The sequence below is a fragment of the Devosia naphthalenivorans genome (assembly GCF_003056355.1).
GTDB classification, from domain to species: Bacteria; Pseudomonadota; Alphaproteobacteria; order Rhizobiales; family Devosiaceae; genus Devosia; species Devosia naphthalenivorans.
Genome location: NZ_PYVW01000014.1, coordinates 1 through 56261, shown reverse-complemented (window position 1 = coordinate 56261; position 56261 = coordinate 1). Strand labels below are relative to the sequence as shown.

General features: G+C 63.1%; 56 protein-coding genes and 1 riboswitch (1 of these 57 running past the window's edge). Of the genes, 21 read left to right on the top strand and 35 right to left on the bottom strand.

Going from position 1 to position 56261, the window contains the following annotated elements; all coding sequences use genetic code 11:
• From C8264_RS16170 to coxB, 8 genes are all read right to left on the bottom strand, one after another.
• A protein-coding gene (locus C8264_RS16170; protein WP_108462011.1) for an SURF1 family protein crosses the window boundary here: on the bottom strand, positions 1-6 show its 5' portion. It extends 750 nt beyond the left edge of the window; the window shows 6 of its 756 coding nt (coding positions 1-6); its start codon is at positions 4-6; its stop codon lies beyond the left edge, outside the window.
• A complete protein-coding gene (locus C8264_RS16165) occupies positions 3-356 on the bottom strand; it encodes a DUF983 domain-containing protein (RefSeq protein ID WP_108462010.1) in 354 nt (117 codons plus the stop codon). Before C8264_RS16165 ends, C8264_RS16170 begins: the two co-directional genes overlap by 4 nt.
• A gap of 61 nt (positions 357-417) precedes the next feature.
• Complete coding sequence (locus C8264_RS16160) at positions 418-1251, bottom strand: cytochrome c oxidase subunit 3 (protein WP_108462009.1); 834 nt, start codon at positions 1249-1251, stop codon at positions 418-420.
• Positions 1252-1254: 3 nt separating this feature from the next.
• Positions 1255-1821: a cytochrome c oxidase assembly protein gene (locus tag C8264_RS16155; protein ID WP_108462008.1), complete on the bottom strand. Its 567-nt coding sequence runs from the start codon at positions 1819-1821 to the stop codon at positions 1255-1257.
• Positions 1821-2000 (bottom strand): hypothetical protein, encoded by a 180-nt coding sequence (locus C8264_RS16150; protein ID WP_108462007.1) that lies wholly within the window; start codon positions 1998-2000, stop codon positions 1821-1823. The genes C8264_RS16155 and C8264_RS16150 overlap by 1 nt, the downstream gene beginning before the upstream one ends.
• Positions 2000-2932 carry a heme o synthase gene (locus C8264_RS16145; protein WP_425430687.1) on the bottom strand — a complete coding sequence of 311 codons (933 nt, stop codon included), beginning with the start codon at positions 2930-2932 and terminating at the stop codon, positions 2000-2002. The genes C8264_RS16150 and C8264_RS16145 overlap by 1 nt, the downstream gene beginning before the upstream one ends.
• 60 nt (positions 2933-2992) lie before the next feature.
• The gene (gene ctaD / locus C8264_RS16140; RefSeq protein ID WP_108462005.1) at positions 2993-4693 is read right to left on the bottom strand and encodes a cytochrome c oxidase subunit I; all 1701 of its coding nucleotides are present in this window, start codon (positions 4691-4693) and stop codon (positions 2993-2995) included.
• 22 nt (positions 4694-4715) lie between these two features.
• Entirely contained in the window at positions 4716-5606 is an 891-nt protein-coding gene (gene coxB / locus C8264_RS16135; protein ID WP_245893304.1) for a cytochrome c oxidase subunit II, read from the bottom strand.
• Between the two features lie 352 nt (positions 5607-5958).
• On the opposite strand from coxB, the gene C8264_RS16130 reads away from it, so the two are divergent.
• Both C8264_RS16130 and C8264_RS16125 read left to right on the top strand, forming a co-directional pair.
• Positions 5959-6471, top strand: a complete 513-nt coding sequence (locus tag C8264_RS16130; protein ID WP_245893284.1) for an invasion associated locus B family protein — start codon at positions 5959-5961, stop codon at positions 6469-6471.
• Between the two features lie 14 nt (positions 6472-6485).
• Entirely contained in the window at positions 6486-6740 is a 255-nt protein-coding gene (locus tag C8264_RS16125) for a pilus assembly protein PilZ (protein WP_108462003.1), read from the top strand.
• A 156-nt stretch (positions 6741-6896) separates the two neighbouring features.
• Here the strand turns inward: C8264_RS16125 and C8264_RS16120 are convergent, their stop codons facing one another.
• On the bottom strand, positions 6897-7154 hold the full coding sequence (locus C8264_RS16120) for a hypothetical protein (RefSeq protein ID WP_108462002.1): 258 nt from the start codon (positions 7152-7154) through the stop codon (positions 6897-6899).
• A gap of 72 nt (positions 7155-7226) precedes the next feature.
• On the opposite strand from C8264_RS16120, the gene C8264_RS16115 reads away from it, so the two are divergent.
• The 4 genes from C8264_RS16115 (at position 7227) to C8264_RS16100 (ending at position 11293) form a co-directional block, all read left to right on the top strand.
• The gene (locus tag C8264_RS16115; RefSeq protein WP_108462001.1) at positions 7227-8195 is read left to right on the top strand and encodes a LysR family transcriptional regulator; all 969 of its coding nucleotides are present in this window, start codon (positions 7227-7229) and stop codon (positions 8193-8195) included.
• 64 nt (positions 8196-8259) lie between these two features.
• Positions 8260-9873, top strand: a complete 1614-nt coding sequence (gene xseA / locus C8264_RS16110) for an exodeoxyribonuclease VII large subunit (protein ID WP_108462000.1) — start codon at positions 8260-8262, stop codon at positions 9871-9873.
• A gap of 49 nt (positions 9874-9922) precedes the next feature.
• Complete coding sequence (locus C8264_RS16105) at positions 9923-10144, top strand: DUF2093 domain-containing protein (RefSeq protein WP_108461999.1); 222 nt, start codon at positions 9923-9925, stop codon at positions 10142-10144.
• A 3-nt stretch (positions 10145-10147) separates the two neighbouring features.
• On the top strand, positions 10148-11293 hold the full coding sequence (locus C8264_RS16100) for a glycosyltransferase family protein (protein ID WP_108461998.1): 1146 nt from the start codon (positions 10148-10150) through the stop codon (positions 11291-11293).
• Positions 11294-11729: 436 nt separating this feature from the next.
• Here C8264_RS16100 and C8264_RS16095 read toward each other — a convergent pair whose 3' ends face one another.
• Both C8264_RS16095 and C8264_RS16090 read right to left on the bottom strand, forming a co-directional pair.
• Positions 11730-11975: a DUF4170 domain-containing protein gene (locus tag C8264_RS16095; RefSeq protein ID WP_108461997.1), complete on the bottom strand. Its 246-nt coding sequence runs from the start codon at positions 11973-11975 to the stop codon at positions 11730-11732.
• Positions 11976-11979: 4 nt separating this feature from the next.
• On the bottom strand, positions 11980-12870 hold the full coding sequence (locus tag C8264_RS16090; RefSeq protein WP_108461996.1) for a 3'(2'),5'-bisphosphate nucleotidase CysQ: 891 nt from the start codon (positions 12868-12870) through the stop codon (positions 11980-11982).
• Positions 12871-13127: 257 nt separating this feature from the next.
• Between C8264_RS16090 and C8264_RS16085 the strand changes: the two genes are divergently transcribed.
• On the top strand, positions 13128-13640 hold the full coding sequence (locus C8264_RS16085; RefSeq protein ID WP_108461995.1) for a DUF6101 family protein: 513 nt from the start codon (positions 13128-13130) through the stop codon (positions 13638-13640).
• 73 nt (positions 13641-13713) lie between these two features.
• On the opposite strand, the gene ubiA is transcribed toward C8264_RS16085, so the two are convergent.
• Positions 13714-14649 carry a 4-hydroxybenzoate octaprenyltransferase gene (gene ubiA, locus C8264_RS16080; protein ID WP_108462089.1) on the bottom strand — a complete coding sequence of 312 codons (936 nt, stop codon included), beginning with the start codon at positions 14647-14649 and terminating at the stop codon, positions 13714-13716.
• A gap of 177 nt (positions 14650-14826) precedes the next feature.
• Between ubiA and C8264_RS16075 the strand changes: the two genes are divergently transcribed.
• The 4 genes from C8264_RS16075 (at position 14827) to C8264_RS16060 (ending at position 19555) form a co-directional block, all read left to right on the top strand.
• On the top strand, positions 14827-15567 hold the full coding sequence (locus C8264_RS16075; protein WP_108461994.1) for a 16S rRNA (uracil(1498)-N(3))-methyltransferase: 741 nt from the start codon (positions 14827-14829) through the stop codon (positions 15565-15567).
• Positions 15568-15640: 73 nt separating this feature from the next.
• Positions 15641-17011 carry a glutamate--cysteine ligase gene (locus C8264_RS16070; RefSeq protein WP_108461993.1) on the top strand — a complete coding sequence of 457 codons (1371 nt, stop codon included), beginning with the start codon at positions 15641-15643 and terminating at the stop codon, positions 17009-17011.
• Between the two features lie 260 nt (positions 17012-17271).
• Positions 17272-18546, top strand: coding sequence for a phosphoribosylamine--glycine ligase (purD, locus tag C8264_RS16065; RefSeq protein ID WP_108462088.1), 1275 nt, complete (start codon positions 17272-17274; stop codon positions 18544-18546).
• 136 nt (positions 18547-18682) lie between these two features.
• On the top strand, positions 18683-19555 hold the full coding sequence (locus C8264_RS16060; RefSeq protein WP_108461992.1) for a patatin-like phospholipase family protein: 873 nt from the start codon (positions 18683-18685) through the stop codon (positions 19553-19555).
• A gap of 119 nt (positions 19556-19674) precedes the next feature.
• Here C8264_RS16060 and C8264_RS16055 read toward each other — a convergent pair whose 3' ends face one another.
• Positions 19675-20124 (bottom strand): nucleoside deaminase, encoded by a 450-nt coding sequence (locus tag C8264_RS16055; protein ID WP_108462086.1) that lies wholly within the window; start codon positions 20122-20124, stop codon positions 19675-19677.
• A 130-nt stretch (positions 20125-20254) separates the two neighbouring features.
• On the opposite strand from C8264_RS16055, the gene mutL reads away from it, so the two are divergent.
• Positions 20255-22063 carry a DNA mismatch repair endonuclease MutL gene (gene mutL / locus C8264_RS16050; protein ID WP_108461991.1) on the top strand — a complete coding sequence of 603 codons (1809 nt, stop codon included), beginning with the start codon at positions 20255-20257 and terminating at the stop codon, positions 22061-22063.
• Positions 22064-22075: 12 nt separating this feature from the next.
• On the opposite strand, the gene edd is transcribed toward mutL, so the two are convergent.
• The 4 genes from edd to C8264_RS16030 form a co-directional block, all read right to left on the bottom strand.
• Positions 22076-23890 (bottom strand): phosphogluconate dehydratase, encoded by a 1815-nt coding sequence (gene edd / locus C8264_RS16045; RefSeq protein ID WP_108461990.1) that lies wholly within the window; start codon positions 23888-23890, stop codon positions 22076-22078.
• Positions 23891-23958: 68 nt separating this feature from the next.
• Positions 23959-24651, bottom strand: coding sequence for a 6-phosphogluconolactonase (gene pgl / locus C8264_RS16040; RefSeq protein ID WP_108461989.1), 693 nt, complete (start codon positions 24649-24651; stop codon positions 23959-23961).
• 179 nt (positions 24652-24830) lie between these two features.
• Positions 24831-26312, bottom strand: coding sequence for a glucose-6-phosphate dehydrogenase (gene zwf / locus C8264_RS16035; RefSeq protein ID WP_108461988.1), 1482 nt, complete (start codon positions 26310-26312; stop codon positions 24831-24833).
• Between the two features lie 28 nt (positions 26313-26340).
• The gene (locus C8264_RS16030) at positions 26341-27276 is read right to left on the bottom strand and encodes a glucosamine kinase nucleotide-binding domain-containing protein (protein ID WP_162783694.1); all 936 of its coding nucleotides are present in this window, start codon (positions 27274-27276) and stop codon (positions 26341-26343) included.
• A gap of 203 nt (positions 27277-27479) precedes the next feature.
• Here C8264_RS16030 and cobU point away from each other — a divergent pair, with 203 nt between their 5' ends.
• Positions 27480-28034 (top strand): bifunctional adenosylcobinamide kinase/adenosylcobinamide-phosphate guanylyltransferase, encoded by a 555-nt coding sequence (gene cobU, locus C8264_RS16025; protein WP_108461986.1) that lies wholly within the window; start codon positions 27480-27482, stop codon positions 28032-28034.
• Here the strand turns inward: cobU and cbiB are convergent.
• From cbiB to cobA, 4 genes are all read right to left on the bottom strand, one after another.
• Positions 28031-28990, bottom strand: a complete 960-nt coding sequence (gene cbiB, locus C8264_RS16020) for an adenosylcobinamide-phosphate synthase CbiB (protein ID WP_108461985.1) — start codon at positions 28988-28990, stop codon at positions 28031-28033. The two genes, cobU and cbiB, sit on opposite strands and share 4 nt — an antisense overlap.
• Entirely contained in the window at positions 28987-30450 is a 1464-nt protein-coding gene (locus tag C8264_RS16015) for a cobyric acid synthase (RefSeq protein WP_108461984.1), read from the bottom strand. Before C8264_RS16015 ends, cbiB begins: the two co-directional genes overlap by 4 nt.
• Positions 30451-30458: 8 nt before the next feature.
• Complete coding sequence (locus tag C8264_RS16010; RefSeq protein ID WP_108461983.1) at positions 30459-31754, bottom strand: cobyrinic acid a,c-diamide synthase CobB; 1296 nt, start codon at positions 31752-31754, stop codon at positions 30459-30461.
• 99 nt (positions 31755-31853) lie between these two features.
• A complete protein-coding gene (cobA, locus tag C8264_RS16005) occupies positions 31854-32690 on the bottom strand; it encodes a uroporphyrinogen-III C-methyltransferase (RefSeq protein WP_108461982.1) in 837 nt (278 codons plus the stop codon).
• Positions 32691-32758: 68 nt separating this feature from the next.
• On the opposite strand from cobA, the gene C8264_RS16000 reads away from it, so the two are divergent.
• Positions 32759-33487 (top strand): cobalt-precorrin-6A reductase, encoded by a 729-nt coding sequence (locus C8264_RS16000; RefSeq protein ID WP_108461981.1) that lies wholly within the window; start codon positions 32759-32761, stop codon positions 33485-33487.
• On the opposite strand, the gene C8264_RS22950 is transcribed toward C8264_RS16000, so the two are convergent.
• On the bottom strand, positions 33421-33846 hold the full coding sequence (locus C8264_RS22950; RefSeq protein WP_108461980.1) for a cobalamin biosynthesis protein: 426 nt from the start codon (positions 33844-33846) through the stop codon (positions 33421-33423). The genes C8264_RS16000 and C8264_RS22950 overlap by 67 nt on opposite strands.
• Positions 33847-34124: 278 nt before the next feature.
• Here C8264_RS22950 and C8264_RS15985 point away from each other — a divergent pair, with 278 nt between their 5' ends.
• Together C8264_RS15985 and C8264_RS15980 are read left to right on the top strand one after the other, a co-directional pair.
• Positions 34125-35024 carry a cation diffusion facilitator family transporter gene (locus C8264_RS15985; RefSeq protein ID WP_205245705.1) on the top strand — a complete coding sequence of 300 codons (900 nt, stop codon included), beginning with the start codon at positions 34125-34127 and terminating at the stop codon, positions 35022-35024.
• Between the two features lie 46 nt (positions 35025-35070).
• The gene (locus C8264_RS15980; protein WP_108461978.1) at positions 35071-35538 is read left to right on the top strand and encodes a hypothetical protein; all 468 of its coding nucleotides are present in this window, start codon (positions 35071-35073) and stop codon (positions 35536-35538) included.
• Between the two features lie 12 nt (positions 35539-35550).
• Here the strand turns inward: C8264_RS15980 and cobO are convergent, their stop codons facing one another.
• The 5 genes from cobO to C8264_RS15955 all read right to left on the bottom strand — a co-directional run bounded on the left by cobO (position 35551) and on the right by C8264_RS15955 (position 42279).
• Entirely contained in the window at positions 35551-36159 is a 609-nt protein-coding gene (cobO, locus tag C8264_RS15975; protein ID WP_425430691.1) for a cob(I)yrinic acid a,c-diamide adenosyltransferase, read from the bottom strand.
• A 29-nt stretch (positions 36160-36188) separates the two neighbouring features.
• Positions 36189-40178, bottom strand: a complete 3990-nt coding sequence (cobN, locus tag C8264_RS15970) for a cobaltochelatase subunit CobN (protein ID WP_108461976.1) — start codon at positions 40176-40178, stop codon at positions 36189-36191.
• A 109-nt stretch (positions 40179-40287) separates the two neighbouring features.
• Entirely contained in the window at positions 40288-41346 is a 1059-nt protein-coding gene (gene cobW, locus C8264_RS15965; protein ID WP_108461975.1) for a cobalamin biosynthesis protein CobW, read from the bottom strand.
• The gene (locus C8264_RS15960) at positions 41343-42074 is read right to left on the bottom strand and encodes a CbtA family protein (protein WP_108461974.1); all 732 of its coding nucleotides are present in this window, start codon (positions 42072-42074) and stop codon (positions 41343-41345) included. The genes cobW and C8264_RS15960 overlap by 4 nt, the downstream gene beginning before the upstream one ends.
• A gap of 22 nt (positions 42075-42096) precedes the next feature.
• Positions 42097-42279, bottom strand: a complete 183-nt coding sequence (locus C8264_RS15955; protein ID WP_108461973.1) for a CbtB domain-containing protein — start codon at positions 42277-42279, stop codon at positions 42097-42099.
• 36 nt (positions 42280-42315) lie between these two features.
• Positions 42316-42527, bottom strand: a riboswitch (cobalamin riboswitch).
• A 79-nt stretch (positions 42528-42606) separates the two neighbouring features.
• On the opposite strand from C8264_RS15955, the gene C8264_RS15950 reads away from it, so the two are divergent.
• Both C8264_RS15950 and C8264_RS15945 read left to right on the top strand, forming a co-directional pair.
• A complete protein-coding gene (locus C8264_RS15950) occupies positions 42607-42861 on the top strand; it encodes a DUF2164 domain-containing protein (RefSeq protein WP_108461972.1) in 255 nt (84 codons plus the stop codon).
• Between the two features lie 12 nt (positions 42862-42873).
• Complete coding sequence (locus C8264_RS15945; protein WP_425430686.1) at positions 42874-43230, top strand: DMT family protein; 357 nt, start codon at positions 42874-42876, stop codon at positions 43228-43230.
• Positions 43231-43277: 47 nt separating this feature from the next.
• Here the strand turns inward: C8264_RS15945 and znuA are convergent, their stop codons facing one another.
• Positions 43278-44243, bottom strand: coding sequence for a zinc ABC transporter substrate-binding protein ZnuA (gene znuA / locus C8264_RS15940; protein WP_108461971.1), 966 nt, complete (start codon positions 44241-44243; stop codon positions 43278-43280).
• A gap of 110 nt (positions 44244-44353) precedes the next feature.
• Here znuA and C8264_RS15935 point away from each other — a divergent pair, with 110 nt between their 5' ends.
• The 3 genes from C8264_RS15935 (at position 44354) to C8264_RS15925 (ending at position 46531) form a co-directional block, all read left to right on the top strand.
• Positions 44354-45154, top strand: coding sequence for an ATP-binding cassette domain-containing protein (locus C8264_RS15935; RefSeq protein WP_108461970.1), 801 nt, complete (start codon positions 44354-44356; stop codon positions 45152-45154).
• A 158-nt stretch (positions 45155-45312) separates the two neighbouring features.
• Complete coding sequence (locus C8264_RS15930; protein ID WP_108461969.1) at positions 45313-46131, top strand: metal ABC transporter permease; 819 nt, start codon at positions 45313-45315, stop codon at positions 46129-46131.
• Positions 46121-46531, top strand: a complete 411-nt coding sequence (locus C8264_RS15925) for a Fur family transcriptional regulator (RefSeq protein ID WP_108461968.1) — start codon at positions 46121-46123, stop codon at positions 46529-46531. The genes C8264_RS15930 and C8264_RS15925 overlap by 11 nt, the downstream gene beginning before the upstream one ends.
• 107 nt (positions 46532-46638) lie before the next feature.
• On the opposite strand, the gene rsmD is transcribed toward C8264_RS15925, so the two are convergent.
• The 7 genes from rsmD to C8264_RS15890 all read right to left on the bottom strand — a co-directional run bounded on the left by rsmD (position 46639) and on the right by C8264_RS15890 (position 55961).
• Entirely contained in the window at positions 46639-47202 is a 564-nt protein-coding gene (gene rsmD / locus C8264_RS15920) for a 16S rRNA (guanine(966)-N(2))-methyltransferase RsmD (protein ID WP_108461967.1), read from the bottom strand.
• Between the two features lie 114 nt (positions 47203-47316).
• On the bottom strand, positions 47317-49245 hold the full coding sequence (locus tag C8264_RS15915) for a pseudouridine synthase (protein WP_162783693.1): 1929 nt from the start codon (positions 49243-49245) through the stop codon (positions 47317-47319).
• 103 nt (positions 49246-49348) lie between these two features.
• Positions 49349-50071 carry a hypothetical protein gene (locus C8264_RS15910; RefSeq protein ID WP_108461965.1) on the bottom strand — a complete coding sequence of 241 codons (723 nt, stop codon included), beginning with the start codon at positions 50069-50071 and terminating at the stop codon, positions 49349-49351.
• 84 nt (positions 50072-50155) lie between these two features.
• Positions 50156-50719 carry a signal peptidase II gene (gene lspA / locus C8264_RS15905; RefSeq protein WP_245893282.1) on the bottom strand — a complete coding sequence of 188 codons (564 nt, stop codon included), beginning with the start codon at positions 50717-50719 and terminating at the stop codon, positions 50156-50158.
• 163 nt (positions 50720-50882) lie between these two features.
• A complete protein-coding gene (gene ileS / locus C8264_RS15900) occupies positions 50883-53855 on the bottom strand; it encodes an isoleucine--tRNA ligase (RefSeq protein WP_108461964.1) in 2973 nt (990 codons plus the stop codon).
• A gap of 253 nt (positions 53856-54108) precedes the next feature.
• Positions 54109-55089 carry a bifunctional riboflavin kinase/FAD synthetase gene (locus C8264_RS15895; RefSeq protein ID WP_205245704.1) on the bottom strand — a complete coding sequence of 327 codons (981 nt, stop codon included), beginning with the start codon at positions 55087-55089 and terminating at the stop codon, positions 54109-54111.
• Positions 55090-55094: 5 nt separating this feature from the next.
• A complete protein-coding gene (locus C8264_RS15890; RefSeq protein ID WP_108461963.1) occupies positions 55095-55961 on the bottom strand; it encodes a TIGR01459 family HAD-type hydrolase in 867 nt (288 codons plus the stop codon).
• Positions 55962-56261 lie beyond the last annotated feature (300 nt).

Below are 56261 nucleotides of genomic sequence, written 5' to 3'. Positions count from 1 at the left end.
GCTCATTGGTGCCCCTCATGTGCGTCGTGACGATATTGCAGGGCCACCAGCACGCCCTTGAACGGCGGCAGGAGCAGCAGCGAAAGCGCAAGTGTCGTCGGAATCCAGAGCATGAGGTGCACATAGGGAGGAGGATTGAATACAGCACCCACGACGAGGGCCATGAGGATCACCAAAGGCGCCACAAGAAAAATGACGAAAATGGCCGGACCGTCGCCGCTATCGGCGAATTTCAGATCGAGCCCGCATTCCGGGCAGACCGGCACGATCTTGAGATAGCCCGCAAACAGCTTGCCCTTGCCACAGCGTGGGCAGCGGCAAAGCAGGCCGGTGGCGATAGGGGACGGCTGTTGCACAGGGGCTCCAAAGAAATAGGGCGCAGCTTGTGGCTGCGCCCTTTCATTAAATCGCGTCGGGCTAGTGGTGCAGCGCAACGCCCCAGCTGCCCCAGATGTAGATCGAGGCGAACAGGAACAGCCAAACCACGTCCACGAAGTGCCAGTACCAGGCGGCGAATTCGAAACCGAGATGGCGTTCGGGAGTGAAATCACCGCGATAGGCACGATAGAGGCAGACCGCCAGGAAGATCGTGCCGACCAGAACGTGGAAGCCGTGCAGGCCGGTCGCCATGAAGAAGGTTGCACCATACATGTTGCCGGCAAAGCCGAAGCCCGCTTCGGAATATTCCAGAGCCTGCACGCAGGTGAACACGGCGCCGAGCAGCACGGTCAGCCACAGGCCCCACTTCAGGCCCTGACGGTCGCCTTCGAGCAGCGCATGGTGAGCCCAGGTGACGGTGGTGCCGGAGGTCAGCAGCAGCAGCGTATTGAACAAAGGCAGGTGGAACGGGTCAAACAATTCCACGCCCATTGGCGGCCAAACCCCGCCGGTCGCCGCGACACGGGCATATTGCTCCACGTCATCGAGGCGGAAGAAACCATCGAAATAGGCCCAGAAGAAGCCGAAGAAGACCATGATTTCGGAGGTGATGAACAGCAGCATGCCATAGCGATGGTGCATCTGCACCACCGGGGTGTGATCGCCGCCGTTGGCTTCCTTGATGACGTCGCTCCACCAGGCGTACATGGTGTAGAGCACGCCAACCAGGCCGATGAAGAACACCCATGGTGTCCACTGGTGCATCCAGAAGATGCCGCCTACGGCCAGGATGAACACGGCAACCGACATGACAAAGGGCCATGGGCTGGGCTCGACCATATGGTAGTCGTGGTTTTTCACTAAGTCGGCCATGGGTCAGCTTCCCCCGTTGTCTGAAGCATAGAAGGTGTAAGAGAGGGTGATCTCTTTGATGGTGTCGAGCTCGCGATTATCGTCAAGCTCGGGATCGACGAAGAACACGATCGGCATGTCCACGGTTTCACCGGGCTGCAGCGTCTGCTCGGTAAAGCAGAAGCATTCGATCTTGTTGAAATAGGCGCCGGCACGCACGGGCGATACGTTGAAGATTGCCATGCCGGTAATGGGCCGGTCGGAATGGTTGGTCGCAACGTAGTTGACCGTGTCCACCTTGCCGATCTGACCGGTGATAGAGGCGGCGGGCCCTACGGTCCAGTTCAGATCGTGTGCGACGTTGGAGTCAAAGCGCACCGTCATCTCGCGGGCAATGGCGCCCTTGGGGCTGTCGGTCGCCACTTGCGTGGTGCCGCCATAGCCGGTCACCTGACAAAACAGCTGGTACAGCGGCACGGACGCATAAGCCAGGCCTACCATGCCGAGAACAATCCCGAGGCCGGTAAGCGCCAGGCGCTTGTTGCGCCGGGCGAGGCCCGGATCAAGATCGGGTTGAGTAAAATCGACCATCAAATCGCTCGATCAAACAGGGCTGGTCCCATCTTGACGATGGTCAGCACATAAAAAGTGATGGCAAACAATGCCAAGGCCAATGCCAGGGCAATCGAGCGGCGGCGGCGCACCCTGGCACGCGCAGCGGCCTGCTCCGGCGTCTCGGCAGTGGGGCGCAGCTCGTCCGGCGCGCTCATCAGACGAAGCCTCCGAACCGGGTTAGCAGATTGTCGGCCAGATAGGCGAAAAACACGATGAACAGATAGCTCAGCGAATAGTTGAACAGCGAACGCGCAGACTTGCGCATCGCCACATCTTCGTTGGTGCGTAGCAGACGCCAGGCCAGCATGATGAACGACACGCCGGTGATCACGGCAACAGTGGTATAGACCCATCCGGAAAAGCCCAGCACGGAGGGCAGCATGGCGGAGGCACCCAGCACGACCGTGTAGGCAAAGATCTGCCGCTTGGTGGAGGCATTGCCAACGACGTTGGGCATCATCGGCACGCCGGCGGCGCCATAGTCGCTCTGCTTGTAGAGTGCCAGCGCCCAGAAGTGCGGCGGCGTCCACAGGAAGATGATGAGAAACAGCACCACGCTCTCGATCGACACGGTGCCTGTGACGGCAGCCCAGCCGACCATGGGCGGGAAGGCACCGGCCGCGCCACCAATGACGATGTTCTGCGGCGTGCGGCGCTTGAGCCACATCGTATAGATGACGGCGTAAAAGAAGATGGTGAAGGCCAGGAGCCCCGCGGCGACCCAGTTGGTCGCAAGCCCAAGCAGGGCCACCGAGAACAGCGACAGCACCATGCCAAAGACCAGAGCTTCCTCGCCGGTGACCCGGCCGGCAGGAATCGGCCGGTTGACCGTCCGGCTCATGATGGCGTCGATGTCGCGGTCGTACCACATGTTGAGGGCGCCAGAGCCGCCTGCCCCGATGGCAATGCACAGCACGGCAATAATGCCGATCACTGGATTGATCGTGCCAGGCGCCACCACCAGACCGACGATGGCGGTGAACACGACCAGTTGCATGACGCTTGGCTTGAGCAGCGCGAGGTAATCCTCGACGCGTGCCTCGCCCGTCATCGCTGCCGCGCTTCTGCTGTCGTCAATCAAAGCCACTGGTTTGCCTTCGTATGGTGAGGGCCGCGCGCACGCGGCCCGTTGGTTTGTAAGCGGCGCTTAGTGCGCGTTGGTCGAGTGGATCTGGGGCAGTGTCGTGAACTGGTGGAACGGCGGCGGAGAGCTCAGCGTCCATTCCAGCGTCGTTGCACCGACACCCCAGGGGTTGTCGCCGGCCGGACGCTTCTTCCTGGCGGCATCCCACATTGCGTAGAAGAAGATGATCATCGCAACGAAGGTGATGTAGTAGCCGATCGAGGAAACGCGGTTCCACAGGCCGAACGCATCCGGGTAGTCGATGTAGCGGCGCGGCATGCCGGCCAGACCCAGGAAGTGCTGCGGGAAGAAGATCAGGTTCACACCGATGAACATGACCCAGAAGTGCAGCTTGCCCAGGAACTCGGAATACATCCAGCCGAACATCTTGGGGTACCAGTAGTACCAGCCGGCAAAGATCGAGAACACGGCGCCCAGCGACAGAACATAGTGGAAGTGAGCAACCACGTAGTAGGTGTCGTGCAGCACACGGTCAGCTGCGGCATTGGCCAGCACCACGCCCGTCACACCGCCAACGGTGAACAGGAAGATGAAGCCGATGGCCCAGAGCATTGGCGTCTTGAAGCTGATGGAACCGCCCCACATGGTGGCGATCCAGGAGAAGATCTTGACGCCCGTGGGCACCGCGATGACCATGGTGGCCGCAACGAAGTAGCGCTGGACGTCGAGGCTCAGGCCGGTGGTGTACATGTGGTGCGCCCACACGACGAACCCGACGAAACCGATGGCAACCATGGCATAGGCCATGGCCATGTAACCAAAGATCGGCTTGCGGCTGAAGGTCGACACGATGTGGCTGATGATGCCGAAGCCCGGCAGGATCATGATGTACACTTCGGGGTGGCCGAAGAACCAGAACAGGTGCTGGAACAGGATCGGATCACCGCCCTCATCGGGCTGGAAGAAGGACGTGCCGAAATTACGGTCCGTCAGCAGCATGGTGATGGCGCCGGCCAGCACTGGCAGGGCCAGCAGCAGCAGGAAAGCCGTCACGAGCACCGACCAGGCAAACAGCGGCATCTTGTGCAGCGTCATGCCCGGAGCACGCATGTTGAAGATAGTGGTGATGAGGTTGATCGCGCCAAGGATAGAGGAGATGCCAGCCACGTGCAGCGACAGGATCACGAAATCCATGGCCGGGCCAGGATGACCATTGGTCGACAGCGGCGGATAGATCGTCCAGCCGGTACCCGCACCAAGTTCATTGGCACCGCCACCACCGGGGAAGAACAGCGACATCATCAGCAGCAGGAATGCTGGCGGCAGCAGCCAGAAGGCGATGTTGTTGATGCGTGGGAACGCCGTATCGGGCGCGCCGATCATGAGCGGTGCGAAATAGTTGGCAAAGCCACCCATCGTCGCCGGCATGACCACGAAAAACACCATGACCAGGGCGTGGGCGGTGGTGAACACATTATACATGTGCTTGCCCGCGTCGAGCCCTGCCTCGGGAGAACCAAGACCATAGACCATGCTGGCCAGGCCGTGGAAAATCTGGATGCCGGGCTCCTGCAGTTCCAGGCGCATCACGCCGGATAGCAGACCACCGATGATCCCAGTGAAAATGGCGAAGATGAGATACATCACGCCAATGTCTTTGTGGTTGGTCGAATAGACCCAACGGCGCCAGCCGGTGGGCTCATGATGATGGGACGCCGCGTCGTGGCCGGTCGCGTGAGCTTCGAGGTGAACTGTATCGGTCATATTGTACTATCCCCTGCGACGCTTACTGCACTGCCGCGAGCGTGGCGTTGGCGGCAGTGTAGTCGCCAGATTCAAACGCTGCCATGAAGGCCGCAAACTCTTGCTTGGTGACGACCCGGACGGCGATCGGCATGAACGCGTGGTCCTTGCCGCACAACTCACGGCACTGGCCGTAGTAGATGCCGGTTTCACGGGCATTGAACCAGGTCTCGTTGAGACGGCCCGGCACGGCATCGATCAGCACGCCAAACGAGGGCACCGCAAAGGCGTGGATCACGCCGGTCGGATCAGACGTGATCTGCAGCCGCACTGTGGTATCCACCGGCACGACGAGTTCATTGTCCACCGCCAGCAGACGCGGCTGGTTCGGCTTGACCGCCTCGCGATCGGCTTCCTGCAGCATCACCGAGGTGAACAGCTTGCCCTGATCGACATATTCATAGTCCCAATACCATTGCTGGCCCGTCACCTTGACGGTCAGTTCGGCAGCAGGAACCTCGACTTCACCGAACGAGAAGATGTTGGTGCCGAGATATTTACGTTCGCCATCGGGCGTGGTGAGCTGGTCGCTCAGAACGCCGAAAGAGGGAATGGCAATGATGATGAGGACGACGATGGGCAGCACCGTCCAGATGATCTCAACCAGCGTATTGTGCGTAAAGGCCGCCGGGGCGGGGTTGCGCTTTGCATTGTAGCGCCAGGCGATCCACAGCAGCAGCACCAGAACCAGCGCTACGATGAACGAGACGGACCACATCAGCAGGCCATCGTGGAAGGTCACGATGGAGTCCATGATCGGGGTCACGGAATGCTGCAGATGATACTGACCAGGCTCGGCAAAATGAATGGGTTGCTCTTGCGCCGCGGCCAGAGCCGGGGCCGCAGCCAATGCGGCCGCAGACACAGCCCCCATCTTTCTCAAGAAATGCCCGGTCACCATAAACCCCTGTAAAAACTTCAATTGGTGCATCCTGCACCGGGATTGAGGGGGCAATACAGCGGCATAGCATACGCCGCCCCGACTCAACCTCGGAGCGAAAAACTCTTCTCTGACCTAAACCACATCGCAAAGGCCAAGTCTATTGCCACAAGTGGGTCCAGCCTGTGTCGCAATGTCCCGCCCCTGGGAGGCCATCGCCTCACCCTCGCCGCAGTTTTGCCAGCATATTTCCAGCCTCTCAGGGCATTGGTTGACTCGATACCGAGCCTGTCAGAAACAATCAAAACCAGGCGCTGGGGCGCGATTCGGCAGGAGAAGTGAAACAGTGAAGCGGATTATCAAGCGCCATCTGGCCGTTGCGGCCCTTGCAATCGCTGCTTTGGCCGGTGCCGGCGGCGCGAGCTTTGCCCAGGGCACGGTCCGCGCACAGCATGGCGACTGGCAGATGAGCTGCGATACGCCGCCCGGCGCAAGCACAGAGCAATGCGCCATCATCCAGAACGTCATGGCCGAGGATCAGCCCAATGTCGGCCTATCGGTGATCGTGCTGCGCACCGCCGACCGCGAGGCGCGCCTGCTCCGCGTGCTGGCGCCCCTGGGCGTGCTGCTGCCCAACGGCCTTGGCCTCAATGTCGATGGCAAGGACATGGGCCGCGTCGCCTTTGTGCGCTGCCTGCCCAATGGGTGCGTCGCCGAAGTGGTTCTGGATGACAGCCTGATCGAAACGCTGTCCAACGGCACGAGTGCGATCTTCGTGGTGTTCAAGACGCCCGAAGAAGGCATCGGCATTCCGGTTTCACTGGATGGCTTCAAGGAAGGCTTCGACCAGCTTCCATAGGGGTAGAGGACATCATGCAGGAAGAACGCCGCGCCACGATCCGGCACCGGACGCTCAAGGGTGGCAAGATCGCCATCAACGATGGCTTTTCGGTCATTGATTGCACCGTGCGCAATATGTCCACGACCGGCGCCATGTTGCGGGTAACGAGCATCCTCGGCATTCCGGACGCTTTCCAGCTTATAATGAGCGACGGCCAGAAATTCGATTGCGTCGTCCAACGCAAGACGGCCACAGATATTGGCGTGACCTTCCAGCCCGCTGCCTGAGCAAAAAAGCCGGACAAGCGCCACGGCGCCGGTCCGGCAAGTCATCAGGAAACGGAACCGGCGGCAAAACCGGCCCGGGAGATGGCACGAGCACTTGCAAAAAGCGTCCGTACCAACGGATTGGCGCCGGCGGAGGTCTGGCCGGCGCAATGGGAATTAAAGCCGAGCGTTGCGGGCGCGCGCGGTGTTGAGCGTCATGGCGCCGTTGCCTCGGCGGGACATTGCATCGGCGATGTCCTGGCGTGAAATACCCAGATCATCGAGCCGATCGCAATCGAGATCAAGCATGGCTCGCAATGCCGCGCGACGGGTCTGCGCAGCCTTGACCTGAACGATCCAGCGCGCGAACGCGGCCAGGGGACGAGCGGATGGGGCGGGCGCGAGTGACCGCTCGCCGGGAAGCGAGAAAGCCATGATGATCTCCAGACATGTTGTTGTGCCGTAAGGGAGGCCGGCGGGGTTCGACGCACTGTCAGCGGCGCCAATATGAGCAAATTGCGCGCTGGACATTCATTCGTCCAACAAATAGATTTCATCTACTTCATCAATTTCAGTGATGGCATTGAGATGACCGCTCCCCTCGATCTGGACCAGCTGCAAAGCTTTTGCGCCATCGCCGATTGCGGCAGCTTCACCGAGGCCGCAAGGCGCGTGAACAAGACGCAGTCCGCCGTTTCCATGCAGATCAAGCGGCTCGAGGAGCGGCTGGGCCATTCGCTGCTGACGCGCGACGGCCGCAGCGTAACGCTGACGCGCCATGGCGAGACGCTTTATGCCCGCGCCCGCAAGATGTTGCGCACCAACGCGGAGATTCTCGATCTTTTTTCGGATGGCGATCTCTCCGGCTCGATCCGCTTTGGCGTTCCCGATGATTATGCCGTGCGCCTGTTGCCGGTGATTCTCTCCAGCTTCCAGCGTACGCACCCAAAGATCGCGGTGGATGTCGCCTGCATGGCCTCCGAACACCTGCTCGACGGCATGAAGGCCGGGCGGCATGACCTGATCGTCTTCACGCAGGGCACCGAGCAGAACTTTGGCGAATTGTTCCGCACCGAGCGCATGTTCTGGGTGGCCAGCCACGGCGGCAGGGCGCTGGCGAGCGAGCCGCTGGCCATCGCCTGCGGCCCTAATTACTGCATCTGGCGCAAGGACGCGATGGAAGCGCTGGACCGCAGCAGTATCGATTATCGCATCGCCTATACGTCGTCCAACGCCACCGCCATCTCAAGCGCCGTGCTGTCGGACCTCGCCATCGGCTTCCTGCCCGAAAGCGCCTTGCAGCCGGGGATGCGCGTGGTGGATGACAATCATGGCCTGCCCCGATTGGGCGACGCCCAGATCGCCCTGATGCGCGCCAGCCACGCCTATGGCGGAATTTATGACGCCCTGGCCAACCACATCGTGCACTCCATGGGCAATCTGGACGCAACGCATATGTCGGATGCCGCGGAGTAGAAGCCCTAGCACGCCCTCGTGGCGAGATGCTTGACCTCCGCCGCCCAATATCGCACCACAGGGCATGGCTGAACTGCTTACCAACGCCGCCGAATTTACCGTCAGCGAGATCGCCCAGGCGGTCAAACGCACTGTCGAGGACGAGTTCGGCCATGTGCGCGTGCGCGGCGAAATCTCGGGATTTCGCGGGCAGCATTCGTCGGGCCATTGCTATTTCACGCTCAAGGACGAAAGTGCGTCGATCGATGCCGTGGTGTGGAAGGGCAGCTACGCCAAGCTGACCTTCAAGCCAGAGGAAGGGCTCGAGGTCATCGCCACGGGGCGGCTGACGACCTTCCCGCGCTCGTCCAAATACCAGATCGTCATCGACAATATCGAGCCGGCCGGCGCCGGCGCGCTGATGGCGCTGCTCGAAGAGCGGCGCAAGAAGCTGCTCGCGGAAGGCCTGTTCGCGCGAGAGCGCAAGCGTCCCCTGCCCTATCTGCCTCGGGTGATCGGCGTCATCACCTCGCCGACCGGTGCGGTGATCCGCGATATCCTGCACCGGTTGGAAGATCGTTTTCCCAGCCATGTGCTGGTGTGGCCGGTGCGCGTGCAGGGCGATACCTGTGCGGCCGAAGTGGTCAACGCCATCGAGGGCTTCAATGCCTTTTTGCCGGATGGCTCCATGCCTCGGCCGGACCTCCTGATCGTGGCGCGCGGTGGCGGCTCCATCGAGGATCTTTGGGGCTTCAACGAGGAAGCCGTGGTGCGAGCCGTCGCGGGCAGCACCATTCCCATTATTTCCGCCGTGGGGCACGAAACCGACACCACCCTGGTCGACTACGCCTCGGACATGCGCGCGCCGACGCCGACTGCGGCTGCCGAGGCCGCCGTGCCGGTGCGGGCCGAACTGATTGGCTATGTGGATGACCACGGTGCGCGCCAGCGGCAGGCGGCGCGTCGGCTCACCATTTCGGCGCGAGACCGACTGCGGGCAGCGGCGGCTGGCCTGCCCCGGCCAGCGGATCTGGTCGCAACGCAACGCCAGCGGCTCGATCATGCGGCGAGTAACCTCTTTTCCTGCCTGCGCCATTCGGTGCAGGAGCGGCACGTGCATTTCTCCCGCGTGGCCCCGCGCCTGGGGCCGCAATTGCTGCAGCGGCGGCAGGTCGAATTTGCCGAACGGCTCAAGAATTTTTCCCTACGCGGCGATGCCGGCCTGCGCAAAACCGTTGATCGCGCGCGGCTGACTTATGACCCGCGCGCCGAGCGGCTGGCTGCGGGGGCGCAGCGGCTGGTCGAGCGCAAGCGGGCACAGTTCGAGACCGTGGGCCCCAAGCTTGCGCCCAATGCGTTGCGTGCCGAGCTTCGCCATTCCCGCAGCCTGCTGGCACCGCTCGCCGGACGCCTGTTGGCAGGGGTGACGCAGCAATTGGGCGAGCGTCGCAACGGACTCAACCAAGCCGGCAAGCTACTGGTTTCGCTCAGCTACAAAAGTGTTCTGGCGCGCGGCTACGCGGTGATCAAGGATGCGGACGGGCAATTGGTGCAGCAACGTACCGGACTTGCACCCGGCGAGGGCGTGGTAATCGAATTTGCGGACGGTGCCGTCGATGCCGTGATCGCCGGCAGCCCACCCCCGCGCAAGAAGCCGCGCCCTGCACCGGACAGCGAAACGCAGGAAAGCCTCTTTTGATGGGCCGGGTTGCCCGCTATATCGGGGGCAGCCAAGAAGGATTTCTCTCATGAACATCTTCGACAAGAGCTTTGCGCCGTCCGAGGCAACCATCCGGTATCTGGATGGTGACTATGTGGTGCTCAAGCCCGGCACCTTCGTGCGCTGCGCCATCACCGGCAAGCCGATCCCGCTCGATGAATTGTTCTACTGGAGCGTTGATCGCCAAGAGGCCTATGCCGACGCGGTGACGGCCAATACAGCCTTCGAACGTTACGGCATCGGAGGCTGAGCCGTGGCGGAAGCGTCAGTCCGCCCCCGGTTCCTGTTCATCTCCAATGGCCACGGCGAAGACTGGATCGCCGCCGCTATCGTCGCCCGGCTGCCCAAAACCATAGAAGTCGAAGCCTATCCGATGATTGGCGCGGGAAATGCCTATAGCGGCGTCTGCCCGATAGTGGGGCCACGCGCCACCCTCGCCTCGGAAGGCTGGCGTAACGTCAAGGGATCGCTGCGGCGCGATATCGCGACGGGGGGGCTCGGCACGGTGCCACCCGCGCTGCGGTTCCTGCGCGGCATTGTGGGAAAGTATGATCGTGTCGTCGTCGTCGGGGACATGGTGGGTGTGATGGCCGCCTACGGCACGGGCCACCGCGACCTGTTTTACCTCGATGTCTACAAGACCGGCGCGGCGCGGCTTTATTCGGCCCCCGAGCGCTGGCTGATCAGCAAGGCGTGCCAGACGGTGTTCTGCCGGGCCGATAATCTGGCGCAGACGCTCACCCATATCGGGATCGATGCGCGCTGCGCCGGCAATGTGATGATGGATACCATTCCCGTGGGGGAATACGACGCCGAAGCACGGCGCTCGCGGCCGCTGGCAGTAACGCTGCTCCCGGGTAGCCGGGCACTGACCGCGGAGAGTTTTGCGCTGCAGGTTGCAGCCCTGCGCAGCCTGCCCGCCGAATCGCGGCCCGATGTGTTTCTTGCGGTTGCCGGCGGCATCAATGTCGATGATCTCGCCAAGCAGACAGGCCTTCGCCGCACCGCCATGCTAAGCGCCGAGCCATCCGATCTGGGCGAGCTTTCCGATGGCGACCTGACCATCCACATGGCGCGCGGCGGCGCGATGGGTAATCTGCTGACGGTTTCGGATTTGGTGCTGTCGCAGGCGGGCACGGCAACGGTGCAGGCGCTCGGGCTGGGCAAGCCTGCGATCACTTTCGTCAACGCGCGCGACCGGCGTTCGCGCTTCAACGACGAGCAGATGCTGTTTGGTGACGCCAGGGTCGTGGTTCCCGCGGAAGCACCGGCCATTGGCGCGGCTTTGCGGCGGCTGCTGGAGGACGGAACCGAACGCAGGCGCCTGGGCAGTATCGGCCGGCAACGGATCGGCGGCCCGGGCGCGATGGACGCCATTTTGGAAGAGTTGGTGGGGTAGCGCTGGCGGGCGTGCGAAGCGCGGTCTTCACCTCGCCCCTCAGGGGCGAGGGGTCGATGGAGCCGTGAGGTCGGTTCCCCTTCAAACGGAGAAATGTTTACCTCAGGCTCCTCGTTTCTGTCAGTTCCACCCACCGTGTCATTCCCGCGAAAGCGAGAACCCCTGTTTCCAAACGGAGATTCCCGCTTTCGCGGGAATGACGCGGTGGTAACTGGGGCCGGCAAGTGCCGGAGATGAACATCTCCTCAAACGGGGACAGGGAGCCATCAAGTCACGCCCTCGTGGTTCGACAGGCTCACCATGAGGGCTTGATGAGGCGGCAGCGCTCTATCAGCAAAAGCCGAGCACACTCCGCCACTGGACCTGCATCCTGAACCACCAGTAGACCTCACCCTGAGCCTGTCGGAGGGCGAGGTTGTGGCACCACCGAGTGCCGCTACTTCTTGTCCATGTCCGGCTCAAGCAACCGATGCAGATGCACAATGAAATACCGCGTCTGCGCGCTGTCCACGGTCAGTTGCGCCTTCTGGCGCCACGCGGCGTGGGCCGTGGCGTAATTGGGATAGACCCCGACGATGTCGACTTTGTCCAGATCGGCAAAGGTCACGCCTTCGAGGCTGGAAAGTTCGCCGCCGATAACCAGGTGCAGCAGTTGCTTGGAGGGGTCTTCTTTTTCGGCCATCGGTTCAAATCCGTTCGTCAGGGGTGGTGAGTTCGCCAGGTGCCTCGGCATCCATGGTCTCGGCCGGGCAGCCATAGACCTTGATCAGCGCCGAATGGACAATGGGTTTTAGGCTCATGTCGCCGAGCGCGGCAAGCGCTCCGTGCCGCACATCTCGTTTGTTGAAAACGGGGAACCCGCTGCACACATCCTCAAAACCCACCCCGCATTCATCCAGGATCAGGGCTGCCGCGGCGATGTCCCAATCCTGGCTGCCGCGCCGGTTCGCCACGGCGTCGAGCTTGCCGGTCGCCACCTGTACCAAACGATAGGCCAGCGACGGATAATAGGGACCACGGGTATAATGGAGCCCCGCCGTCTGCATTTCCTGGTGCACCGCGCCGGCCGCAGGAATGATCGGAGCGGCGCCGGCCCGGCGATGCCGTTGCAGCGGCTTGCCATTAAGACGCGCACCTTCGCCCTTGGCCGCGTCATACAATTCGTCGCGCACCGGCGCGAAAATGACGCCGGCGACCGGCACGCCGTTTTCAACCACGGCCAGCGAAATGGACCAGCTATCCTCGCCGCGCAGGAAGCCGCTGGTGCCATCGATGGGGTCGACCACAAAGACGCGCTCGCAATCGAGCCGGGAGGGATTGTCCGCTGTTTCTTCGCTGAGCCAGCCATAGGTGGGGCGCGCAGTCAGAAGGGACGCCGCCAGGTACCGGTCCACCAGGATATCGGCTTCGGTAACGGGGGAGAGATTGTCCTTGGTCCAGCTCTTGACGTCGCGGCGGAAAAAACTGCTCGCGATAATGCCTGCCGCCACCGCTGACGAGCGGAGCAGTTCGAGATCATCGCTGTAGGTGGTTGGCGGCACTAGCATTTGCCGCGCGTTGTAGGCGTGGGCCGGCATTTCAGCAAGACTCGATAACGAGACCCGGCCTTGCCATTGAAAGATGGGTGCAGGACCTCCCCGCTTAGGTTAACGCCCCGGCAGCCAGCGCAGTTAATCGGTTCTGACCGTGTGCAACACCCTGCTAACCCTCCCGGAAAACAAGATAAACTTAACCGAACCGATTAAGGGGCTGGGTAATCGGGGCGCGTATGTTGGCCTCACAAAAGAGAGCACCAAAAATCAGCTCTCGAAGTTGACAGGAAGGCGAGTTTCAAATGTTTCATGGCGTTGCAATGGAAGGCACATCGGTAGTCCTGGCTTTCGGCAAGCCCGTAGTGGCCGACCGCCGGTTCGTTGCTGCCAACGACAATGGACCCAAGGACCCCGTCAAGACCGTAACCGTCCGCCGCATGCTCGATCAGAGCGGCGTCGCCATCAAGGTCAAGGTGCCGGTTACCGAATTCATCGGTGTTGCAGTGGCAACCTCCATCTCGGATGAAGGCCTGCTGACCAGCTCGATCGAACTGGTCCATGCCGATGCCGAGCTCAACTATCGCGTGTTCGAGGAACAGGGCAATCACAGCGTTGTTGCCGAATGGCAGAACTGGGGCAAGAAGCTCCGTCTGCCGCTGTTCATCAAGGCCGGCGATGGCCAGTACATGCCCTATAGCCAGCACGTCGATGGCGTCATGGTCGGCAATTCCGCCTCGCGCCGCAAGCTCGCTGCCGAAGCCGGCCGCCGCCCACGCTTCCTCAACCGCCGCCAGCCGGGCCAGCCCGACGCATAAGAAGTTTACTGCTCCTCCAAAGCACGCTTGAAGGGTTGGCCGGTGGTGCGGTCAGCCCTTTTGGCGTTTGGCCTTACCAGACCCAGTCTGCAAGCAGCGCCAGCACCACGACCACGCCGACATATTTGTTGGTGTCGAAGCGGAACCTTGGATTGTCGGGAATTTTCGGGTCGACGGTCCAGACCTGCCAGCCGAGCAATCCCGCGGCCACCAGCGAAAGCGCGGCATAGACGATGCCCGCGCCAGCCAACATCGCCGCCGCCAGCCACAAAATGTAAGCGGCCGCATAAAAGCCCCCGACGATCAGTTGCGTCCGCTCCCCAAACAGCCTTGCCGTCGATTTGACACCGATCAGCGCATCGTCCTCGACATCCTGCAACGCATAAATGGTGTCATAGCCGATGACCCACAGGATGGTGCCGGCGTATAGAAGCAGTGCGGGAAGGGCGAGCCCGCCGGTCTGCGAACTCCAGCCAACCAGGGCGCCGTAGGAAAAGGCGAGACCCAGGAACGCCTGGGGCCACCAGGTTACGCGCTTCATGAATGGATAGATTGCCACCAGCACCAGCGACGCCACGCCGGCCCAGACGGTGAACCGGTTGAACTGGAACAGGATGATCGCGCCCAGCAACGCCTGGGCAACGAGAAACAGCAGCGCCGCGCGCGCGGTGACCTGCCCCGATGGAATGGGCCGCAGCCGGGTGCGCGCGACTTTCATGTCGATGTCGCGGTCGACGATATCGTTGAAGGTGCACCCGGCGCCACGCATCAGGATCGCCCCAACCAGCATCAGCACGGCATGCCACCAGTTGAACCCGGCCACGGGATCGGCATTGGCCGCCAGCGCCATGCCCCAGGTACAGGGCCAGAACAGCAGCCAGAACCCGATCGGCCGATCCCAGCGGGCCAACCGCGCATAGGGTTTCAGCCAATCGGGGGCGTAACGATCGGTCCAGTTGCCGGCCTGGGCGTCGGGGACGGTATTGGTGGGTGGAGTAGTGTCAGGCATGGCACTCATCAAAAACCACAAGGTCATTCCCGCGAAAGCGGGAACCTCTGTTGCTAGTCGCCCCTCCCGAACAGAGGTTCCCGCTTCCGCGGGAATGACGCGGCGGATGGAACCGGCCTTGATCAAGCGACAGCTTCAGTCCTAACTGCGCCCAGCCAGCCAATCAACAGACTTGCCATGCCCCGCACCCACGCCACCCTGCCCCGCCTCCATGTCGAGCCCGACCTTGCCGAAGGGGCCGAACTCACCCTTGGCAAGGAGCAATCGCTTTACCTTGCAGCCGTGCTGCGCAAGGTGGTGGGCGACGAGGTGGTGCTGTTCAACGGCCGCGACGGGGCGTGGCTGACCCGCCTCACCAGTGATTCCAAGAAGTCGGTAACCCTGCAACTGGTCGAGCGAATCGCTGCCCAAACACCGCCTTCCGACCTCTGGTATGGCTTTGCCCCCCTCAAGACCGAGCGGCTGGATTATGTGATCCAGAAAGCGACCGAAATGGGCGCCGGCACCATCCAGCCGGTCATCACCAAATTCACCCAAGTCAACCGGCTCAAGCATGAGCGGCTCGTGGCCAACGCCATCGAAGCGGCCGAGCAATGCGAAGTGCTCAGCGTGCCGGAGGTCCTGCCGGAAACCACACTGGACAGGCTGATCGACGGTTGGGACACCGAAAGACGGTTGATCCTGGCCGATGAGGGCGAAGCCTCTTCCTCGCCGGTAGAAATTCTGAGCGCCCTCAAGGGTCAGAAAATCGGCCTCCTGATCGGTCCCGAAGGCGGTTTTTCCCCGGAAGAACGCGAGCGGCTGCGCGCCCTGCCCTATGCGGTGCCGATCAGCCTGGGTCCCCGTATCCTGCGCGCCGATACCGCTGCGGTCGCCGCGCTGGCAGTTATTCAGGCTATCATCGGCGATTGGCGATAAAACGCGATTGCTTTCGGCTTGCGCAACGCTATGTTCCCGGCCAACATTTACCCCTCGCAGCCAAGAGGACTTCATGGCCGGTGCCGACACCTATTCGCCCCCAATCGAATCGCGAACCGACCTGATCGAGGCAATGTCGCGCGGGTGCAAACCCGAAAGCGAATGGCGCATCGGCACTGAGCACGAAAAGCACGTGTTCCACACTAATCCGCTGCGGCCGGTGGCCTATGAGGGCCCGAACGGCATCAATGCCCTGCTCAATGGCATCGAGGCGGAAACCGGCTGGCATCCATTCTATGACGGTGAGAACCCGATCGGGCTGCGCAATGACGAGATAGCCGGGGGCATATCGCTTGAACCCGGCGGGCAGTTCGAGCTCTCCGGCTCGCCGCAAAAGGATCTCCATGCCTCGGCGGCCGAACTCGCCGAGCACATGCGGGTGACCAAGAAGGTCGCCGCCACGCTCGATATTCACTTCCTGGGGCTGGGCGTCACGCCGATCTGGTCGGTTGACCAGATCCCCTCCATGCCCAAGTCCCGCTATGGCATCATGAAGCCCTACATGGAAAAGGTCGGCACGCTCGGCACCTCCATGATGTTCCGTTCCGCTACCGTGCAGACCAATCTCGATTTTTCGAGCGAAGCGGACATGGTCAAGAAGTTGCGCGTGGCGCTGGCGCTGCAGCCGGTCGCGACTGCACTGTTTGCCAATTCGCCGTTCGTGGATGGTCGGGAAAGCGGCTATCTCAGCTTCCGCAGCCATATCTGGCTCAACACCGACAATGCCCGCACCGGCATGCTGCCCTTTGTGTTCGAGCAAGGTTTTGGCTTCGAGCAATATGCCGATTATGCGCTCGACGTACCGATGTACTTCGTCATCCGCGACGGGAAATACGTGAACGTTGCCGGCGAGAGCTTCCGCCGCTTCCTCGAGGGCCGCCTGCCGCAACTGCCCGGCGAAAAACCCACCATCAAGGACTGGGAAGATCATCTCTCGACGATTTTCCCCGAAGTGCGGCTCAAGCAGTTCCTCGAAATGCGCGGCGCCGACATGGGCGACGAGCAATCGGTGACGGCATTGTCGGCATTCTGGACCGGGCTGCTCTACGACGATATTTCGCTGGAAGCCGCCTACGAGATGATCAAGCCGTGGACCCGCGAAGAGCGCGAGCGGATGCGGCACGATGTGCCCAAGCTGGGGCTCGACGCGCCACATGATCGCTCCAACGTCTTCGACGTCGCCGCGCAGGCCGTGGGCATTGCCGAAGCGGGCCTCGTTCGCCGCAACCGGCTAAATGCCGAAGGCAAGGACGAAACCATCCACCTGGCACCGCTGGAAGAAACCATTCGCCTCGCCAAAACACCCGCCGAGCGATGGATCGACCGGTTCCGCAATCAGTGGAATGGCGATGTGACGCGAGTATTTGCCGAAGCGGAGATGTAGGCGGCTTTTCAGCCACGAAATTACGGCGTTCGACTAGCCATTCATCTCGTCTCCCCACCGTTGCTTCCCTCAGACTTGATCCGAGGGTCACTCTCAGCGCGGCACAAGCGGGCAGAGGCCCTCGGATCAAGTCCGAGGGAAGCAACGGTGGCTGGGTGGCAATTGGGTTTCACATCTTGGAACCGCACAAAGCCCACCGGCCCCTTGCCTCCCCCGCCCATCTCGTGCATCACGCCCCCGAGACCACGGAGGGCATGAGCATGCGGGTTTTGGTGATCGGTTCGGGCGGGCGCGAGCATGCCCTGGCGTGGAAAATCGCGCAGTCGCCGCTGCTGACCAAGCTCTTCATCGCCCCCGGCAATGGCGGCACTGGCTCGGTCGCCGAAAACATCGCCATGGACATCACCGACCACAAGGCGGTGATCGATTTCTGCAGGCTGATGGCGATTGATTTCGTCGTGGTCGGCCCCGACGCACAGGTCGTCGCAGGCCTCGGCGATGATGTGCGCGCCGCCGGCATTACCTGCTTCTGCCCCTCCAAGGCTGCCGGTCAATTGGAAGGCTCCAAGAGCTTCACCAAGGCGCTGTGCGACGAGATGGACATTCCCACCGCCGCCTATGGGCGCTTCGACACCGAAGCCGCCGCACTTGCGTACGTCTACACCCAGGGCGCACCCATCGTGATCAAAGCCGATGGCCTTGCCGCCGGCAAGGGCGTTACGGTCGCAATGAGTGTCGAGGAGGCCGAAGAAGCCATCATCGATTGCTTCGCCGGCGCGTTCGGGGCGTCAGGCGCCTCGGTGGTGATCGAGGAATTCATGGAGGGCGAGGAGGTCAGCCTGTTCGTGCTCTGCGATGGCACCGATATTCTCCCCCTCACCACCGCGCAGGACCATAAGCGCGCCTTTGACGGCGACGAAGGCCCCAACACTGGCGGCATGGGTGCCTATTCCCCGGCGCCGGTGATGAGCCAGGAAATTTACGAGGCAACGCTCGAGCGGATTATCTGGCCAACGGTTCGCGGCCTCGCCGCGCGCGGCACGCCTTACCAGGGTGTGCTCTACGCCGGCCTGATGCTGACGTCGGACGGCCCAAAGCTCGTGGAATACAACGCCCGCTTCGGCGATCCCGAAACGCAGGTGATGATGCTGCGCATGGACAGCGACCTGCTGCCCCTGCTGCACGCCACGGCCACGGGCACGCTCAAGGGCCATGTTGTGTCCTGGAAGGACCAGTTTGCCCTCACCGTCATCATGGCGACCCAGGGCTATCCGGGCCAGGTGACCCATGGCAGCGAAATACGCGGCGCCGAAGGGCTGGACAACGAGCATCTGCAGGTGTTCCATGCAGGAACGCGGCGGGATGGTGATCGTTTACTTGGCTCCGGCGGGCGCGTTCTTTGCGTGACCGCTCTGGGCAAGACTGTCAGTGAGGCACAAGGACGTGCTTACGCCGGTGTGGAACAGATTGTTTGGCCAGAAGGCTTTTGCCGCCGAGACATCGGCTGGCGCGAAATCGCCCGTTCCGCAACCTGAACCCTTCCTCAACCTTGCACGTGCACGCTTTGGCACACCGGACGGCGAGAAGCCCAAGCGTCTCCTGACGCCGCTGCAAATACGCGGTCAGGCGCTTGCCGCAAGGCTCCGGGGCGAGGTTGGAGGGGAAACGTCGATGATGACCTCAGGGGGGCCGCGAATCGGGGTTGCGCTGGGCGGCGGCTCGGCGCGCGGGCTGACTCACATCCCCTATATCGAAGCCATGGACGAACTGGGGCTGAAGCCCAATGTCATCTCGGGCACCTCCATAGGCGCGCTGATCGGCGCCGGCTGGGCCGCTGGAATGACCGGCAAGGAATTGCGCGAGCACACTTTTGAAGTGCTGGGCACCATGCGCATGATCGCCAGTAAACTCTGGGCCGCCCAGATCCGCGGCATCGGCGGCATTCTCAAGAACGGCATCTCCATGCAGCTCGACGCGACATCTATCGTCGATGCGTTCACGCCGCCGAATTTCCCCAACGAGTTCAAGGATCTCAAGATCCCGCTCTATGTGGTGGCCACCGATTTCCAGTCCTGGCATCAGGTCGTGTTCAATTCCGGCCTGCTGCGACCGGCCATTGCCGGCTCCCTCGCCATTCCAAGCCTATTCAGGCCCGTCGTCTACGCCAACCACATTCTTGTCGATGGCGGCGTGGTCAACCCGCTGCCGCTCGATCAGGCCGACATTGACACCGATTTCCTGATCGGCATCGACGTCAATGGCGACCCCTCCGAAGGCATCGCCAAGACCGACCACAAGGCGCTCGATATCTGGTTCGGCTCGGCGCAGATCATGATGCACTCGCTGACGGCGCACATGATGGCCGCCTATCCGCCAGATATCTACATCCGCCCGCACGTCACCAGTTTCGGCGCGCTGGAGTTCTGGCGCGTCCGCGAGATCGTCGCCCATGGCGATGGAGAAAAAGAGCGCTTCAAACGCATGCTGGCGCACAAGATCGAAGCCTATCACGCCGGCAAGGTGCCGGTGATCGACAGCAATTAGGGTGGCGTGGGTCCTTTCGCAGCGTCATTCCCGCGAAGGCGGGAATCCCACTTTTACCTGGAAGTGAAGCGGGATTCCCGCCTTCGCGGGAATGACGTTGTGGGTAAAAGGACTATTCACTAGCGTCGCAACTGGCGAAAAAACGCCTGCAGCATGGCCTCTGAACGCGCCGCGCCGATACCGCCGATCACCTCGGGCGCATGGTGGCAGGTGGGTTGGGCGAATAGCCTGATGCCATTTTCGACGGCCCCCGCCTTGGTATCCTCGGCCCCGAAATACACCCGCCGCAATCGCGTATGGGCAATGGCGCCGGCACACATGGCGCAGGGCTCCAGCGTTACATAGAGATCGCAACCATCCAGTCGCCCGGTCCCGCGCTTGGCGAGCGCCGCGCGAATGGCGAGCATCTCGGCATGTGCCGTCGGATCACCCAGCGCCTTCATGCTGTTGCGCTCAGCGGCAAGCACGGTGTCGCCCTCCATAACGACCGCACCAACTGGAGCCTCGCCATCGACGGCGGCTTGCTCGGCGAGCGACAGGGCAAGGTCCATGGGTGACTGGGTGGGCATAAGCGAGACATAGCTGGGCGGGGGATGTTGAGCAACATGCCATCCCGCCGCCGCTTTGCAGTGAATGGTCCACATTCCAGGTCGGCACCGGAACGCCCCTCCTCTATACTCCCCGCAAGGAGAATCGCTCTTGCCCATCCGCCAACTGCCCGAAGACCTGATCAACCGCATCGCCGCCGGCGAAGTGGTGGAACGGCCTGCGAGTGTCATCAAGGAACTGGTCGAAAACAGTATCGATGCCGGTGCACGCCGCATCGTCGTGACCACTGCCGGCGGCGGCAAGGCGCTGATGCGGATCGAGGACGACGGGCACGGCATGGACCGCGGGGATCTCGTCCTTTCGGTCGAGCGGCACGCCACCTCCAAGCTCACCGAAGACGAGCTCGACGATATCCGCACCCTCGGTTTCCGGGGTGAAGCACTGGCCTCGATTGGCTCGGTGGCCGAGTTGTCGATCTGCTCACGCACCGCGCAGGCCGAAAGCGGGCTACGGATCGACGTGCGCAACGGCGTACGCAGCGGCCCGGTGCCGCAGGCGATGAACCGGGGCACCATCGTCGAGGTCAAGAACCTCTTCGCCAAGGTGCCCGCGCGGCTCAAATTCCTCAAGAGTGATCGCGCCGAGGCCGCAGCGATCACCGACGTGCTGAAGCGCCTGGCGATGGCCAATCCATCCGTGCACTTCGTGCTGCAGGGCTCCGACCGTTCCGCCAGCAACTGGCCCGCCGTAACGGGCGCGGGCGCCTTGGAAGCCCGGCTTGCCCAGGTAATCGGCGATGATTTCGCGCAGAACGCCGTGGCCCTCGCCACCGAACGGCATGGCGTTACCGTCGCCGGCCTCGCGGGTCTGCCCACCTATACGCGCGCCAATTCACTGTCGCAGTTCTATTTCGTCAACGGCCGCTCGGTGCGCGACAAGGTGCTGGTCGGCGCCATCCGCGCCGCCTATGCCGATTTCACCTTCCGCGACCGCTTCCCCGTCGTGGCCCTTTATCTCGCCATCGATCCCGCCGAGGTGGACGTCAACGTTCACCCCGCCAAGGCCGAACTGCGCTTCCGCGATGCGGGCGCAGTGCGGAGTGCCGTCATCCGCGCCATCGGCGAAGCGCTGACCGCCGCCGGGTTCAAGGCATCTACCACCGTGGCCGAGGACGTGCTGGGTGCCTTCACCGCCCCAGCCTACGCCGCCCCTGCGCCTGCTTATGCCGAGACCGACGGCCGGTTTGCCGGATATGACCGCCCCTCCACCTACCGCGAGGGCAACCCGTTTGCGCCGACCTACCGGCAACCCGAAAACCTCGATGGCTTCAACGAACCCAGCGCCCGGATCGAGGTCGAACCGGCGCAACTGACCGAATACCCGCTCGGCACCGCACGCGCGCAGATGTTCGACAATTTCATCATCGCGCAGAACGGCGAGGGCCTGCTGCTGGTGGACCAGCACGCAGCCCATGAGCGGCTGGTTTACGAACGCTTCAAGGCGCAACTGGCATCGGGACCCGTGCCCAGCCAGGCGCAACTGATCCCGCTCGTCGTGGAACTGCCCGAGGAAGATTGCGCCCGGCTCGAAGAGGCCGCCAGCGAATTGGAGCGCTTCGGGCTTTATCTCGAACTCTTCGGACCCCGCGCCATCGCCGTGCGCGAGACCCCTGCCCTCCTCGGCAATACCGATATCGATGGCCTGGTCCGTGACCTTGCGGACGGCCTGGCCGAATGGGACTCCACCGCCGCCCTCAGTGACCGGATGGAATCCATCATCGCGCGCATGGCCTGCCACGGCTCGGTGCGATCCGGCCGGCGGCTGCGCGTCGACGAAATGAACGCCCTGCTCCGCGACATGGAGGCAACGCCCCATTCCGGCCAATGCATCCACGGCCGCCCCACCTATGTGGAGCTCAAGAAGAAGGACATCGAGCGCCTGTTCGGGCGGAGCCGCTAGGCTCCGCCGCCGCTATTGGAACACGCTTGCCCCGCGATCGGCGACACCGACGAGGCTGCGCATCCCGGCGAAGAGTTCGCGGCCCATGCCGAAATGCTGCGGGCGCAGATCTTCGGTGGCGGGGGTGCGGGAGAAGAACTCCTTCTCGTCGCCAAGGAAGGTCAGCGTGCCTTCGTTGGCGTCGAGCCGGATCATGTCGCCGTCGCGGATTTTGCTGATCGGGCCGCCGTCCATGGCCTCGGGTGTCATGTGAATGGCCGCCGGCACCTTGCCCGAAGCCCCCGACATGCGGCCATCGGTCAGCAGCGCAACCTTGAAGCCGCGATCCTGCAGGATGCCGAGCGATGGCGTCAGCTTATGCAACTCCGGCATGCCAACGGCGCGCGGACCCGAGAAGCGCACCACGGCGATCATGTCGCCGGTCAGTTCCCCGGCCTTGAACGCGGCCTGCAGCCCTTCCTGACCGTGGAATACGCGCGCTGGCGCCTCAATGACCCGGTGCTCGGGCTTGACGGCCGAAACCTTGATCACCGAACGGCCCAGATTGCCGGAAAGCAGCTTGAGGCCACCCGTTTCCTGGAACGGCGTCGCGACCTTGGTCAAAACCTTGGGCAGCGCGGACTCCTTCGGCGAAGGCTCGAATGTCAGCTTCTCTTCGATCAGCTTGGCTTCCACCGTATAGCCCGAAAGCCCATTGCCCCAGACCGTCTTGACGTCCTCGTGCAGGTGACCGCTTTCGAGCAGTTCCTGGATCAGGAAACCCATGCCGCCCGCGGCGTGGAAGTGGTTCACGTCAGCAACGCCATTGGGATAGACGCGCGCCAGCAGCGGCGTCGCATCCGACAGATCGCTCATGTCGTCCCAGGTCACCTGCAGGCCCGCAGCGGCAGCGATGGCGATCAAATGCATGGTGTGGTTGGTCGAGCCGCCCGTGGCGTGCAGGCCAACCAGCCCGTTGACGATGGCCTTTTCGTCGATGACATGGCCGACCGGCGTATAGTCATTGCCCAGCGCCGTCAGCGACAGGGCACGCACCGCGGCTTCCTTGGTCAGGGCATCGCGCAAGGGCGTGCCCGGGTTGACGAAGCTTGCACCGGGAAGGTGCAGGCCCATGATTTCCATCAGCATCTGGTTGGAGTTGGCGGTGCCGTAGAAAGTGCAGGTGCCGGCCGAATGGTAGGACTTGCTCTCCGCCTCCAGCAGTTCGGCGCGGCCGACCTTGCCTTCCATGTAGAGCTGGCGGACCTTGCTCTTTTCGTCGTTCGGAATGCCCGAAGGCATGGGGCCGGCGGGGATGAACACGGCCGGCAAATGGCCAAACGTCAGCGCGCCGATCAGCAGGCCGGGGACGATCTTGTCGCAAATGCCCAGATACACCGCGGCGTCGAACATGTTGTGGCTGAGCGCAATCGCGGTCGACATGGCGATGACGTCGCGCGAAAAGAGCGACAGATCCATGCCCGGCTGGCCCTGGGTCACGCCATCGCACATCGCCGGAACGCCGCCAGCCACCTGGGCCGTCGAGCCAATGGAGCGGGCGGCTTCCTTGATGATATCGGGATAGAATTGGTAGGGCTGATGGGCGCTCAGCATGTCGTTGTAGCTGGTGACGATCCCCAGGTTCAGCGTCTTGTTGCCCGCCAGCGCCGCCTTTTCGGAGGGCGAGCACGCGGCAAAGGCGTGGGCAAGGTTACCGCAGGACAAGACGGCGCGGTTCACGCCGGCTTCGCGGGCGGCATCGAGGCGGCTGAGATAATCCCGGCGGCTATCGCGGCTACGCGCAGCGATACGGTCGGTGACATCCTGGATGGCCTGACGGACAGACATGGTCGAGCTCCTTCAAGAGACGGAGCCGCGTAGTGGCCAGAGCGGTCGATTGGGGATCGCTGAGGGGACTATGGGCACCAGTAGACGTTTACAGCATGGCCGGACCGCAAAACGGCACGAATGGGCATGTCCGCAACCGGACCTTCGCCCAAAGCCGTGTCGAGAACGGCGGCCTTTTCCTCCCCTTCGATGTGAAGGTATAGCCCATCCGCCTGGAGGAGGCGCGGAAGGGTAAAGGTGATGCGCGGCTCCCCGGCGCCGGGCGCACGGATGGAGACTGTCGGGCCGGCGTCGCTCAATGCCTGGTCCAGCGTATCGCCGCCCGGGAAGAACGATGCGGTATGGCCATCGCTGCCCATGCCGAGAACGACCGCCGCGAACTGCTCGGGCAGTTGGGCCAGCAAGGAATTGGTCTTGGCGATGTGCGCTGCATCGGGCTCGTTTCCGCCGGAATAGAGCGGGAAGAAGCGCGCCGTAGCCGCCGGCCCCTGCAGCATGCGCTCGTTGACCAGCAGGGCATTGGAGCGATCATTGGTTTCATCGACCCAGCGCTCATCGACCAGCGTGACGATGACCTTGGACCAGTCGATGTCCTTGGTCTTGCCCAGCGCCTGGAAGAACCTGCCAGGCGTCGAGCCGCCACTGACCGCAATCGCCGCAACCCCGCGCGTCTCGATAGCCGCCCGAATGCGGTCGGCAACAGCCTCGGCCAGTTCCTTGGCAAGGGTCGGCTTATCGGCAAATGTGCGGCGTTCGAGCATGTGCGGTTACTTTACAGTCCAGTGTTTCAGTCGACACCCTCCCCCTTGCGGGGAGGGATCAAGGGTGGGGGGAGGTTAGCCCAGATATCGTGGCTCCCAACACCCCCTCCCAACCTCCCCCGTCAAGGGGGAGGAGCAGGCTAGCGGACGCGAGGCGATAGCGCCTCATACGCCACGCATCAGTTATCATCCTCATACCACGTCCGCCCATCGCGTTCGATCAGGGCAATGGCGCCACTCGGCCCCCAGGTGCCGGCGACATAGGATTGTGGCGGCTCGCTGGAGCGGTCCCAGGCCTCACGGATCGGGTCGACCCACTTCCAGGCGGCCTCCAATTCGTCGCGGCGCATGAACAGGGTCTGGTTGCCACGGATCACGTCCAACAATAGGCGCTCATAGGCCTCCGGCGTGCGCTCGGTAAAGGTCTGGGCAAAGCTGAGATTCAGCGGCACTTCGCGCAGGCGCATGCCGCCGGGACCTGGGTCCTTGATCATCATCATCAGTTTCACGCCCTCGTCGGGCTGCAGGCGGATAATGAGCTTGTTGGCCTTGGCCGCGCCCTCGGCGTGGTCGAAGATGGAATGCGGGATGGGCTTGAACTGGATACAGATTTCCGAGGCGCGGCTGGCCATGCGCTTGCCGGTGCGGAAGTAAAACGGCACGCCGGCCCAACGCCAGTTTTCGACCTCGGCCTTGAGCGCAACGAAAGTCTCGGTGCGGCTGCCCTTCTTGTCGTCGGGCAGCTCTTCCTGATAGCCCGCAACCGCCGTCGTCTCGGACTTCACGCCCTTGTACTGGCCGCGCACGGTGTTCTTGGCGACGTCGCCATTGACGATTGGCTTGAGCGCGCGCAGCACCTTGAGCTTCTCGTCGCGCAGCGCATTGGCGTCGTCGGATGCCGGCGGCTCCATGGCCACAAGGCAAAGCAGCTGCAGCATGTGGTTCTGGATCATGTCGCGCAGGGCGCCAGATTCATCGTAATAACCGCGCGTACCGGCGCCGACGCTTTCGGCCACCGTCAGCTGGACGTGGTCGATATGGGCCGAATTCCAGATCGGCTCGAACAGCGTATTGGCAAAGCGCAGCGCCAGCAGGTTCTGCACCGTTTCCTTACCGAGGTAATGATCGATGCGGTAAACCTGATCTTCCTTGAAGATCTTGGCGACGCCGTCATTGATCTCGACCGACGACTCCAGATCGTGGCCGAGCGGCTTTTCGATCACGACGCGCGCGTCACGGCGATAAAGCTTCTTCTTTTGCAAAAACTCCGCAATCGGCTCGAACAGATCGGGCGCGACCGCCAGGTAGAAAGCCCGCACGATCTTTGGGTCTTCACGCAGGGCCTTGCCGAGATCGCCCGCATCCTCAGGCTTGCTGACGTCTACCGGAACATAGGAGCAAATCTTGACGAACTGCTCGATGACGGCCTGGTCCTGATAGTCTTTTTCCACGAACTGCGTGATCGCATCGCGTGCGGCCGCCTGGAAATCGGCATCGCTCAGCTTCGAACGAGACACGCCGATGATACGGCTCTGGCCATCAAATTGGCCGTCCATGAAGCGGTGGTAGAGCGCCGGGATCAGCTTGCGTTTGGTCAGATCGCCCGTGGCGCCGAACACCACATAGTCGAAAGGCTGGACAGGAATAATACGGCTGGACACTGGGCTAGTCCTTGGTTTGACGCGGTCTTTAAGCGAAGTTCTGCTTGGCGAGGATTACCGCACCGTGGAGCGGCTCGAATTTAGGCAGGGCAACGAAGTCGCCATAGTGCTGCTGGAGAATGGGGAACAGGCGTTCGCCAAGGCCGCCGACAATGGCCATGATGTTGGCATTGTGGCCTTTGAACCAGCGGACATAGGTGTCGATATAGCCAAGCTCGATGTCCATCATCTTGCGGGCAACAGGATCGCCCTGTTCAAAATATTGGAAGAACAGCGGCATCAGGCGACCGAATTCCGCCGGGGCGCGGCCGATCAGGGCGTCATCGCACCCTTCCGTTCCGTCGCGGCTGAGAATCTTGAGACCCATGTCGGTGGCAAAGGACCAGGTCATCACCGCCTGGTTGTTGCCGCCCAGCTGCGCGATGACGGCCTTGGTCAGCGGCGAGCCTTCCACCAGGCCATCTTCCGCCTCGACGGAATAGCGGGCAAGCTCACGCCCCAGGATCGCGCCAGACATCTGGTCGCCGATCTGGAAGCCCCAGCCGCCAGCCTGATGGCGCTTGCCATCGACGATCGACATGGCGGCAGAACCGGTGCCGACGATGATCACGCCGCCTTCGCCGCCACCAAGGGCACCGGCATGGGCGATGTCGATATCGTCATAGACCTTTACGCCGGCGAACGGCCACGGACGTGCGGCAAACTTGGCACGCGCGGAATCCATGCGGCCGCCGGCCATGCCGAAACAGGCGTAAGTGTTGGCGGCTTCGGCGAAATCGATACCCGCAGCGCGGAACACATCGCGCGTGCCGTCGCTGATGGCCTTGAATGCGGGCTCGCCAGCATCGATCTGCAGATTGGAGCGACCGTTCTTGACCTCGGCCAGCGTTTGCAGATTCTCATCGGCCAGTCGCACGCGGCAATTGGTTCCGCCGCCATCGACGCCAAGGTAGTATCTCGTCACGCTAGGAATCTCCGAAATGCTGAACGGATTCTAGGGTCTTGTTTCGGCGCGGACCATAATGCGAAAGCTGCTAAGACGAAAGTAGAATAAGGCACAAAAAATACCTGCCAAGATCGGCCTTTGCATGGCTCGCCTGCAACCCCGATCCGGTAAGCAGGATTAGGCTCGACAACGCGGCGGCGGACTGAACAGGGAGGCTGGAAATGACACGACACGTACTGGTTCTGGGTGGGGCGCGATCCGGCAAGACCGCGTTTGCCGAACGTCTGGCGATGCGCTCCGGCAGCAAGCCGGCCTATCTCGCCACCGCCGAAGCGCTCGACCGCGAGATGCGCGACAGGGTGGCCAGCCACAAGGCCAGCCGCGGACAAAAATTCGCGACCATCGAAGAGCCGGTCGCGCTTTCCGACGCGCTGCTCACCGCATCGGTGAAACATGACGTGATCCTGGTCGATTGCCTGACGCTGTGGATCACCAATCTGCTGATGGCCGAGGAGGACGTGTCAAAACATGTCAGCGAACTCGGCGCCACGCTGGTGCAGTTGAAAACGGCTAAAATCGTGTTGGTCAGCAATGAAGTGGGGCTTGGCATCGTGCCAGACAATGCCATGGCCCGCACCTTCCGCGACCTGGCGGGCGCGGCGCATCAGCGGTTGGCCGAGATTTGCGATGACGTCTATTTCGTCACCGCAGGCCTGCCGATGACCCTCAAGGGCCAGCAACCCGGCCAAGAAGAAAGCTGGATCCACAAGGCCTAGCGGCCGGCAGCAAACACCAGCAACGCGATGACGACACTGAGGGCCAGCAACACGTTCAGCGTGGCCCTGTAGAGCACCAGCGCCCGCAGGATGTCGCTGGCGACGAGCCTCGATTTGCCACTGCCGAAAGTGGGCAGATCCACGATGATACCGGCATAACTGCGCGGCCCGCCCAGCGCGAACCCCAATGCACCGGCGAACGCCGCCTCGGGCCAGCCGGAATTTGGCGAGGCATGCTTGCGCGCATCCCGTCTGGCGGCCGCCCATGCGCCACTCGGGCTCGCATGGGGCACGAAGAAACAGGCCGCCGTGATCAGCACGGCCGTCAGCCGAGCCGGGATCCAATTGGCGAGATCATCCAGCTTTGCCGCCGCCCAGCCATAGTGGCGATAGCGCTCGTTCATGTGGCCGATCATCGAATCAGCCGTATTGATCGCCTTGTAGAGCGCGATGCCCGGCAGGCCGAGCAGGACGAGCCAGAACCAGGGCGCGACCACGCCATCGCTGGTGCTCTCCGCCAGCGTCTCGATTGCCGCTCGGGAGACCCCGGCTTCATCAAGCGCATTGGGGTCGCGACCAACAATGTGGCTAACGGCCTCGCGACCCCCTTGCAGCGACTTACGCAAGGCTTCAGCGACGGCTCGAACGGAACGCCCGAGTTCCTTTTGCGCGAGGAAGGTGGTCGCCAGCAAAATCTCGGCAATCCAGCCAAACGGAACAGCGCGCAGCAGCACCTCAATCACGAGCGCAGCAAAACCGGTGCAAAGCAGAAGCAAAAGCAGAGCAAGCCCGCCGCGAAAACGCAGCGCTTCGGCAGATTTCTCGGGGCTATTCAGCCGTTTCTCGAAGAAATCCACGAGCTTGCCTATCCACATCACCGGATGGCCAATGGCGGCGACAAGGCGGGGCGAATAGCCGAGAATTCGCTCCAGCAGCAGCGCGAATAGCGCAATCATGGGCGGGTCACCGGCTCGGCAAGCGCCAGCAGCGCATCGAGATCAAGATGCCGTTCAAGATGCGCCGCCAGATCGTCCAGCGTCTGCTCGACCATTGATTCATAAGCGAAATCCGGGCTCGCAGCATGGCCCAGCATGGCGCGCCGGAACCCATCGGCGGCGAAAAGGCCATGCAAATAGGTGCCTGCAACCCGCCCGTCCGCACTGACCGCCCCCTCCGGGACACCATCCACCTCAGCGAACGGCCTGCCCCGGTCAGCCCCCTCCGTCACCCCCATATGCATGTGGTAGCCGCTGATGGCCTGCCCCGACGCCAGATGCCTGGCGTTTTCCACTCGCAACTGCTTGGTATTACTCAATATTGTCTCAACATCGAGCAGCCCCAACCCCTCACTTGTGCCAGGCGCTCCCTCGATCCCCTCAGGGTCAGCAATAGTCCGCCCAAGCATCTGGTAACCCCCGCAAATCCCAAGCAATTTCCCGCCCGCCCGATGGTGCGCAGCAATATCAGTGTCCCACCCATTTGACCGCAGCGCATCAAGGTCGCTGCGCGTCGACTTGGAGCCAGCCAGGATGACCAGATCGGCGTCGCGAGGGAGAGATTGGCCAGGTTCTACCAGAACGAAGCTGACGCCCGGCTCGGCCCGCAATGGGTCCAGATCATCGAAATTGGCGATGCGCGGCAGGCGCGGGACGGCGATGGTGAAGCTGCCCGCGCGATTGGTGGCGTAGTTTTCAAGCGCCAGCACGTCCTCCGCGGGGAGCTTGGCGGCGTCAGCGAACCAGGGGATGGGGCCGAAACACTTTACCCCGGTTCGCTGCTCAATCGTAAGCAAGCCCTTGGCAAACAAGCTTGAATCGCCCTGGAATTTGTTGACGAGGGTCGCCCGGATCAGCGCTGCGTCGGCGGGATCGATCACGGCAAAGGTGCCGACGATGGATGCGATGACCCCGCCACGCTGGATGTCGCCAACAAGGATCACTGGAACCTGGGCCGCTTGGGCGAAGCCGAAATTGGCGAGGTCATTGGCCCGCAGATTGACCTCGGACGCGCTGCCAGCGCCTTCCACAAGGACGACATCAGCGTGTCCGGCGAGTTCGTGAAAGGCGCCCAGCACTTCCGGCATCAGCTTGCCGCGTTCCGACCAATAGGAGCGGGCCGACATTGAGGCGCGGCGCTGGCCGCGCACGACGATCTGCGAGCCGGTTTCGCCTTCGGGCTTGAGCAGAACCGGGTTCATGGCTGTGAGCGGCTCCCGCCGCGCGGCCCGTGCCTGCAGGGCTTGGGCCCGACCGATCTCGCCGCCATCGGCGGTCACGGCGGCATTGTTGCTCATGTTCTGCGGCTTGAACGGCGCTACGCGCAGGCCGCGATTGGCAAGGGCGCGACAGAGACCAGCCACCAGCAAGGATTTGCCGACATCAGAACCCGTGCCCATGAACATCAGGGATTTAGCCATGGTCGCGCTTATGCCGCATCGATGACGTGGGCGTAAGAGCCCATGACGCGCCCGATCACAGCGCCCATGGGTGGCATCGCTTCGCCCTGCGCATCGGTCGCGGCAAACAGGGGCGTGAGACGCGATTGTTTGGCCGAAGAATAATGGAATTCGTGACCATTGAGCCTGCCGGGCCAGGGCAGCGCGCCAGCGTGGATCAGGCGGCGATAGCCCAGCACGCGCTTGGGCCGGTCGATGCGGGTGGTGACGGGCAATAGGCCTGCCATGGCGTGCCCCTGACCTGATTTGTCGACCAACGTTTCCCCCAGCACCATGAAGCCCCCGCACTCGCCATAAATCAGCACATTGCGTTGCTGCGCGGCTTGTATGCCGGCCTTGAAGTTCATGGCGGCAGACAGCGTTCCCCCATGCAGTTCGGGATAGCCGCCAGGCAGAAAAACCGCGTCGGCGTTGGCATCGGGCGCCTCATCGGCCAGCGGAGAAAAGAAGCTGAGTTCAGCGCCCATGCTGCGCCAACCATCCAATAGATGGGGGTATAAAAACGCAAAAGCCTGGTCGCGGGCGATGGCGATGCGCTGGCCCAAAGGCGGCAAAGGGATGGATGGGCGCTCGGCCGGTGGGAGTTTAGCTGCGAGTTGCTGGAGGCGGTCGAGATCGAGATATTGACCCACGCTCTGGGCAGCGGTGTGGAGAAAGGTCTCGAACGCACTCACTTCGGCCGGTAGAACTAATCCCAGATGGCGCTCCGGCAGCACCAGATCGGCGTTGCGGGGAATGGCGCCGAGGCAGGGGATGCCGGTTGCGGCGAGCGCATCCGTCAGCATGCGTTCGTGCTTCATCGACGCAACGCGATTGAGTACCACGCCTGCAATGCGCACGCCTTGGCGCCAATGGGCGAAGCCAGCCACCAATGCGGCAATGGACTGGCTTTGCCGGTCGGCATCGACAACGAAGATGACCGGCAGTTCAAGCAATTCGGCCAGATCGGCCGTGGAGCCGAAGCCATCAGCCGCGCCATCGAACAGGCCCATGACGCCTTCGACGACCAGCAGATCAGCACCGATAGCCTGGGTTTCAGCGAGCGCCTTGAGCCGGGAGGGCGACATAGACCAGGGATCGAGATTGACCGCGTCGCGCATCGCGGCGCGGCCGAGGAAGGTCGGATCGATGTAGTCAGGCCCCACCTTGGCCGGGGCGACCACCACGCCATCTTGGCGCAGGGCCGTAAGAATGCCCAGGGTAACAACCGTTTTGCCCGAGCCGGAGCGCGGGGCGGCTATGACAAGCCCCTTGGGGGAGGTCATGGGGTTATTCCGGCGGGGGGCGTCGTATTCATCACGGTGTCATTCCCGCGAAAGCGGGAATGACGTGGTGGGTGGGAATAGCGCTGTGGGGTGTTGGAATTAGCCAAAGACGTGGCTCCGCGCTTGGCCGATATACCAGTCGAGGGTTTCGCGATGGGCACTGACGGGGCCAAGGACGACGATGGCAGGGGTAGGAATGTCGGTAAGTTCCCCTGCCCGGTTCAAAGTCGTTTCCAACACCCTTTGCTCCGGCGTTGCGGCGTTGGAGACGATGGCCAAGCGGTCACTGCCGGAGCGGCCGCCGGCCATGAGCTTTTCAGCAATCGAGCCCAAATGCTTGACGGCCATGAACATGACGATCACGGGGCTGGCGTGCGCCACGGTCGCCCAATCAACACCGAGGGGAACGACGCCATTTTCGTCGTGGCCGGTCAGGAAGATGACGGATTGATTGTTTTCCCGATGGGTTATGGGAATTCCGGCATAGGCGAGGCCGCCCAATCCAGCAGAGATGCCGGGGACGATGCGGAACGGCACGCCGGCACGCGCCAGTGTTGCCGCCTCCTCCCCACCGCGCCCGAACATGTAGGGGTCCCCGCCTTTTAGCCGCAGGACGCGCTTGCCGGCTTTAGCCAGATCGACCAGTTGCAGGGAAATATCGGTCTGTTTCGGCGACGGCTTGCCACCGCGCTTGCCGGCAAAGATCAGTTTTGTGCGGCGTGGCGCCATATTCAATAGATGCTGGGACACCAGCGCGTCGTGCACGATGACGTCGGCCTGGCCGATGCCGTGATAGCCTAGGAGCGACACAAGGCCGGGGCCGCCTGGCCCGGCGCCGACCAGCCAGACCGTACCGGGCTTCAACTCCGGAAAGTCGGCATTGTCCAAGGCGGCGAAATGACCGCGTCGGCGGGGTTTGCGGATCCAGTCAAACATCAGCGCGCGCTCCCTTGAGGCGAGCCCGCGAAACGGGCAGATTGGCCGGGAGCAAGGCGCGGCATGACATGAAGATATTGATCCTTGGTGGAACGGCAGAGGCTCGCGAACTGGCCAACCGGTTGGTGGCGGCGGGCCATGACGTCATTACCTCGCTGGCTGGCCGTACGCAGGACCCGAAACTGCCGCAAGGTGGCCTGCGCATGGGCAAGTTCGGCGGCATTCCTGGGCTGAGCGCTTATTTGCGCGTAGCGGGAATCGAGCGGCTGGTGGATGCGACCCATCCCTATGCCGGCATGATGTCGATCAACGCCGTGGCTGCCGCGCTGGCCACCGGCGTCCCGCTGGTACGGTATATGCGGCCGGCCTGGGAGCAGCAGCTTGGCGATGACTGGATCACGGTCGAGACTGCTTCGGAGGCCGCGGCCGTATTGCCGTCGAACGCCGATGTATTGTTGACCACGGGTCATGCCGGGCTTGAGCATTTCATGGAGCGGGATGATTGCCATTTCATCGTGCGCACCATCGAAGCACCGGCAATGGAGCTCCCGCGTCATGCCACTTTGCTGCAGAGCCGTCCGCCTTACACGCTGGATGGCGAGATGGCGCTGATGCGGCGCGAGGAGATCACTCATCTGGTCACCAAGAATTCGGGTGGGGCGCAGACTGCGGCAAAGCTGGACGCGGCGCGGCGGCTTGGAGTGAAGGTCATCATGATCGCACGGCCACTCTATGGTCCGGCCACGGAAGTGGCTGATCTCGACGCGGCGATTGCGGCGCTGGGCCTCACTGGTTGAGCCAGGCTGGCAACCGAAAACTCCGTGTCGCATCTGGCAATGGCGCAGGTGGCGTAACGCGATTTGCGTTTGCCTAGTTGTAGAGGCCCGGCGGCCGCGACTACGGCTTCACAGGTGCTATCAATGCCGGGCGCGAGGGCATCGTCATCAAGGAAAAACAGGGGAACGTCGAACCGGGTTGCGGTATCGATCAGGGCTTCGCTGCCCCTCTTGCGACTGTGGGTGGCAAACGCCACGATCTGCCCGGCTTGGCAGTTCGCTTCACGTAGGCAGGCCTCGACCAGGCCAACAATCTCGCTTGTGCTGGCGGCTGTGGAGCAGCCAAGACCGATCAGGATCGAGTCGTTATCATTGGTCATCGTCGCCTCTCAGTAAGCAAGAGGCAGGTTCGCTCAAACACCGTTGCAGCTCCGGAGTTGGTCCCCGAGTTGGGTCGACCGCACCGGATTCTGTTTCAGTTCCTGGTGGAACTCTGCGCAGAATTGGTTCTAGGCAAGCAGAAGCGCGTGGTCAATCAATGGGTTCGCCGGAAGCAGACGCAGATCGGAATGCTTCTGAAAATGATTTGCAAATTCAATGGCTTGCCGCGCAGCGTGCTTGACATTAAGGCAGGGGATCACCTCAGCGGGGCGGCGGCTTGAGCATCACCGAGAACAGAACACTGGCGATTGCCGGGGCCAGCCTGCTGGTCGGGCTGATCGTGCTCGGCCTCAAGTTCCTGGCCTGGTATGTGACGGGCTCGATCGCGCTTTATTCGGACGCGCTAGAATCGATCGTCAATGTGGTGACCGCGATTGTCGCGCTGATCGCCGTGCGTCTGGCGCAGCGTCCCGCCGATGCAGCTCTGCCCTATGGCTACTACAAGGCCGAGTATTTCTCGGCAGTGGTGGTCGGCGTGATGATCATCGTTGCGGCCATATTGATCCTGCGCGAGGCCTATTTTGGATTCAGGTCACCTGAACTGCCGCAATCGCCGACGCAGGGATTGGTGATCAGCACCGTGGCGACTGTCATCAATTTGGTTTGGGCGCAGGTATTGTTGCGCTACGGACGCATGGCGCTTTCGCCAGCCATCAAGGCGGATGGCAAGCATTTGATGACCGATGTGGTGTCCACCATCGGCGTGCTGCTCGGACTGGGGCTGGTGCTGCTGACGGGCTGGGCCATTCTTGACCCGATCCTTGCGGCGCTGGTGGCGCTCAATATCCTTTGGTCCGGTTGGGGCGTGATCCGCGACAGCGTCGGTGGTCTGATGGACGTGGCCGTGTTGCCGGAAACCCAGAAGACCATCCGCGAAGTGATTGCCGGCAATGCCGAAGGCGCCATAGAGGCGCATGACATTCGCACGCGTCAGGCCGGCAAGATGACCTTTATCGACTTTCACCTGGTGGTGCCGGGCAGCATGAGCGTGGATGATGCCCACAGCATTTGCGACGGGATCGAGGCCAAGCTGCGCCAGGCGGTGCCCAATGTGCAGATCACCATCCATGTGGAGCCAGAGCAAAAGGCGAAGCATTCCGGGATCGTGGTGCTATAAGCGATTGCGGCTTGCCGGATGCGGTACGGACGGGCAGAATCGCTCCATGCGCATCATCCTCACCTTCCTTCTCGCCCTGCTTGCCACGCCTGCCTCCGCCCAGGGTTGGGAGGCGTATCAGAACAGCCGGTTCAGCTACTCCATCGACATTCCCCCGGGTTTTTATACCCAATCGGAGAGCGACAATGGCGATGGCCGAACCTTTGCGGCCGAAGGCAAGGCGACGTACCTCATGGTATGGGGCGGCAATCTGCTGGGCGATTTCGAGAGCGAAGTCAGCCGACGCATCGAGGCGGAAGCTGGCGAAGCGTGGAACGTTTCCTATCAGGCCGTGACGCCGCAATGGGCGAGCTGGTCGGCCGTACGGGGATCACGCATCGTCTACCAACGCATGACGATGCTCTGCGATGGCACGAGCTACGGGGCCTTTCGGGCCGAGTATTCGGTGACGGACAGCACGGTGATGGACCCGATGATCGACCTGTTGGTGGCCAGCCTGCGCGGCAATTGCTGAGCCACGCAGCCGCTAGAATTCGATGCCCAGTTGCGCTTTCACGCCGGATCGGAAGTGGTGCTTGATCTCGGTCATTTCGGTGACGAGATCGGCGATTTCGATCAACTCATCCTTGGCATTGCGGCCGGTGACGATGACGTGCTTGTCCGCGGGCTTGTTGCGCAGGACCTCGACGATCTCATCGATGGGCAGATAGTCGTAACGCAGGCAGATGTTTAGTTCGTCAAGCAGCACCATCTTGTAGCTCGGGTCGGCGATCAGGCGCTTGGCCTGCTCCCAGGCGTTGCGGGCGGCGGCCAGGTCGCGCTGGCGATCGGCGACGTCCCAGGTGAAGCCTTCACCCATGGCGTTGATGGTGACGAGATCGGGGAACTTCATCAGCACGTCGCGCTCGCCGGTTTCCCAGACGCCCTTGACGAACTGCACCACGCCCACCTTCATGCCGTGGCCCAGCGCGCGGAACACCATGCCGAAAGCAGCGGTGGACTTACCCTTGCCCTTGCCCGTGTGAACGATCAGCAGGCCCTTTTCCTGGGTCTTGGTGGCGAGAATCTTGTTACGGGCCTCCCTCTTTTTCCGCATCTTTTCAGCATGATAGGCATCGCGCTCGGCCTCGGTCATCAGGTCGGTCTTCTTGAGCGGCTTGTCGGTCATGGCGTGTCCTCGAGAAAGGCATAGGCGGAATTGGAGCGGGGTGTCCAGAAGCCGCGCTGGCGGGCTTCGTTGAACTTGGCAATGAGTTCGTCGTAGCCGTAGCGGTTGCTGGTGCGGATGAAGTCGCGCGTGGCGTCGTCTTCGATGAAGGCTTCGAAGGCGAGATCGAAGTGGTGCGTCTTGACGGCCCCCGTGGTGGCCGCGAAGGCGAACATGAAATCGACCGTGGCGATGATCTCGAATGCGCCCCGATAGCCGTGGCGTTTTACGCCATTGATCCATTTCGGATTGACCACGCGGGAGCGCATGACGTGGGAGATTTCCTGCTCGAGCGTCTTGATCAGCGGGCGTTCGGGGCGGGAATGATCGTTGTGGTAGATCGTGGGTTTCTGGCCCGTGAGCGTCTCGGCGGCGGCGGATAGACCACCCTCGAACTGGTAATAGTTATCCGAATCCAGCAGGTCGTGTTCGCGATTGTCCTGGTTGTGGATGACGGCGTCGATATCACTGAGGCGAGCGGCAAAGCGAGCGCGTTCGGGCGTGCCGGCGGCTTGGGCGCCATAGGCGTATTGGCCCCAATCGAGGGCCTGATTGGCGAGGTCGGCCTTGGTGGACCAGGTGCCTGAGTCGATGAGAGCATTGAGACCGGCGCCGTATGCACCGGGCTTGGAGCCGAAGATGCGGTGGCCGGCGGCGAGGTGATCGCCAGCAAGTGCGTCGGTGCGCATGGTGGCGGCGATGGGGTTGTCTTCGGCGGGTTCGTCCAGGGCCCCTATGGCGCGGATGGCGCGGTCGAACAGGCGGATCTGATCCGGGAACGCATCGCGGAAGAAGCCGGAGATGCGCAGTGTGACGTCGACGCGCGGACGGCCCAGTTTCGCGAGCGGGATTATTTCGTAGCCGGAGACGCGGAGGGAGCCCGGGTCCCAGACGGGTTTGGCGCCGATCAGCGCCATGGCCTGGGCGATGTCGTCACCACCGGTGCGCATATTGGCGGTGCCCCAGACCGATAGCGCGACCGAGCGGAGGTGATGGCCATGATCCTGCAAATGGCGGAGGACGAGGCTTTCCGCGGATTTTCGGCCGAGTTCCCAGGCGGTGGGCGTGGGGATGGCACGAGAGTCGACGGAATAGAAATTGCGGCCCGTGGGCAGTACATCCAGGCGCCCGCGGGAGGGCGCGCCGGATGGGCCAGGGCGGATGAACTTGCCGTCGAGGCCGTCGATGAGGGCCGCCATCTCGGCAGAGCCGGATTGTTGCAGGCGGGGGCGGATGGTGGAGGCAATGGTGGCGAGGACGGCGTTAGTGGCGGTCCAGTTCGTGGGTGCGGAGAGCGTGCCGTCGACCAGGTCGGCGGCGATGGATTCCAGGTGTTCGACGATGTCGCCGACCGTTCGAAGATTGTGGCTCTCGTCCCCCCTCCCAACCTCCCCCGCAAGGGGGGAGGTGCCGTCCAGTGTTTGCGGCCCGTGCCAAGGCTCGCCCAATCTTGCCGTTAAAGGATCGAAGCCGAGTTTGAGGTCGTCGGCGAGAGCGCGGATGAGGGAGGCTTCGCCGGGGGTTTCGCCGCGGGGGACGCGGGCCAATGCCACGATGAGATCGCGTTGGAGAATGCCGGTGGGGGATTGGCCGAAGACGTGAAGGCCATCCCGGATTTGCGCTTCCTTAAGGTCGCAGAGGAAGTTGTCGATGGCGATCAGCGCTTGGGTTTCATCTTCGGGCAGGCCGATGTCGCGGTCGAGACGGCTGTCACGGGTGAAATCGAGGATGCGGCGGCGCAAATCGGCAAGGCGGCGGCGGTCCATGCCGGAGGCGGCGTAGTATTCATCGAGCAGGGCTTCGAGGTCCTTGAGCGGCCCGTAGGTTTCGGCGCGCGTGAGCGGGGGCACGAGATGGTCGATGATGACGGCGCCGCTGCGCCGTTTGGCCTGGGTGCCCTCACCGGGGTCGTTGACGATGAACGGGTAGAAATGGGGCAATTGGCCCCAGAGGGCGTCGGGATAGCTGGCGGCGTCAAGTGCAGTCGCCTTGCCGGGCAGCCATTCAAGCGTGCCGTGCTTGCCGTTGTGGATCAGGGCGTGGGCGCCGAAATCGTGCCGTAGCCAAAGGTAGGCGGCGATGTAGGCGTGCGGGGGCACGAGGGCTGGGTCGTGGTAGCTGGCGGTTTCGTCGAGATGATAGCCGCGGGCGGGCTGGAGGAGGATCGCGACATTGCCGAAGATTAGGGCCGGGAGGTGGAAGGTGTTGTCGCGAACGAAGGGGTCCGTGGCGGGGTCGCCCCAGCGAGTGGTGACGGCGGTGCGGATGGGTTCGGGGAGCGTAGCGAAGAGTTCAGTATACCGGGCCAGCGGGAGCGTGGCGGGGGACGTGCCGCGCTGGGGGTTAGCGTTGGTGGGGCCCGATTGGAAGGCGTGGATAAGGTCGGTGCTCGTCCAGTCATCGAGGGCACGCCCTCGTGGTTCGACAGGCTCACCATGAGGGCTACTGGGGGATGGGTCTAGCGTGTAGCCGGCCGATTCCATCGCTTGCAGCATACGGATTGTGGATTCGGGGGCATCATAGCCGACGCCGTTGGCGAGACGGCCGTCGCGGATGGGGTAGTTGGCGAGGACGAGGGCGATGCGGCGCTTAGCGCGGGGAGTGGTGCGGAGCCGGTGGTAGTTCTTGGCGAGGATGACGGCGCGCGCGATGCCGGAATGATCGGGGGTGTAGCTGGTGAGGGGCACTTGGCAGAGGTCCTGCCAGACGGCATCGGCCTTGTGGCCGACGAGGAGGCCCCCAATGCGGCCGTCGACTTCGGGCATGACGAGGAACATGGCCATGTCCTTGGAGGACAGGCCTTGCGGATCGGCGATCCATTGCCCTTCGGAGCGGCCGGACTGGATCAGTTGGATGACCGGGGCGTCGCAGGTGGAGAACGGGTTGGATTTGGGGTCGAGGCCATCAATGCCCAGGGCAAAGCCGGTTAGGTTGAAGATGGCGCTTGGCGGAAAGGCTGAAAGGGCGTTCTGGACGAAGCGGACGCACGCGGCCTCCTTGAGGGAGGAAACGAGCAGCGGGACGGGCGTCAGGTGTTGGCGCTCGAGTTCGGCGATGAGGGCTGTGATGGTGGCGGTGCCGGCGCCTTCCAGGGCGGCTCGGTAGAAGAGGATGGGGATGTAATTTACAGTAGACCCCCTCCTGAGCTTGTCGAGGGACGAGGTCGTGGCAGGATCGGGTGCCCCCATCGGGTCAAGCCCGAGGGCAGGCTCTCGTGGTTCGACAAGCTCACCATGAGGTCTCAGGTGAATTGCGCGTAGGCCGGATTCGTCGGTGATGCCAATGGTGGGGTGCCAGAGGCTGAAGCGGGCGAAGGGGGTGGGGTGCAGGTTGGCCAGAAGAGACCCCTCATCCGCCCTTCGGGCACCTTCTCCCACAAGGGGAGAAGGTGGGCCGGGCTTTTGCGGAGACGCAGAGTTCACCTTCTCCCCTTGTGGGAGAAGGTGGCGCGCAGCGCCGGATGAGGGGGCCTGCAGGAGATTGAAGGCTTGGAGGATCGTATCGGCGTTATCAGGACCGCCGGCGATGAAGAGGCTGTGGAGGCGGGTCCAGTCTTCGGGGTGGACGGTGGAGCGCGATTGCAGGATTGGGTCGGGGTTGGCGTCGCCGGGGAGCAGGGCGAGGGGAATTTTGCGGTTGGCGCAGAGGGCGGTGAGTTCGTCGACGCCGTATTGCCAGTAAGAGGCGCCGCCGATGAGGCGGAGGACGACGAGACGCGCGTGGGCGACGGTTTTTTCCAGCCAGAGATCGACGGAAAGGTTGTTGGACAGGCGCAGCGTGTTGGCGAGGCGGAGTTCGGCCTCCCCTGCCCGGTCGGCCGCGCCGGCGAGCATGCTCAGTTCGCTATCGGCGGACGAGGCGAAGACCAGGGCGCCGGGGCGCTGGTTGAGGTCGATGGCTTCGCCCTCCTGCTGGATGGCGCCGGCTTGGGCGGAGAGGAGGTGCATGGTTACCCGGCCATCACGATTGTTGATAGGCCGGCACCCCCACCCTTGATCCCTCCCCGCAAGGGGGAGGGTGTCGACGGAGGGATCGAGCTCAGGACCGTGTCGAACATCAGGCCGCCGCAGCCGTGGCCCGTTGCAGGCTGGCGGTGATGGCGGTGTGGTCCAGGGGCGATTCGCCGATGACGACGAGGGCGGTTTCGCGCGATTCGCTGTCTTTCCAGGGGCGGTCGAAATAGGCGGTGACGCGGGGCCCGACGGCCTGGATGGCGAGGCGGGCGGCGGCGCCGGGGATGGCGGCGAAGCCTTTTAGGCGCAGCACGTCGTGATCGCGGATGGTCTGTTCGATCGCGGCGAGGAGCTCGTCCTTGCTGGCAACAGAGGGGATGCGGAGCGAGAAGCTGTCGAAGTCGTCGTGCTCATGGGTTTCCCCGCCATGTTCGAGTTCGTGGTGGCTGGGGCGGTTGGCGATATCTTCTTCCGAACCCATGCCCATGCCCAGGAGCGCCGCGATATCGACATGGCCGTTTCGGGCATGGATGATGCCGACGCCGGGGCGCAGTTCGGCGCGGATGTTGCTTTCGACCTTGGCGAGCATGGCGTCGTCGACGAGGTCGGCCTTGTTGATGATGACGAGGTCGGCGACGGAAAGCTGGTCTTCGAAGAGTTCGCCCAAGGGCGTTTCGTGATCGAGCATTTCGTCCTGGCGGCGCTGCGCATCGACGGCGGCTTCGTCGGAGGCGAAGCGGCCTGCGGCGAGAGCCGAGGCGTCGGCGACGGTTACAATGCCGTCGATGGTGACCTGCGCCTTGATCTCGGGCCAGTTGAAGGCGCGGATCAACGGCTGCGGCAGGGCAAGGCCGGAGGTTTCGATGACGATGTGATCGAACTTTTCCGGGCGCGCGAGAAGCGCCTGCATGGTGGGAATGAACTCGTCGGCCACGGTGCAGCAGATACAGCCATTGGAGAGCTCTACCATGTCCTCTTCGCGGCAGGTTTCATCGCCGCAGCCGGCGAGAATATCCTTGTCGACGCCGAGATCGCCGAACTCGTTGATGATGAGGGCAATGCGCTTGCCCTTGGGCGCGTGGGCCAGAAGATGGCGCACCAGCGTGGTCTTGCCGGCGCCGAGGAAGCCCGTGATGACGGTCGTCGGGATCTTGGTGGTCATGTGAAGGCTCCGGCAGGCTGGTTGCGGACGGCTAGGTAATCGTTCATGCGGCCAAAGGTGACGCCAAGGACGATCCAGAACACGGCGGCATTGAACAGCACCGCCGAGGCGAAGGACGCGGCAAGGCTGGCGGGGAAGCCGGTGGCTTCGTCCGGCGCCTGGGGGGCGCCGATCAGATGGGGCAGGATGGCCAAGGCGATGGCAAGGGCGAGGGCCCAGGGGGCGCGGAACTTGGCCGTCAGCAGCAGGGCGCCGCCGGTGGCCAGTGCCGTGCCGGCCCACCAGAGCTGGCGCGCCAGGGTATCAGCGACAGGCATGCCGGGTAGGCCTGGGGCCAGGCCAAAGGCGGGCGCCAGGGAAAAGGCCGCAAAGCCGCCGACGGCCCAGAGCAGGCCGGTGGACCAGGTTATGGGGAGATTGAACAGCACCGAAACAGCGCCGATGATGAGGGCGTAGCCGGCCGCCATCAGGATATTGGCCAGCACGGTATAGGCTGTGCGCTCGAAGCCGTCCTGGGGCATCCACTCGTTTTCGCCATGGTTATGGGCGGGCATGCTCTCAGCATGCTCGTGATTTGCTGCGGCATTGCCGTGATTTTGCACGCCTTCGCTTTCATAAGCTTCGGCGGCAAAGATCAGCGGCGTGACCCGGAAATATTGGACGGCCGAGGTGACGAGGCCAGCACAAAGCGCTGCGACGAGCGCAGCAAAAAACAGATTGCGGAACATTGGTCGTCTCTCTTGCGCTGCCTTAGTGGCAGGGGAAGCCCATGGCGTGGCGGGTGTCGTGCGCGCCGTTATGGAGGCGGTAATCGCCAGCAAAGCCGGTGCCGACAAGCAGCGTCAAACCAAGCAGCAGCGCGAGCGAGCCCGCGATGAGCCGCTGAGAGACGGATAGTGACTGGAGGCCAGTCGTCGTGATCGAAGTATTCATGCGGCACCCTCCGTGCGCGGAACAATTTGGGCTTTTCGCCCGGCTCGTGTGCCGGCAGGTCTCCTGGCTCGCGGTGATTGCAGTCCCCTCGCCTTCCCGGCTTAACGCCAGTGGCTTGATGAGAAGACCCACCGCTTACAGTTGCGGGGGCAGCTACGGATCGGGCCCCTGATGGGTAATCCCTACCGTATTCCCTTTTGATCCCCTTGCCGCAACGGGCGCGGGGAACCAACACGTGACAAGGACTATCCCCTTGCGTGGAGGCGGTCAATCACTGGTGTGGGGCGAGGCGACTCGCGGTATGACCGCGCCAGAAGGAGAGCGTTCATGAAGCCGATCAAGTTCAGCCGCGAAGAAGCCAAGGCCATTGTCGGGGAAATCCAGGATTACTTCCGTGACGAGCTGGACCAATCGATCGGGGCCATGCCGGCGGAAATGCTGATGATGTTCTTTGCCGACAAGATGGGCGCGTATTTCTACAATCGCGGACTCTATGACGCGCAGGAGCTGGTCCGGCAGCGCATGGACAGCCTCAACGACGAAATCTATGCGCTGGAACAGCCGACCAAGCATCTGCGCTAAAGGGAGCCGCAATTGGGCCTGAACTTCGCAACATTGGCCCCGATCGGGCTGCTCCTTGCGTCCAATGTCTTCATGACATTTGCCTGGTATGGGCATCTGAAATGGCCCACCTCGGCGCTGTGGGCGGCGGTGCTGATCAGCTGGGGCATCGCGTTTTTCGAGTATTGGCTGGCAGTACCCGCCAACCGGATCGGGGAAGCGGTTTATTCGCCGTCCGAGCTCAAGACGATCCAGGAAGTGATTTCGCTCAGCGTCTTTGCCGTGTTCACGGTGTTCTACTTCGGCGAAAAGCTGACGGTGAACCACGGGGTCGGGTTCGGGCTGATCGCGCTGGGGGCGTTCTTTATCTTCAAGGGGCCGCTGAAGTAAGGCCCCACCCAACCTCCCCCTGTAAAGGGGGAGGAGGCTTCCGTGGGTTAGCCCAGGCAATCGACCAGGCTGGTGGCGAGGCCGCGCAGGAGGTTGGGGTAGAGGTCGGGGCCTTCGGAGAGGGCGCTGCCTTCGGGGTCGAGAATGCCGGATTTGGCGGTGGTGCCTTCGGTGATGGCGCTGATGATCGCGGGCTCGAAATTGGGTTCGGCAAAGACGCAGGTAGCGCCGAGTTCGGCGACGCGGGCCTTGAGTTCGTCGATGCGGGCGGCGCCGGGAGCGGTTTCGGGACTGACGGTGACCGAACCTGCCAGGGTCAGGCCGAAGCGCTGTTCGAAATACTGATAGGCATCGTGGAAGACGACGAAGGGCTGGTCCTTGACCGGGGCCAGGGTGGCGGCGAGTTCGGCCTCGAGATCATCCAGTTCAGCGATTTCGGCTTCGGCGTTGGCGGTGTAGGCCTGAGCGTTTTCCGGGTCGGCGGCTGAGAGGGCGGCCGCAATGTGGGTGACCATCAGCTTGGCGTTTTCCGGATCGAGCCAGAAGTGCATGTCGCCTTCGCCGTGTTCATGTTCATGCCCATGGCCATGGTCATGGTCATGGTCATGATCATGATCATGATCGTGATCGTGGCCATCGTGGTGCTCATGGGGTTCGAAGGCGCCGCCTTCGCGCATGGGGAGCAGGGCGATGCCGGGCGTTTCGGCGAGTTCGACGATTTCGGCATTGCCCGAGAGGGTGTCGAGCGCCTCGGCGAGGAAAAGCTCCATGCCATGGCCGGTCCAGAACACGATGTCGGCGGATTCGAGCGCTCCGGCATCGGACGGCTTGAGGGCGTAGTTGTGCGGGGACGCCGAGCCGCGCACAAGGAGCGTCGGCTCCCCTACCCCTTCCATGACGGCGGCAACCAGCGAATGAACCGGCTTGATGGAGGCCACGACGCTGGGCGCTGCCATGGCAGAAGTGGTCAGCAAGGCAGTGCCGAGCAATGCAGCGGGAAAGAGCAGGTTCATCGAAGCCTCATGTTATGTTATTACACTTGCGTCGACGTTATGCTATAACATAATTTACGCCGTCAAGCCCGGGTGTGAATAACCCGGCGCCAGTAGAGAGCACACTGCCCATGGATGCCCTGGCATCAAGAGAGACCCTGATAACGCTTGAGAATGCCGGGGTGAGCCGCGCTGGCCGCACGCTGGTGAGCGGCGTGGACCTGACGATTGCGCGCGGCGAGATCGTGACGCTGATCGGCCCGAACGGATCGGGAAAATCGACGACGGCCAAGCTTGCCACGGGCGTGTTGAAGCCCAGCACCGGCAGGGTGAGTCGCAAGGCGGGGCTGCGCATCGGCTATGTGCCGCAAAAGCTGAGCATCGACTGGACGCTGCCGCTGACCGTGGAGCGGCTGATGACGCTGACCGGGCGGTATTCGCGTGGCGAGATCAGCGCGGCGCTGGAAGCGGTGGGCGCCGAACGGCTGCTCAAGGCCGCGGTGCAGGAGCTTTCGGGCGGAGAATTCCAGCGGGTGCTGTTTGCGCGCGCGATGATCCGTAAGCCGGACCTGCTGGTGCTGGACGAGCCGGTGCAAGGCGTGGATTTTTCGGGTGAGGTGGCACTTTACGATCTGGTGCGCAACATTCGCGACACGACGCGCAGCGGTATCCTGATGATCAGCCACGACCTGCATGTGGTGATGGCGGAAACCGACACGGTGATTTGCCTCAATGGCCATGTCTGCTGCCGGGGCACGCCTTCGGCTGTGCAGCGCAGCCCCGAATATCTGCGGCTGTTTGGCGAGCGCGGGGCCGGTGCGCTGGCGCTTTATCAGCACCATCATGATCATGAGCACCATGATGATGGATGCGTGGTTGCGGAGGGACATGTGCATGAGCATGAGCATGGGGAGCACGTGCATGGGCATTGAGGTTTTGACTGGGTTCGGCGCCTCCAGCCCTGCTCTGGCCGCCCCCTGTGCATCCGCGTCATTCCCGCGGAAGCGGGAATCTCTCGTTCTTTCGGCCCCAAAGTGGGATTCCCGCTTCCGCGGGAATGACGCCGTGTCCGCTACCGGGGAGTGCGTCCATGTTCGGTGACTACTTCTCCCGCGCTCTTATTGCCGGCATCGGGTTGGCCCTCATCGCAGGGCCGCTGGGGTGCTTTGTCGTATGGCGGCGGATGGCATATTTTGGCGATACGATGGCGCATTCGGCGCTTTTGGGCGTGGCGCTATCGATCATCCTGTCCATGAACATGACGCTGGGCGTGTTCGCCGTCGCGGCATTGGTGGCCGGTGCGCTGATCGTGCTGCAGAAGCAGGCGACGCTATCGACCGACGCGCTGCTCGGCATTTTGAGCCATTCGACCTTGGCGGTGGGGCTGGTGCTGGTGGGTTTCCTCACCACCGTGCGCATCGATCTGATGGGTTTTCTGTTTGGGGACATCCTGGCCGTTTCGGTCGAGGACATTGCCATCATTTATGGTGGGGGTGTCGCCATCGTGGGGATGCTGATCTTTGCGTGGCGGCCATTGCTGGCGTCTACTGTCAGCCCCGAACTGGCCGAGGCCGAAGGGTTGCGGCCGGAGGCCAGCCGGTTGTTGCTGATGATCCTGATGGCGAGCGTCATCGCCATTGCCATGAAGCTGGTGGGCGTGTTGCTGATTACCTCGTTGCTGATTATCCCTGCTGCAACGGCGCGGCGATTGAGTTCGACGCCGGAAGCCATGGCGATTGTTGCGGCTGTGCTGGGGGCTCTTGCAGTGGTCGGCGGGCTGTTCGGCTCGCGGACCTGGGACACGGCTTCCGGGCCCTCTATCGTGGTGATGGCGCTGGTTGTATTCCTTGTGTCGCTGGCCGTGCCGGTGACGCGTTTGTTCGGCAGGAGAGAAATCCATGGCACATAGTCACGAAGTCCCGGCGGACCTGACGCGCAACCAGGGGCTGGTGCTCGGGGCACTCAACCATTCGGCGGGGCCGCTCAGCGCCTATGACATCCTCGACAGGCTGCGCGAGGAGGGCCTGCGGGCGCCGCTGCAGGTCTATCGGGCGCTGGACAAGCTGGTGGAGCGCGGGCTGGCGCACCGGCTGGAATCGCTCAATGCGTTTGTCGCGTGTGCGGACGAGCATTGCCACCGCAAGGGGCTGATCGCGTTCGCCATCTGCGAGGGGTGCGGGAAGGTGGATGAATTTGCCGATCCCGTAATCGAGGAGCGGTTGGGGGATTGGGCCGGCGCCAAGGGGTTCCGCGTGGAGCGAACCACGATGGAGATCCGGGGGCGGTGTGGGGCTTGCGTGGGGGTGTGATCCCCTGCGCTGACCCAGCATGCGATGGGAGGCCACCCCCACCCTTGATCCCTCCCCGCAAGGGGGAGGGTGCCGACTGCAAGGTTGTGCGCCGAAGTCACAAGCGGTTAGTCGGCGGTGCCAAACGTCAGGAAGTGGACGGCAGCCGAGCCGTAGATGCGGCGGTCGTCGAGGGTGTAGCCATCGGGGATGGTGATTTCCGCGTCGGCGCTTTCCTCGAAGACGATGGTGGCTTCGGGGGCGAGCCAGCCATTGGCGGCGATGTGCGTCAGGGCGCGCTCGCCTAGGCCCTGGCCATAGGGCGGATCGAGGAACACCAGGTTGAACTGGCCGAAGGTGCCGGGGGTGCCCAGATCGGTGGCGTCGCGGCGCAGAAGCTTGGTGACACCGCCGGCACCGAAGGCTTCGATGTGGTCGCGGATGATGCCGCGAGCCTCGGCGCCCATGTCGACGAAGGTCACGTGGCCCGCGCCGCGGGAGAGGGCTTCGAAGCCCAATGCGCCGGTGCCGGCAAAGAGATCAAGCACGCGCACATCGGCGAACACAGGGCCCAACCGGCTGGCGAGGATGTTGAACATCGATTCGCGTACGCGGTCGGCGGTGGGCCGAATGCTGTCATCGGATGGTGAGATCAGCGATTTGCCGCGGAACTTGCCGGCGATGATGCGCATGGTGGGTCCTTCCAGTGGCCCTCATAGTGAGCCTGTCGAACCACGAGGGCGGAACCGGATGGTGCCACGCCCTCGTCCTTCGACGGGCTCAGGATGAGGTCCACTTCGAATTTATCACTTTGGACGACGTGGACCCGTGGGGCGACCCGATGTCGGGCGCCCTGCTCCGCCCGGGCGACCGCCACCTGCGGGACGGCCACCTGATGGAGGACGACCACCACCGCCCGCGGGACGACCAGCGCCGCCGGGACGGCCGCCCGGCTTGGGGCCGCGCTGCGGGGCTGCACCATCGCGCTTGGGCGCGGGCTTGCCATCAGCGCGGAAGCGCGGCTTGCCATAGGTCTTGGCCTCGGAGCCGAATTCGTCGCGACCGGGACGCGTTGGCCGTGCGGGACGATCGCCGGAGGGGCGGCCACCCGATGGACGATCCCCGCCGTCACGGAAGCTGCGGGGCTTTTCGGAGAAGTTGCGGCCGGGCCGCTTGGCTTCGCCCTTGAAGGCTGCGCCTTCGCCGCGTTCGCTATCGGGCCGCAGGCGCGGCTCGAACGTGCGGGCGCCCTCGCCTGCCCCGGCATCGCTGCGGCGTGGGCCACGTGGCGTACCGGTGAATTCACGATCACGCGGCGGACGCGCACCGCCCTCGGGACGGGGCCCGCGCGGACGCTCACCAAAATCCCGGGTCGGGCGTTCGCTGCGGTCGGCTGATGGACGGGCGCCGGCCGGGCGGTCACCATAGGGACGCTTGGGGCGGTCGCCATCCTCGCGGCGCGGGCCGCGTGGCTTGTCGAATGCAGGTTTGTCGCCGAAGCTCTTTTTGCCGAAGGCCGGCTTGTCGCCAAAGGACTTCTTGTCGAATGGCTTCTTTTCGAATGGCTTCTTTTCGAATGGCTTTTTGGCGCCGGGTGCGCGCTCGGGCTTCTTGCCGAAGGTGCGGGCGGGCTGGTCATCGGGATCGCGCCATGCAGTGGCCTTGCCCAGACGCTTCTGCACGAATTCCTCGGGCGCGCGGCCATCCTCGTCGAAATGGACGTGGCGCGGTGGAGCCGCATCTTCCTCGCGCTCGTCGCGCTTGGCGACCGGCTTGCGGCTGTCGAAACGGCCGGGACGATCGGGACGCGGACGCTCGGCGCGGATTTCTTCCTCGGTCTTTTCGGCGTGGTCGGTAAAGCGGAAACGCTGGCGGGCGATTTCAACCGTGTTGGTGCCGCGGCCGGTAAGGCGATCGCGCGTCGGCTTGCCGACAAGCTGGTGCGCTTCGGGCATTTCGCTTTCGAAATCGACATCGGCGGCCTCGGCCAGCTTCTTGCCGAGCTGGTCGCGCAGGGTGGACGCCTTGACGGTTTCGATGCCGCCGACGGGAATGTCGGCGAGCTGGAACGGGCCGTAGCTGATGCGGATCAGGCGGTTCACCTCAAGGCCGAGCGCCCCGAGCACGTTCTTGACTTCGCGGTTCTTGCCTTCGCGCAGCGCCATGACGATCCAGACGTTGGAGCCCTGATCGCGCTCCAGGATGGCTTCGATGGAGCCGTAGCGGATGCCATCGATCTCGATGCCGTCCTTGAGCTTGTCGAGTGCGGCCTGGGTGACGGTGCCGTGGGCACGCACGCGGTAGCGGCGCAGCCAGCCGGTGGCGGGGAGTTCGAGAACGCGCTTGAGGCCGCCGTCATTGGTCAGCAGCAGCAGGCCCTCGGTATTGATATCCAGGCGCCCCACGGTGACGACGCGTGGAAGTCCGAGTGTTTCGAGGTGTTCGAAAACAGTGTCGCGGCCTTCGGGGTCCTTCTCGGTGACCACGAGGCCGGCAGGCTTGTGGTAGAGCCAGACGCGGGTGCCCTGGCGGGCAGCGAGCGGGGCGCCATCGACGATGATCTTGTCGCGGCTGGTGACGTTGAAGGCGGGGGTCAGGACCTTCTTGCCGTTGACCACGACGCGGCCTTCGGTGATCCACACCTCGGCATCACGACGGGAGCAAAGGCCGGAACGGGCGATCACCTTGGCGAGACGATCGCTGGTTTCGGGCTTGTTGGGAGCAGTTTCGCTCATGGCGGTATCTTTCATGTCATGCGGGACCCGGATGGGCGGCGCGAAAAACGAGAAGCGGCCGGGTGAACCGGCCGCTCAAAAGTGAATAAGGCTAGGCGTAGCGCTAGTCTGGAAGCTCCACGTCGCTGTCAGTCAGTCCAGCGCTTGTGCCGGAGCTGAGCGAGCCGGTCGAACTGCCGGACAGCTTTGGCGCCTGGGCCGCGCGGATCGCCCTGCGCACCGATTCGGGGCACTTGGGATCATTGATCGACACGATCTCGCCATTGCCGATCGAACACACCATGTCGGCACTGCCGACGCGGGTGAAATATTCCTCGGGCGGCAGGTAGAGCGGGCGATCGGTGTTGACAGCGACACTCACATTGGCGCGCTGCATGCGGGCGGTCAGCGCACGCGCTTCGGCCTCGGTCAGCGGACGGCCGGACACGGAGCGCAGATCCACCACCTTGGCATTGCGCAGGCGCTGGACATCGGCCTCGCTGAGGCCCGTCGTATCGATCTGGACGGTGTCGCTATCGACAGGCAGTTGCGCAACGGTGGCCTGGCGGCTCGGCGCGGGCAGCGTCTGGCCGGAAGCGGGCAGCACCAGGGGCGCGCGCGGCTTGGTCAGGTCTTCCTTGGGTGCCTCGCCGGGAATGAGGCCGACACCGCGGGCGGTGGAGCTCATCACTTCACGCTCGAAGGTGCCCACATCGGTCAGGGCATTGGTGCCTTCCACCGTGGTGCAGGCGGCCAGCGCCAAGGCCAGCACAAGGCCGGTGGCAATCTTGCCCGCCTGGAAAAAACCCTCAAGGGCCGACTGCCGCCCGGTCAAACCACTTGCCATGAAACCTCCTTCACCTAATCGGGCGCGCTTATAGCCCATTTCGCGCAGTAAGACCAGATTCTGGCGGCAACGTGTTTGTGCCGCTCAGACGGGCTGTTTCTTTGGATGACCAACCCCGACCATGTCGAGCAGCAGCAGGATCACGCCGGCAGTAATCGCGATATCCGCGAGGTTGAAAATGTAGAACGACCAGCTTCCCCAGTGGAGGTGGAAGAAGTCGGCAACCGCACCGTATAGCAGGCGGTCGAGCGCGTTGGAGAGGGCGCCGCCAATGCAGAGAGCGAGACCCAGCCGGATCAGCGTGACGTCAGTGCGCCACCACCAGATAGAAAGCGCCGCGATGGCGATGAGCATGATGAGACCCAGACCCCAGACGGGGAGGCCTTCGAGCATGCCGTAGGAGATGCCGGTGTTCCAGACCAGGACGTAATCGAAGAAATCGGTGACGCGCACGACTTCCCCGCCCCGCCAATTGGTCATGGAGAAGGGAATGAAGCTGGAATAAATCTGCACGCAGGGAGCGGCACCGTTGGCGATGCACTCGGAGGAGACCTGGAAGGCCTTGTGAGCGCGGTCGATGCCGAAGGCGAGAATGCCTGTGGTGAGGGAGAAGTAGGTAGAGGGCGTGGCGAGGCGCTGAATGGTCACGAAGGACACCCCCAACTGACCTCCCCCTGGGAGGGGGAGGGTTGTTCTGGTGGCAGCCTTTTCAGTGTCACGACGTCATTCCCGCGAAAGCGGGAATCTCCTGGCGGTTCCAGGCAAAAGTGGGATTCCCGCTTTCGCGGGAATGACGTTGTGGGCGCGGCCATCAGAGCCCCGCTGCAGCGCGTTCGCGCAGGGCCTGGGCATCGCGCAGGGTTACGTCGGGGAACTCGGGGTCCGATCCGACTTCGGGGAGGATTTTCCAGGAGCGGGCGCAGCGATTGCCTTCGGCAGGGGCTGGAACAACCGAGACGCCGGGTACGTCGTCCAGCGTGAAGCCTTCGCCGGCGCCTTCGACGATTTCGATGTCGGAGGTGATGGCGATTTCAGCCAGGTCATGCCCCTTGAGCGCTGTGAGGTAGCGGTCATCGGCGATGAAGACTTTTGGCGCAGCCTCGAGCGAGGAGCCGATGCGCTTTTCGCGGCGCTCGACTTCGAGGGCACCGGTGACGACGCGGCGGACGGCGCGGATCAGCTGCCACTTGGCAGCGAGATCGTCATTGATCCATTCGGCGGGGACTTCGGGGAAGAGGCGCAGATGGACGGAGGACCCCTCCTCAGGATAGCGCTCCAACCAGACCTCTTCCATGGTGAAGACCAGGATGGGCGCGAGCCATGCGGTGAGGCACTCGAACAAGTGATTGAGGACCGTCAGGGACGCCTTACGCTTGATCGAGGAGATCGGGTCGCAATACAGCGCATCCTTGCGGATATCGAAGTAGAACGCCGAAAGCTCGATGTTCATGAAATTGGTGAGCAGGGTCACGATACGGCGGTAGTCGTATTCCTTGTAGGCCGTGCGCACCTGCGTATCGAGCTGCGCCAGGCGATGCAGAATCAAGTGCTCCAGCTCGGGCATATCGGCGAAATCGACCGCGTCGGAGGGCTGGTAATGAGCGAGATTGCCCAGCAGCCACCGCAGCGTGTTGCGCAGCTTGCGGTAGCTGTCGACGGTGGTCTGGATGATCTCTTTCCCTAAGCGCAGGTCTTCCGAATAGTCTGACGAGGCGACCCACAGGCGCAGGATATCGGCGCCGTATTGCTTGATGATGTCCTGCGGGGCGACGGTGTTGCCCAGCGACTTGCTCATCTTGCGGCCTTCGCCATCCATGGTGAAGCCATGGGTGAGGACGCTGTCATAGGGCGCGTGGCCGTTGGTGGCGCAGGATTCGAGCAAGGAAGAATGGAACCAGCCGCGGTGCTGGTCCGAGCCTTCAAGATACATCGAGGCCGGGAATTTCAGGTGCGGCCATTTCTGCTTGTTGCGCAGCACCCAAGAGTGGGTGGTGCCGCTATCGAACCAGACGTCGAGAACGTCAGTGACCATCTCGTAGTCGTCGGCCTTGTAGGCATCGCCCAGATAGCGCTCGGCAGCGCCGGGCTTGTACCAGGCATCAGCGCCCTCTTCCTCGAAGCTCTGGGCGATGCGGTGATTGACCGTCTCGTCCTTGAGGATTTCGTTGGTCGACTTGTTGACGAACACCGTGATCGGCACGCCCCAGGCGCGCTGGCGCGACAGCACCCAATCGGGGCGATCGGCGATCATCGAGCGCAGGCGGTTCTGGCCTGCGGCGGGGTAGAATTTGGTGGCGTCGATGGCGCGCAGGGCGCGGTGGCGCAGGGTGTCACCGGCAGCGCCCTCGATGTCGCGGTCCATGTAAACGAACCATTGCGGGGTGTTGCGGAAGATCACCGGCTTCTTGGAGCGCCAGGAATGGGGGTATTGGTGCTTGACGCGGCCACGGGCAACCATGGCGCCGCGCTCGGCAAGAGCCGCGATAACGCGGTTATTGGCGTCGCCCTTCTTGCCGTTGTCGTCGATGACGCGGGCGCCTTCGAGGCCGGGGGCATCGGCGGTGTAGAAGCCATCGTCGCCCACAACATAGGGGATCGAAGTGTCGATGCCGCGCTTGGTGAGCAGCTGGCCCGAGTTCATCCAGATTTCAAAGTCGTCGAGGCCGTGGCCAGGCGCGGTGTGCACAAAACCGGTGCCTGCGTCATCGGTGACATGTTCGCCATCAAGGAGTGGAACCTTGAAAGCGTAACCATCGCCCAGACCCCGCAGGGGATGGGCGCATGCCGTGATGCGGGCAGGATCGACATCATTGAGACGATTGAAGCCGGTGACCTTGGCTTTGGCAAACACCTCTGAGGCAAGCTTGTCGGCCAGCACATAGCGCTCGCCTACGGCCGCCCAATTACCCTCGGCTGCCTCGGTCACCTCATAGAGGCCATAGGCGATCCTGCTGGAATAGCTGATGGCTCGGTTGGCCGGGATAGTCCAAGGCGTGGTGGTCCAGATGACGACCGATGCGCCCTCAAGGCCACGGATGGCAGTCGCTGCATCGGCAAAACCGGAGGGCGAGCTGGTGTCGACCGAGGTCGAGGCGCCCAAGACCGGGAACTTCACCCAGATCGTGTCGCTCTCGTAGTCCTGGTATTCGATCTCGGCTTCGGCCAGCGCCGTGCGCTCGACAACCGACCACATCACGGGCTTGGAGCCGCGATAAAGCTGGCCGGAGGTCGAGACCTTCATCAGTTCGCGCGCGATCTGGGCTTCGGCGTCGAAGCTCATGGTGAGATAGGGATTGTCCCACTCGCCGAGCACGCCAAGACGCTTGAATTCCTCGCGCTGGATATCGACCCAGGCTTCGGCAAAGGTGCGGCATTCCTGGCGGAATTCGACGACCGGAACGTCGTTCTTGTCCTTGCCCTTGGCGCGGTACTGCTCTTCGATCTTCCATTCGATGGGCAGGCCGTGACAATCCCAACCCGGCACATAGGCCGCGTTGAAGCCCAGCATCTGCATGGACCGCGAGATCATGTCCTTGAGCGTCTTGTTGAGCGCGTGACCGATATGGATGTTGCCGTTGGCGTAGGGAGGGCCGTCGTGCAGGGTAAAGAGCGGGCGATCCTTGGCCTGTTCACGCTGCAGGGCGTAAATATCCATGTCTTCCCACCGCTTGAGCCAGTCGGGCTCGCGCTGGGGCAGCCCCGCGCGCATGGGGAAACTGGTTTCCGGCAGGAAAAGGGTCGACGAATAATCGGTCTCGGTCGCGCCGGCAGCTGTATCGGTCATGGGATCAAGGCAATCGGTAAGGAAGATTTGGGCGCCTTTTAGCAAGGTGGGCGCACTGGAGCAAAGGATGATTTGGTGGGGGTGTGGAGGAGTGGAGGTGTTTGCTTCCGGCTCCTCGCTCCTGTCAGTTCCACCCACTGTGTCATTCCCGCGAAAGCGGGAACCCCTGTTTTGAAGCGGAGGTTCCCGCTTTCGCGGGAATGACGCGGTGATAACTAGGGAGTAGGTAAGAGCGGAAATGCAAGATCGACGCCTAGGCGCCAGTCACAAATCCCAGCTTCGCATCCAGTTCGCTTAGCGGCTTGGCGGCGGCGATGAGGTCGCGAGCCTTGCGGCTGTCGCGGTCCATGGCGGCGATGAGTTCGTCGAGGCCGGAGAAGACCTCCTGGCCCCGGATGTGGCCGATGAGGGCGACGGACAGGGTGCGGCCGTAGATGTCTTCGTCGAAGTCGAAGAGGTGGGTTTCGAAGGGCGGGCGCTGGTTGTTGAACATGGGCTTACCGAAGGCGGCGACGCCATCGAGCAGGCGATCACCCAACTTGGCTCGGACGGCGTAGACGCCCTGGGCGAGCTGGAAATTGGCGTGGGTGACCGTGTTTGCGGTCGGGTAGCCAAGTTCGCGGCCGCGCTGGTCACCTCTAACCACGCAACCGTCGAAGAACCAATGATAGCCCAGGAGCCGATTGGCGGCGGCGACGGCGCCTTCGGAGAGGGCGGCGCGGATGCGGGACGAGGAGATGACCTCGTCGCCCTCGTCCATCAAGTCCAGCGTTTCGACGGCGAAGCCATGTTGCTCGCCGGCCGCCTTGAGGAAAGTGGGCGTGCCGCGGCGCTGGCGGCCGAAGTGGAAATCGGAGCCCACGATAACGCCGGCAACGCCCAGCGCATCGACGAGGAAACGGGACACGAAATCCTCAGCCTCGATCTGCGAAAAGGCGCGGTCGAAATGCAGGATGGCGATGCCATCAAGGCCGAAGGTTTCTGCGAGGCGCGCCTTGGCGTTGCCGTCGGTGAGGCGGAACATGAAGGGCGCCGGGGCAAAGACGTCGCGCGGGTGGGGCTCGAACGTCAGCACCACGGCGGGCACGCCGGCTTGCCGGGCGCGAACTTTAAGGGTTTCGACAACCTGCTGGTGGCCACGGTGGAAGCCGTCGAAATTGCCGATGGCGACATAGGCGCCGCGCAGTTCCGCGGGCACGGCATCGAGATTGGCGAGACGAATGAAGCCCGTCACGGCATCTACCAGGCAAGCCGCGGCAGGAAACCGGCCATGCGGGCGCGGCTGGGGGCGACCAGATCGGCAATGGCCTGCGGATCTGGCTTGCCGAAAGCATCGAGTTCGGCGGCATGGATCGAGCCGGTGACGAACAGCAGATCGATGCCGAACTGGGCAGCACCGGTGGCGTCGGTGCGCACGCTGTCGCCGATGGCGAGAACGCGGGAGCGATCGAGCGGGCGGCCGGCGGCTTCTTCGGCGAGGCGGAAGGCTTCCTCGTATATTGGCTGATAGGGCTTGCCGGCCATCAGCACCATGCCGCCCATGGCGGTGTAGAGATCGCCCAGCGCGCCGCCGCAATAGATGATCTTTTCGCCATGTTCCACGACACGGTCGGGATTGGCGCAGATCATGGGCAGCTTGCGCGAGAGCCAGAACTTGGCGCGCTCGCGGTACATTTCGGGATTGTCATCATCGGTATCGAGATCGGTGACGACAACAGCTTCGGCTTCGTCGGCGCTGGTGCGGCGCACGTCGAGCCCTTCGTAGAGCGAATCATCTTCGGTTGCCGGGCCGACATGGTGGATCGGCTTGCCGCGGTATTTCGCAATCATGGCGCGGGTGGCGTCGCCCGATGAAACAATGGCGTCGTAGGCATCGCGGGTGACACCGAGGCGCTCCAGCATGGCAATGAGCGGGCCGGATGGACGGGGCGCGTTGGTGATGAAGACCACCTTGCCGCCGGCCTTGCGATACTCGGTCAGCGCTTCGACAGCACTGGGGAAAGCCGCGATCCCGTTGTGCACCACGCCCCAGACATCGCTGAGCACCGCATCATAGCGGCCGGAAAGTTCCGACAGGCCGGAAATGGAAGGCAGGGTCGCGGTCATCACAGCATCCAATGCGAACAGGGCGGAAGTTCTATGTGGCAGCTTGGGGGCGGGGATCAAGGGGAAAGCGCAGGGATGGGTGGTGGTGGGGAGGTGCGATGCTGCAGCATGGTGCGATATTCCAGCATCGTACCCCTCACCCTAGCTCTGCCACCTCGCTTGCGCTCCTGGCGGCGCCGACCTCTCCCCTGAGCAACCGTGTTTGGTGTCAATCCATGTTGGTTTTCCATAGGGTATTGCTGGCGAGCACGGCGTTGGCGGTTATGATGAGCTTTCGCATGGCGGCAACGATGGCCAGCT

Coding starts and splice junctions, on each gene's coding strand:
- C8264_RS15930 (WP_108461969.1), top strand. CDS start 45,313: ATGTTCGGTGACTACTTCTCCCGCGCTCTTATTGCCGGCATCGGGTTG.
- C8264_RS15950 (WP_108461972.1), top strand. CDS start 42,607: ATGAAGCCGATCAAGTTCAGCCGCGAAGAAGCCAAGGCCATTGTCGGG.
- znuA (WP_108461971.1), bottom strand. CDS start 44,243: ATGAACCTGCTCTTTCCCGCTGCATTGCTCGGCACTGCCTTGCTGACC.
- C8264_RS16150 (WP_108462007.1), bottom strand. CDS start 2,000: ATGAGCGCGCCGGACGAGCTGCGCCCCACTGCCGAGACGCCGGAGCAG.
- rsmD (WP_108461967.1), bottom strand. CDS start 47,202: ATGCGCATCATCGCCGGCAAGTTCCGCGGCAAATCGCTGATCTCACCA.
- ctaD (WP_108462005.1), bottom strand. CDS start 4,693: ATGACCGATACAGTTCACCTCGAAGCTCACGCGACCGGCCACGACGCG.
- C8264_RS15915 (WP_162783693.1), bottom strand. CDS start 49,245: ATGAGCGAAACTGCTCCCAACAAGCCCGAAACCAGCGATCGTCTCGCC.
- pgl (WP_108461989.1), bottom strand. CDS start 24,651: ATGCTCGAACGCCGCACATTTGCCGATAAGCCGACCCTTGCCAAGGAA.
- cobA (WP_108461982.1), bottom strand. CDS start 32,690: ATGTTTGACTGGATCCGCAAACCCCGCCGACGCGGTCATTTCGCCGCC.
- xseA (WP_108462000.1), top strand. CDS start 8,260: ATGGCTGAACTGCTTACCAACGCCGCCGAATTTACCGTCAGCGAGATC.
- ileS (WP_108461964.1), bottom strand. CDS start 53,855: ATGACCGATACAGCTGCCGGCGCGACCGAGACCGATTATTCGTCGACC.
- C8264_RS16015 (WP_108461984.1), bottom strand. CDS start 30,450: ATGGCTAAATCCCTGATGTTCATGGGCACGGGTTCTGATGTCGGCAAA.
- C8264_RS16115 (WP_108462001.1), top strand. CDS start 7,227: ATGAGCAAATTGCGCGCTGGACATTCATTCGTCCAACAAATAGATTTC.
- C8264_RS16070 (WP_108461993.1), top strand. CDS start 15,641: ATGGCCGGTGCCGACACCTATTCGCCCCCAATCGAATCGCGAACCGAC.
- C8264_RS16075 (WP_108461994.1), top strand. CDS start 14,827: ATGCCCCGCACCCACGCCACCCTGCCCCGCCTCCATGTCGAGCCCGAC.
- C8264_RS15935 (WP_108461970.1), top strand. CDS start 44,354: ATGGATGCCCTGGCATCAAGAGAGACCCTGATAACGCTTGAGAATGCC.
- C8264_RS15925 (WP_108461968.1), top strand. CDS start 46,121: ATGGCACATAGTCACGAAGTCCCGGCGGACCTGACGCGCAACCAGGGG.
- C8264_RS16160 (WP_108462009.1), bottom strand. CDS start 1,251: ATGGCCGACTTAGTGAAAAACCACGACTACCATATGGTCGAGCCCAGC.
- C8264_RS16105 (WP_108461999.1), top strand. CDS start 9,923: ATGAACATCTTCGACAAGAGCTTTGCGCCGTCCGAGGCAACCATCCGG.
- C8264_RS16095 (WP_108461997.1), bottom strand. CDS start 11,975: ATGGCCGAAAAAGAAGACCCCTCCAAGCAACTGCTGCACCTGGTTATC.
- C8264_RS16085 (WP_108461995.1), top strand. CDS start 13,128: ATGTTTCATGGCGTTGCAATGGAAGGCACATCGGTAGTCCTGGCTTTC.
- C8264_RS16000 (WP_108461981.1), top strand. CDS start 32,759: ATGAAGATATTGATCCTTGGTGGAACGGCAGAGGCTCGCGAACTGGCC.
- C8264_RS15980 (WP_108461978.1), top strand. CDS start 35,071: ATGCGCATCATCCTCACCTTCCTTCTCGCCCTGCTTGCCACGCCTGCC.
- C8264_RS16010 (WP_108461983.1), bottom strand. CDS start 31,754: ATGACCTCCCCCAAGGGGCTTGTCATAGCCGCCCCGCGCTCCGGCTCG.
- C8264_RS16120 (WP_108462002.1), bottom strand. CDS start 7,154: ATGGCTTTCTCGCTTCCCGGCGAGCGGTCACTCGCGCCCGCCCCATCC.
- cobN (WP_108461976.1), bottom strand. CDS start 40,178: ATGCACCTCCTCTCCGCCCAAGCCGGCGCCATCCAGCAGGAGGGCGAA.
- C8264_RS15910 (WP_108461965.1), bottom strand. CDS start 50,071: ATGGCAAGTGGTTTGACCGGGCGGCAGTCGGCCCTTGAGGGTTTTTTC.
- cobU (WP_108461986.1), top strand. CDS start 27,480: ATGACACGACACGTACTGGTTCTGGGTGGGGCGCGATCCGGCAAGACC.
- cobO (WP_425430691.1), bottom strand. CDS start 36,159: ATGACCGAGGCCGAGCGCGATGCCTATCATGCTGAAAAGATGCGGAAA.
- C8264_RS16055 (WP_108462086.1), bottom strand. CDS start 20,124: ATGCCCACCCAGTCACCCATGGACCTTGCCCTGTCGCTCGCCGAGCAA.
- cobW (WP_108461975.1), bottom strand. CDS start 41,346: ATGACCACCAAGATCCCGACGACCGTCATCACGGGCTTCCTCGGCGCC.
- C8264_RS15960 (WP_108461974.1), bottom strand. CDS start 42,074: ATGTTCCGCAATCTGTTTTTTGCTGCGCTCGTCGCAGCGCTTTGTGCT.
- C8264_RS16155 (WP_108462008.1), bottom strand. CDS start 1,821: ATGGTCGATTTTACTCAACCCGATCTTGATCCGGGCCTCGCCCGGCGC.
- C8264_RS15955 (WP_108461973.1), bottom strand. CDS start 42,279: ATGAATACTTCGATCACGACGACTGGCCTCCAGTCACTATCCGTCTCT.
- C8264_RS16060 (WP_108461992.1), top strand. CDS start 18,683: ATGATGACCTCAGGGGGGCCGCGAATCGGGGTTGCGCTGGGCGGCGGC.
- C8264_RS15890 (WP_108461963.1), bottom strand. CDS start 55,961: ATGACCGCGACCCTGCCTTCCATTTCCGGCCTGTCGGAACTTTCCGGC.
- edd (WP_108461990.1), bottom strand. CDS start 23,890: ATGTCTGTCCGTCAGGCCATCCAGGATGTCACCGACCGTATCGCTGCG.
- coxB (WP_245893304.1), bottom strand. CDS start 5,606: ATGGGGGCTGTGTCTGCGGCCGCATTGGCTGCGGCCCCGGCTCTGGCC.
- C8264_RS16090 (WP_108461996.1), bottom strand. CDS start 12,870: ATGCCGGCCCACGCCTACAACGCGCGGCAAATGCTAGTGCCGCCAACC.
- C8264_RS22950 (WP_108461980.1), bottom strand. CDS start 33,846: ATGACCAATGATAACGACTCGATCCTGATCGGTCTTGGCTGCTCCACA.
- C8264_RS16125 (WP_108462003.1), top strand. CDS start 6,486: ATGCAGGAAGAACGCCGCGCCACGATCCGGCACCGGACGCTCAAGGGT.
- cbiB (WP_108461985.1), bottom strand. CDS start 28,990: ATGATTGCGCTATTCGCGCTGCTGCTGGAGCGAATTCTCGGCTATTCG.
- ubiA (WP_108462089.1), bottom strand. CDS start 14,649: ATGCCTGACACTACTCCACCCACCAATACCGTCCCCGACGCCCAGGCC.
- purD (WP_108462088.1), top strand. CDS start 17,272: ATGCGGGTTTTGGTGATCGGTTCGGGCGGGCGCGAGCATGCCCTGGCG.